Here is a 40,380-nt window from a genome sequence, read left to right as displayed (position 1 = left end):
GTTTTTTCACAGCCCCTTTTAGGCTAATTGTCATATTTTCTACCGTCTAGCCATTTGCAGATACAGTGGCAGGCTATACCCGCTATCTAAAATCAAATCTACTGAACTATTTAAAATTTTTATGTCTTCTTTAATCGTTCTCTTAAAAATTTATCAATTACATATTATCTACATATCAACTAACCTTTCATATTAATGTATATATCACATGTGAAAAGCAGCTGGGATTAAGCTTTGACTTTTATTTTAGACAATTGTATAAGCTGATTAAGAAATTTTGATTAATTACTTATTATTTTGTTAATTCATAGAAATACAATTTAAAACTTGATATAATAATTACATTATGTAAATTATTTGAAGATTATTCATAATATAAAGGAACAGTCAATTTGATTCTTTTTTTGAGTGGGAGAAATGAAAATAATAGTAAGGAGTAGGGAGAACATATGAGGAAAATGACAATAGGAATATGCGATGATGAAAAAATATTCATTAATATTTTAAAAAATATGGTTATAGAGTGTTTGAATAAAAGACAAATTGAAGGGCAGATAAAAACATTTGAATCAGGTAAAGAATTAGTTGAAAGTTCTTTTGAATTAGATGTTATTTTTTTGGATATAGAGATGCCGGAATTTGATGGTATTGAAATCGGAAAAATTATTCAACAAAAGAATAGTAATTGTAAAATAATAATGGCAACATGTAGAACTGATCGGTTTAAAGAAGCATTCCAAATTAATGCATTTCGATTTATGACGAAGCCTTTTGAATTTGATGAGTTAGAAGAAATTATAAATGCAGTACAAGCTACTAGAATTGGAACAGATGTAATTGAATTATATAATAATAGAAATCTTTTTAAGATAAAACAAAAAGAGATTCAATATATCAAAACATACGATAGTTATTCTGAATTTGTGACAAAAAGTAAAATATTTAGGAGAGACATAGCATTATGTCAATTGGAAAAAATTTTGGATAATAGAATGTTTTTTCGAATTCATAGAAAAATCATTATAAATATGCTTTGGGTTCAAAAGTATGATAGAGAATATATCATAATTAATAATGTTGAAATGGCAGTAGCAAGACGAAAGAAAAAGAAATTTGAACAAGCTTATATGGAATTTGATGTTACATATAGATAGGGAGAAATTATGGGGGTAATTGTATTAAGTGTAATATTTATCATTGAACTTTTGAAATATTGGTTAAGTACAAGTGTTTATTTTACAGTCGAAATAAGAAAAAAATATGTAGCTATAATCGGGTTTATTTTTTTCTTATTTTTTTTGATTGGTGAAAAAATAAAAGAAGATGGAATATATTTTTTAATGTATAGTATTGTAGCAGTTGTTTTATTTGTTACAATTCAAGAATCGTGGAAACAAAAAATAAAAATTATTTTATTGGATATAGTACTAATTACTTGTTTAGATGAGTTATTAGGAACACTATTAGAAAATGTTTGCAAAAAATTCAGCGAAGTGGTTTTATCATCAGATATAAGTTATTTAATTGGGAGTTCAGGTAGTTTATTTTTAATTATTTTGATTGTTAGTTTAAAGAAAAAGAAACTATTCAGAAATGCAAAGTTGAGACAATTTGCAAAAAATAGTGTTGAAGTATTAATGGCTTTAATGATATTTTTTTTGTTGTTTACTGTTATAGGGCTTAATTGTGCAAAAGAATATGTACATAAAGTAAGGTTTATATTATTTGCGAATATTGTGTGTATTTTTTCATTCTTTAGTATTTATATTTTAACGGGAATAATGATTTATATAAAAAATACGAATAAAAAAATGGAAGAATTACTATGTACTGAACGTAAATTAAAAAACATGCAGTTGAATCATTATAAAATAATGCTTGAAAAAGAAGAAGAAACCAGAAAATATCGCCATGATATGAATAATCATTTGATTTGTCTGAATGAATTGGCTCATAAAGGCAGGATAGATTTAGCTATAGATTATGTAGAATCAATGCAAAATCATTTGAGTGCTGTAGGTAAGAAAGTGTATCAACTGGGGAATGAAATAATAGATGCTATTTTGAATTACTATTTACCAACGCTAGAAGGGCACGTAAAATTAGAGATAGTTGGATATTTTGATGAAGAATTATGTATCAACAACGTGGAACTTTGTACAGTCTTTTCTAATTTGATTCAGAATGCAGTAGAGGAAATAAAACGATGTAAGAGTAAAGAAAAACTTTTAAGGATTGAAGTAAAAACGGGTCTAGAGTATTTAAAAATAGTAATTATAAATAGTATTTCTGCTGATAGTTTAAAAAAGCAAAATTTATTACAGACGAATAAAAAGGATTCTTTAAATCATGGATTTGGTCTGATTAATGTTAATGAAACGATACAAAAGAATGGAGGGAGATTTGAAACTAAAATTTATCATAATACATTTCATGTAAAAGTTTTTTTGAAATTATAGCGATATAACGACTATATATGTATTTATTCGACCGTTTAAGAACTTGTTCGACCGTTCGTGGGCTTATTCTTGAGATCCATAATCTGTTATGCTACTCTGGTTTTAGAAAGAGGAGAACAGATTATGGTTCTTTTAAATTTGAAATAAGAAGCAGATAAGGGAGGATTTCTATGAGCGCTTTAGAAGAAGGGAAACTTTTAACTTTAAATGATTTAATGATAAGAATTTCTGATTATAAAAAACATAAACCGAATCAATCAATTGACTCTATGGGAATGTTTTTTGAAACATCAAATAATATTTATTTTTTTGATACTGGAACAGGTAAGGCTTTAAGAATCGATCATGATTTACATGATTTTTTAAGTCAATTACTATATCGTGATTGCGACGTTGAGGAACTAGAAAAAACTGCGAATCAAAAAGGATTAAATATTTCTGATATTCTTGCTTATATAGAAAAAGAAGATTTGTTCAAAGGAACAACAGGAGAGCAGTTATATAATGATGAGTTTTTAAAAAAGGCAAAAAGAGAAATAGGTTCAAATTGCCGTCAGTTAATATTGGAATTGACAGGAGCCTGTAATCTCAGATGTAAATATTGTATTTATAGTTCTTCGGAAAAAGGATTCAGAGAATTTAATTCTAAGAACATGTCAAAAGAAATTATAAAAAAATCAATCGATTATTTATATGACCATGGAGAGGAAGAAGTTTTTGTAACCTTTTATGGTGGGGAGCCTTTGATTAAGTTTGAGTTAATGAAATATGCAATTGAATATGCAAAAGAACGTTTGGCAAATAGAAAGTTAAATTTTGGGTTTACCACAAATTTGACATTAATGAATAGAGAGATAGCCGCATATCTGGCTCAAATACCAAATTTAAGTATCGTCTGTAGTATAGACGGACCAGAGGATATCCATGATACCAGCAGAGTGTATGTTGATGGTGGAGGAACCTATAAAGATGCGATGGAAGGTTTGAGAATTCTTAAGGAAGAGTTGGACAAGGTGGATGACCCATCAGTAAGTATAAACTTCAATGCAGTATTTATGGTTCCATATGAAAAAGAGAAACTATATAGAATTGATGAGAATTTTCAAAAATTGTGCAGTATCACACAAAATTCAACTTATGATATTACATATCCATCGAGCGGTACAATTCCGGAAGAACTAATGGAATATGCGACGGAAGATACTTCTATGTGGGAATGGATGGAAGAGGAAGCAAAAAAATGCGATGCGATTGAAATGCTGAAACATAAGGGAGTAATGGATTCCTTAACGATAGTACATGATCGTATTTTGACAGAAAAGGCGGCTCCTGTCATTCCAATGAATGCATGTTGTGTTCCGGGCGCAAGACGTCTTTATATTGATACGCAAGGAGATATGTATGTATGTGAAAGAATTAATAAATCGCCTAAGATTGGAAATATATTGAATGGCATTGATATGGAAACAATTTGGACAAAGTATTTTTATGAATATAGCGAACGTTCCATAGAACATTGTGCCAATTGCTGGTCTGCTAAAATGTGTCCGGTTTGTTATGCAGATAGAATGACTACGGATGGAATAGCAGAAAATGCCCATATACATTGTGAAGCATTTAAAGAACAATTGAAAAGACAGTTTTCACTATATTATGAGATGTTAGAAGAAAGTCCGGAAAAATTAAAAATTTTGAATGACGTAATTACAGTGTAAGCCTATTATCTAAATCATAATAGATTTAGTTTTAATAGAAATAAAATACAAGGAGGTGAATATTATGTTTGAAAAAGTAAATCCATATTTGAAAGATGAACTTAGTAAGGAAGCAGTAGCTCATAAGTGTGGTTGCAGATGTGTTTCAGAGAGTAAAACAGTAGGTAATGCTATCAATTTAGGGATTAGTATCAATGGTTGTTATGTGACATGTCGTGGAACTGCTAATCGAAATGCTAATTATAGTGCGGCAAAAAATGACAAGAAATATTAATTAGTAACCACTTAAGTTAAAATTTTACTAAGAGCATTGATCCTCTTTATACTTGATTAGATATAGAGAGGTATAAGAAACGAGAGAAAGGGCGGATAGTTATGAAGGTTTAGTCTTTTCTCTCGTTTTTGTTACAAGTCGAATGCAAATATATTATGTTGATAAGTTAGATAGATTAAAAGTATAAAATGCACAAAAAAGGAGTATAAAACTTAATGGAGAAAATTAAAAGTTTTCAAAATGCAATAGTTCTTTTGTGGAAATCTTCAAAATCGTATTTTATCTTTACGTTTTTATTAAGTGTGCTTTCTTCTATTCCGGAAGTTGTTAATTTAATTGTATGGAAGAAAATATTAGATACCATATATATTTTTTTAACAAAAAATGAGATAGATTATAAATTAATTATTTTATATATTTTGTTTCATTTTATTCTAAAAATGAGCTCTAATGTTTTAGAACGAGTAAATGAATATATTAAAAATATATATTCCCTTAAGGTAGAAAAATATATTACAAATGAAACCATAAACGCAATCGAACTTATGGAATTAGCGGATTTAGAAAATTCTGAGATGCATAATACAATTGAAAAAGCTAATATGGAAGCAAGCGAAAAAATAATGGGCTTATTAAGTAAGTCAGTAGAAGCATTGCAAAATATTACAACATTCATAGGAATGTCAAGTATTTTGCTATCTTTTAGTATAAAGTTATATCTTATTATATTTTTATCTGTAATACCAATGGCATGGTATAGTCAAAAGTATTTTAATAAAATATTTGAAATCTATGATAAAAGAATTGAAAAGATCAGGTATAGAGATGAACTAAAAAGTATGATCAGCAGAAGTGAAGTATTTAAAGAAATTAAACTATTTCATAGCATGTCGTATTTAAAAAAGAAAATAAATGTAATACTAGATGAAATAATAGAGGAAGATAAAAAAACTAAGAAAGAATTAAATATCCAAGGTACGGTATCAGAAATAGTAGAGGTTTTTTTTACGTACATACTAAAAGGTATGATTATTATTTCTGGTATCCTTTCAAAAACCACGATTGGTACAATCAATATGAATATTGATTCTGCGACGAATCTACAAAATTCAATTAGTAATATAATCTTTTTAATGATGTCCATGTATGAAGATTGTTTATATTTAACCAGTTTTTCAGAATTAATGAAATATAAAGAGGAAATTATGAAGTTGAAAGCTTCCAATGATAAAGAATTAATCACAAAGTTTCATATAAAGACAATAGAATTAGTGAACATATGGTTTCAATATACTGAGAATAGTAGCTTTGTAATAAAGGATTTCAGTTTCAAATTTACGGCAGGGAAAACATATGCAATTGTTGGATATAATGGCGGTGGAAAGACAAGTTTAGTCAAAATTATAATGGGATTATATAGACCACAAAAAGGAAGTATTTTAGTGAATGGAAAGGATATTAAGAATTATGATATGGATGCGTATTTAAAACAAGTAAGTGCGGTTTTTCAAGACTTTGTTAAATATCCGTTAACGGTAAGAGAAAATATAGCGATGGGGCATATAGAAGAAATGAATCATGAAGAAAAGATTAAAATTGCGGCGGAGAAAGCTTGCTCGGAATCTTTTATTAATCGTTTACCGAATAAATATGACGAGAAATTGGTTCGAGGTTGGAAAGACAGTTCAGACCTTTCAGTAGGTCAATGGCAGAGAATTGCGATTGCAAGAGCAAATATGAAAAATGGAAATATGGTTATGTTTGATGAGCCATCTGCAGCATTGGATGCTAAAACAGAAAGCAGGATTTTAAATGACATTATGATGGCCAAGAAAGGAAAAATTGGATTCGTAATAACACATAGATTTTTAAATATCAAAAAAGCAGATGAAATCATTGTTCTGAAAGATGGAGTTCTGGATGCATTTGGGCAACACGATGAGCTTTTGGAAAGCAGCAAAATTTATAATGAACTTTATCATGCACAGAAAGAGATGATATAAAATAAATAAAAAATACATATTATGTATTGACTTTTATTTTAGACAAATGTATAATACTAAAAAGTCATTTGTCTAAAAGGAGGCGAAATAAATATGATGAAAAAATTACCAGATACAGAATTTGAGCTTATGAGAGTTGTATGGGAAAATGAACCGCCAATCACAACGAATATTATAATGCAAGCAATAGGGAATGAAAAAGGATGGAAAGTGCCTACGGTATTAACACTGATGAATCGATTGGTGAAAAAGGGTTTTTTAAAAACTGAAAAAAATGGGAAAGAACGCACCTTTTTTCCACTGATAGATAGAGAAGATTATTTGAAATTTGAAACTAATCATTTTCTGAAATTCTACCATGAAAATTCCTTTTTAAGTTTGGTCAGTACTTTATATGATGGTGAAAAATTAAATGAAGATGAATTACAAGAATTAATGAAACTGATTGAAAAAAAGGAGTGATTGATATGTATGATATTATTAACTTATTTATCAAAAACTCTATTACGATGTCTTTGCTTATTTTAGTTTATATGGGAATCAATCGTTTGTTTTCGAAAGACTATAGGGCAAAATGGCGTTATTATTCATGGTTGATTATCATAATTGGCTTAATCATTCCGTTTCGCCCCGAACTTACTATTTCTTTGCATGAGAACAGCAAGATTGCCCAAATCTTTAATATTAAACAGGCAATTCCGGTAAGGATGTCGAATGAAGTAATTACAACAAAAGTAATGAGCCAAGCATCAGTTATTTCTTGGCATTACGTGTTAGCTGTATTGTGGTTATTAGGTTTTCTGACATTTTTAGTTTATCATGTATACAGACATTGGAAATTTGCAGCCCTTGTAAAAAGATGGGGGGAAAGAATTAATGAGCCACAGATAGAAGCTATTCTGCATCAGTTACAGGAAGAGTTAAAAATATCGAAGCTCCCAAAACTAATGGTTTGTACCTGCATTGATAGTCCGATGTTGATCGGTTTCATGAAGCCGGTTATTTTATTGCCAGATATCAATAATTCCTTAGATGAGATTTCATTAATGATAAAGCATGAACTCATTCATTATAAGAGAAAAGATTTATGGTATAAAAGTCTTGTGGTTTTTGTAACTGCTCTTTATTGGTTTCATCCGCTTATGTATTTTATGGCGAAGGAAATATCAATGCAATGTGAAATTTCTTGCGATGAAGAAGTAGTGAAAGGAGCAGGTTTTCCTATAAGACAAAAATATAGTGCCATGATTATAGCATCAATTAAGAAGCAATCCAATATAAAGCAATCTGTATATACAACAAATTTTTATAGCAGAACAAATAAAGCAAAGAACAGAATATTATCTGTCATGAATATGAAAAAGAAAAGACTAGGGCTTGTTAGCAGCAGCTTATTGGTGATTGGCATCATGGTTATGGGGATTCAATTTACCTCCATGAAAATAAATAGCAGTGCGGCTTCTCTAAGCCCGGTAACAGTTGGGCTAGGTGAAAAATTAAACAAATATGAATTAGTTCTCGATTTGTTGAACGAAAATAAAAAAAGTAGTAAAAGTGTAATCGATAATAAAGATAAGGAATATTCGGAGCAGAACATAGTAGCTACAAATATTGTTTATGCTGGTGATACGGCAAATGGAATAACGCAAGGCTCATATGATGGGGTTATGAAAACATGTTATTTATCGTTGAATGACCAACGTATATTATGTTATGGTGGCAAATAGTAGTAAAAGAGAGGTAAGTAAATAAACAATATATGAGGTGAAAAAATGGAATTGAAAGTCAAGAATTTGTATAAATCATATAAGAAAAAAGAAGCTTTAAAAGATATTAGCTTTGAATTGAAAAAAGGAACCTATGGTCTTCTTGGTGAAAATGGAGCTGGAAAGAGTACCTTAATGAGGATTCTTTCCACTGTGGACTTTGCAACAAAAGGCAAAATACAATATGATGGAACGGATATTTTAACATTGGATGAAGAGTATCGAAATTTAATTGGATATATGCCGCAGGATTATAATGTTTATCCGGGATTTACTGCAAAAGACTTTTTAGAATATATGGGAGCTTTGAAGGGAATTCCAAAAGATAAATTAAAAGTGATAATACCTGAGGTGTTAGAGTTTGTCAATTTAGCCGACGTTGCAAAGAAGAAAGTGAAGACTTTTTCAGGAGGTATGAAGCGAAGAATTGGTATTGCGCAGGCAATTATGAATGAACCGAAAATACTGATATTGGATGAACCTACAGCAGGATTAGATCCGAAAGAACGAATCCGTTTTTCGAATATTATCAGTGATATGTCAAAAGAGAAAATTGTTCTATTGTCCACGCATATTGTTTCCGATATTGAAGCGATTGCGAATGAGTTGATTGTAATTAAAAATGGAGAAATCTTAGAAATGGGAGAGATTCCTCAATTAACAGAACATGTTAGGGGAAATGTTTGGGAAACGACAGTGGATCAGGATGCGCTAAAACGATTAAGAAAAGAACGTTCTGTTATCCGTTTAAAACAAACAGCCGGAAAGGTACAAGTGCGTTTTGTGGGAGAACAATACCCTGATATTGAAAATCTATCGGTAGAACCTACTTTAGAAGATTATTATATCGTTACCGGCGGAATGGATCAAAAGGAGGATTATTAAATTATGAGTATAAAAAAGAGTTTTATGTTAGGGATTATATGTTTGTTATTATTTATGATAAGTGGCTGTGCTACACAAAAAGAGAACAATAATAAGGATGCTTCCGTAGGAAATTCCTTAGAAAATAAAAGGGAAACAGAAAACTCCCAGTCAATAAAAGAAGAGAAGGAACAGTCTGGTGACAATGATACCAAAGTAAAAAAGGAAACGCAACCAAAAGATGATAAAGAATTAGAAAAGTCATTGGCAGCTTATCGTAAAAAAAGAGAAAAAATGACGACAGAGAAGAATGGTATAATTACTGCTGGTGCTCCAGATGAGGAAGAGTATGGAATTGATACTAGCGCTCAGCCAAGGTTTGATACGAGAGAAGAGAGAAAAGCGTTTGAAGCTGCCAGCGAGTATCTGACAGATAAGCTTGGCATAGAAGAAGAAGCTCTAAATAACTGCATTGATCCAAGAATTTTTCAAATTTATAAGGATAAGGATAAAGGAGTTGCAAAGGGATATGAAAATGACAATATTTTTGTCTGCGAGTATTGTGATAATGGAACTTGGCAATATATGATTCTGGTAAGAGATTCGAAAGAAGATCCCTGGAAGGTGATTCATCATGGGGATAGTTACAAGGAATAATCCAAGTAATTGATTCACTTAAGTTTGGAGGACAGAAATGAAAGAATTGATAAAATTTGAGTATCGAAAAATATGGAATAAAGTCACGATTGCGGCTATTGTAGCCATGTGTATTATTTCTACGTTATATGCGCTTATTTATTTGAATCTTCAGTGGAATACGATTGATAAGAACGGAAACATCGTCAGCGGATTAAAATCTTATCGTGCATTGAAAGAAGCGTCGAAAGAAACGGAAGGGATATTGGATAATAACTATATTCAAAAATTAAAAAAAAAATATAACGCTAGTTTCGATAAAAAATACTTAGAGGAGCATCCGGGATATTTAGGGACTGGGGGAATGACAAAATATATGGTACCTAATTATTTCATAAATTTTGCTTATTATGGTGTTGATATGTCCAATGGAAATGACAAAATTGGATTGGATTATAAGTTTTTAAATTCTGAGGAAAGTTTTTATCAAAAATATAGGGAAACGCTCAAAGAGTACTTTGTATTATCTAATGAGTGGAATGGACTGGCTCCATATACAGAGGAACAGATTAATGTTCTTGAGAAAAAAATAGAGAATGTAAAAACCCCTGTTCGTGTAGAGTATTTTCAGGGACTGGCAAATCTTACGTGTTATTACGAAATGGAATATCCGCTTATCTTTGTCGTCTTAGCCTTTGCGCTTGCTGCTTTGTATTCCAAAGACAGTAAAAGCGGCATAAATGAATTAAGCCTTTCTTCTAGGCTGGGCAGGAAAAAGAACATCCGGGCAAGATGGATAGCGGGAAATCTTTTTACGGTAGTGGTGTATTTTATCTTTATTGGAACGCTTCTCGCGGAGCATGGTATCATGGCAAGCTTACATGGCTGGAATGGGTCTGCACAGACGTTCTATTTTGGGTGTCTTTACAATATAAATATTGGTACAGGGATACTGATTCAGTTTATCGGAGGTTTATTTGGAGCACTTGTTATGGCAAATTTTGTAATGCTTCTATCCATGAAAACCAAGAATGCCAAATTTACAACAGTAGGTGCTATTGTAGCTGTATGGCTGCTTTTGAAGGGACAGGGAACTTATAGTCAGATTAAGTTATTAAATCCACTGCAGTTTAAAACTTCGGAATTAATTGAAGAGTATTTGTTTCTTGGAAAGACTGCGATTCCATATTTTATTGTAGTGTTAGTCCTGGCGATTTTCTATATTAGTATTTTCCTTTGCTTTATGAGAAAGTCTGATAAAAAGTATTATTTAAACTAGGCAGGTGATAAGATTGAAGGAGATTATAAAGATAGAAAGAAAAAGGATTTTAAATAAAAAGTTTCTTATCTTATTTTTTGTGGTGTTACTTTTGTTTTCTGTGAATAACAGTTATTACGCGGTAAAAAATTATGATGTTTTGAATAATACGGGTGTAGTGCAAACCTGGAAAGAGAATTTAACGCATGGGAAAGAAAATACCAAGGTAAAATTCTTGAAAGAAGACTATTTATTATCACTGAAAAATAAAGAAGAATCTTCATCTTATGTGGATGAAACAAACTTGGAAGACTTAGTGGCAATGAATTATGATGGAAAAAAGGTACAGGATTTATCAGATAAGGAAATAAAAAGTTTCTATTCAAAACGTCTGTCCAATATTCAGGAAATGCTGGATGATAGTTCTAGAATAAACTATACGAAATCAGAGAAAGAGAAGATGATGGAACAAGCCGGACAGCTTTCTTCGCCAATCCCAATGGATTATGCGGAAGGCTGGAAGGTATTGAATGAGAATATGAGAAAGTTTATGCCTCTCTTGCTTGTTCTGATTGCACTTATTTTACTTCCTCTTTTTGGCAGTGAACCGCAAACCAAAATGAAAGACCTATACCGGTCTACCCGATACGGGAAAAAGAAATTAGACCGTGCAAGGCTAATTACCGCATTTATGGTAGGAATCGTATTATATTTGTTTGGTGTTATGCTATATACGATTGTTATGATGACACCTTTTGGATGGGAGGGAGGCAGCCAGCCTATCCAGAGCAATGCAGCCACGTTTTTTTCGGTCTATAACATTACTTATATACAGCAAATCGGTATTAATGTTCTTATTGGATTATTGGCAATGATTTTCTTAATTGCACTTACTTTGCTTTTGACTATATTGACAGAAGGAGTAATGACAGGAGCAGTGATAATTATATTCTTCTGGATATTATTATTACTATTTGATCAGATACCACTCTATCCTGTCAATCATCTTTTTGCTAATTTTATGCCATTAAGGATGACAGATTTTTTACATTATTATACGGAAAATGATATATATAGAATCATGGGAAATAGTTTTACCGGTTTAAGCTGGACTGCTCTTGTATCTGCAGTGTTGTCTATTTTATTATTAATTTTAGCAGTAGTATTTTCGGATATGAAACGCATGAAGAAACTGTAGACAATAAAACATATATGAATTGGTAAAGGATAAGTAGATATGAAAAACGAGAAGATTATGTTTGCAGGAGAAGAAAACAATTGTATGCCATTTGTATGTCAATATATTGTTCGCAAAGGAAGCAATGATGATCCGTTAGAGAAAAATGGCGTAGCACATTTGATAGAACACTACTTAATTAATAACTCATATTATAATAGTTTATTTGAAGGAATCAAAATCCATGGATTTACAAGTTTTTATTATACTTGTTATTATTGGTATGTTTCTACGGAAAAGGAGGTAAAAATTTCATTCCAAGAATTTGACCAAATAATAAATCATATAAAAAAGAAAAATGGATATAACAAAGAAGCTTTTATTGCGTCAAAGAAAGAAATTTTGGATGAAATAGATTTTAATCAAGATAAAACTAATAAGCTTATTGAACTGTTATCCGTATTGGCTGACAACAATAATGAAATCTTATTACCGATTGGAAATGCAGAACACATTAGGCAAATGGAACATAGTGGTGTTGTTGAGTATTTAAATATGAATTATAATCATTTCAATTCTTACAAATACGTTTATAACAGGAAAAACGAAATTTTTGTCTTAAATGAATTTGAGCTAAGGAGATTACATTTATCTAAGAATATTATAGTAGAAAAGAACGCTATAAATGAGTATAAATTTGAAAACATCAAGATTCCAAGATTTCTTCATAAATTGGAAAATAATGATGTAAAAATTATTATTAAGAATAATTTTTACAAATCCCTTTATGAAATCATTTTAGGCGAAATATTTTTAATGCAGGTATGTAACTACTTGAGCAGAGAATTGAAGCTTAGTGATTATATTACATATGAGAAATTTTTCATTCGAGAGGATCAATTATATTTTATGATTACGATTAGTGAAATGGATTCAATTAAATATAAGGATTTTATTCAAGTGGAAAATTTTGATGAATGCAGCAAAATCCTAAATGAAATTATGGAAATTAATAGTTTTAAACAAATATTAGATTCTATTATAAACTATTTCATAAATTTTAATCAAGCCGAAATTAACGAAAAGGATATAAGAATGGATTTAATAAATTATTCTGCACTGGGATATAGTTCGTATTGTTTAGTGAATCAAAAATCAGATTTAGTTGAGATGCTAAAAGGTTTACAATATCAGGAATATTATGAATATATACTTAAAAAAGTAGGAGCATTAAATAAAAATAGTATTAAAATAATTTACTAATATTATAGGTTTCTCTCTTTCGTTTTCTTTTATGGTTTCCAAGATACAAGAAAATAAAAGAGAGAAATTTTTTGCGTTTGCATCTCAAATAGACGTGTAAATTAACATGTTTGTTTGGATTGATTAAGTATTGAAAGAGCTAACTATAGGAAGTTAATTTATCTTACAAAGAATGGAAGAGGAGAATATGCCATTATTAAATTCAGGAATTGGATGAACTGGTAGCATCTAAAAAACTAGTAGCAGCTTTAGAAAAGGGAGAACGCTCAGCAAGGTTGGTTATCAGCCGATCAAGTTGAAGCTAAAAGTAGTTACAATCTTGAATGAGAAACAGGATTTTATGCAAATACTATTTGGGATAAATTCAACTAATGAAACAAAAGAATAATGGAAAGAAAATTTAAGTATACAGTTTTTAAAACTACAAATATAATCTTAACCATTGCAGGGCAGTTACAATAAGTGACTGCCCCATTTGTATCATTTTAGGTATATTAAAATGTTATTAAATTATTTTCAACAATTTGAATGTTAATTTTCTGTCAAGATGGTTGAAAAGTCAAAATAGAATGTTATATAGAGGAGGTATCAATTTATAATTTAACTTTTTCAAAAGGAGGAATTTTCATGAAGAAAAGGAAAGTAATTACGACGACAATCGTAATGCTGATGGCACTGGCGGCAACACTTTCGCCTAAACATGTTGTAGTAGTAAATGCAGCACAAACAACTGAAAATGTGTCAGAGCTTACAGGAATTGAACATACAGAAGATAATAAATTTTCAATAAAAGATACTACAGCTCAGATGAATGATGTTTTTAACCACATATCCGTGAATAATGAAAACAAGAGCAAACTTAGAGAGTCTGGACATACTACACCTGATACAGCTATATACCTGGACAGCTCTTATTTAAGTAAATTAATCACAGATAGTGCGAGCGATACAGAAAATTGGTATTATTTCAATATGAGTAGTAAAAACAAGATATCAGTAATTTTGGAGCAGCCTTCTGATGGTGATTATGATATTTATTTGTATCAATATAAAGAGGATGGAACCTTATCTTTGATATCATATTCAATATATGGCGGATCCTCTATGGAGAATCTTAGTGCAGTTGGTGAAGCAGGTTACTACTTTTTAAGAGTAGTACCAGTAAAAGCAGCTGCCAATGAAAATGTAACCTATCGTTTTATGATTGCTCCGATTGCTACCTACGATAGTTGTGAACCTGATGATATCCCAGATTTTGCAACTGAGTATACCGATTACATAAATACAAACAATACAATCGATAATGGATACGATGAGGATTGGTCAAAATTAACTGTATCAAGCGATGGTACATATTTGGTCTCCTTATCAAATATACCAGCAGAAAGTACATATAACATCTATATATATGATGCATCGTTTAACGGTCTTGGTAATATGTCTTGTTCGGCAAATAAATCAGGTTCGATAAGTTTAGGGACAGGCTCATATTATATCTGTGTAGCAAGTGAAAAAGGTTTTAATGCTGCGGCTTCATATAACTTGAAGGTTTTGAAAAGAAAAGATTCCAACTCTAATATTATTTATACAAAAACAGGACAATTTGTTGAAATGACACATGGAACTTTGTATGTAAATGGTAATGCGGTTAATATGAATTGGAAATATCATTATACAGCTAATTATAGAAGGATACAGGATGTAGAAACAAATGCCAAAACTTCATTTTATCCTGGATACTTGAAAAATGGTACATATAATGGACCGCAAAGTGTATCATCAAAAGATTGTATCCAGGTTCTAATGAATAATTTTAAATATACATATTTTTGTAGTTTAGGATATGATTTTAGATATTTAACATTTGGAGATAATGATTATGCCATTTTTTATGTAGATGCAGTAACAGGAAAAGTGATAGATACTAATATTAATTATTACTTTGTTGAGTTAAATATGCCACAAAAATTTACTGAATTTAAATAGATAGTAGTTTTAAAAAGGCTGAGTTAATTTCAATCAAGAAATAGCTCAGCTTTTTCTTGGTTTAAACATAAATAAGTGCAATTAAATATCATACCAATTTGTTTTTGGATTTATAAAAATAATGACATAAGATTTTGAGTAAGATTTAAGTACTTTAATTAGTTCATTTAGAACAATAGCTCAGTCTAAAAATGTGCAATACCAACAAAAATACAAAACAATATACAATAAATTTAGAAATAATGTTGACAATGTATCCGCTTGGTGTTATTTTAAAGTGGTACAATATAATTAACAACATGTATATACAAAACGTGATAAAAAAAGAAGTTTAAGAAGAAAGGAGAGAATGAAATGTTATTGGGAATGTTTACATCAGGCTATCAAAGAAATCCACTGGAACATTGTTTTGAAGATGCAAAACGTTTTGGATATGATTTTATTGAGTTATGGGGCGGGCGGCCTCATGCTTATGCACCGGATTTAAAGGCAGGCGAAATTGAAGAAGTCAAAAGACTGATTGATAAGTACGAGATGCCAGTGCTTGGATATACACCGGAGCATAATGCTTATCCATACAATTTCATGATTGGCACTGAACTGCAAAGACAAGATGCAGTTGCATATCTAAAAATCTGTCTGGATATGGCAAAAGAAATGAATTCGGAATTTATGTTGATTTCAACTGCCCATGCAGGTTATTTGGCAACTTACGAGGAAATATGGGAGCGTTTGCGAACGACCATAAGGGAATTGACGGATTATGCAGAAAAAACCGGGGTGAAACTAATCGTAGAACCACTGACGCCTTATGAGACCAATGTTATCAAAAACGCGAATGACTTGATGGAATTATTCAAACAGATTGATTCCCCTTTTTTGGTTGGAATGTGTGATATTGTAGCACCTTTTGTACAACATGAAAGCATTATGGCTTACATAGAAAAACTAGGAAAGAAAATTCACCATATGCATATCATTGATGGCGAACAAGGGACAGAAAATCATATTGTTCCGGGTGATGGAGCCATACCGCTGCCGGAGCTTTTTAAAGAATTAAAAGAATCAGGATATGAAAAAACAGTAACCCTAGAGCTTGTGACAGGATACATCAATGAACCCAGATTGTATACAAGAAGAGTCATTGATACGATACGTAAGTATATGAAAGAAGCCGGTTTTTAATATAAAAACACAGAAGAATAGGAGAGATGAGTATGTCAAAGGAACACAATCAAACCGTATTAAAACGTAAACTTGGATTGGGTGCAGTAATTGCTTTGGGAGTGGGAACAACAGTTGGATCTGGTATTTTTTCTTCGTTAGGAGAAGTAGCAGGTGCAGCTGGCAGCAGTTTGTTTTTGGTGTTGGCATTTTTGATTGGAGGAATTGTACAAATCCCGGCGAACTTTTGCTATGCTGAACTTGCCAGTGCTTTTCCGGAAGATGGAGGGCCGTATATTTATTTCAGGGAAGCAGGTTCGCGACCGTTAGCTTTTCTGTGTGGTTGGATTAGTTTTTGGGCAACAGATCCTCCATCAATTTCGATTATGGCATTGGCAATTGCAAATTATCTAGCATTTTTTATTCCGGTCCATGGTTTATTTCTGAGAATGGTAGCAGTAGTTTTTGTTTTAATTTTTATGACTGTACACATTCGTTCTGTAGAGGGTGGTGGAAAATTTCAAACTATAATAACAGCATTAAAAGTAATTCCATTTGTTTTAATAATCGGGATAGGAATATTTTTTATGAAAGGTGAATTATTTGTTTCCGCAACTCCGATTACAGGAATTGCTGCGACAGGGATCACAGCACTTTTAGCAGGTGTTTCAGCTACTACGTGGTCATTCGATGGTATGGGTGCAGCTTGTTATATGACGGGTGAAATTAAGGAACCTGAAAAAAATATGCCTAAAGGTCTAATTTTAACAGCTTTTATTGTACTTGCATTATACGTTGGGCTTACCTTAACAGCTTCCGGACTTTTAGCGGTAGATGAACTGGCTACTTCGGAAGCACCAATTGCTTTGCTTGCATCTAAGATTCCTTTAATAGGTAATTACGCTGGTACGGTTGTCGCAATCATGGCTGTAATTGTTGTAATAGGATCACTTTCTAGTTGTATCATGTTTCAACCTAGGATTGAGTATGCAATGGCAAAAGACGGCCTGTTTTTTAAATCCTTTGCTAAAGTACATAAAAAATATGAAACACCATATTTTTCAATTATTGTACAATGTGCTGTTGCAATCATATTGATATTTGCTACATCTCTTTCAGATCTTTTGGGTTATTTTACATTGGTTGCGTTACTGAAGAATTTCTTAACATTTGGAACTATATTAGTATTAAGAAACAAACCAAACTATAAGCCAAGCTATAGGATGCCTGCTAGAACATTTATGGTTGTAATTGCTATGCTTATGACAGGAACTCTTATTTGGTCTACCTTTTTATGGGCTCCAATTGCAGGAATAGCATGTGCCGTAATAGCAATTGCTACAGGGCTTCCAGTATATTATTTCTGGGAAAATAGAAATAAAAAAGAACAAAATAAACAGTAAAAATTACATTTGTAGTGAGGTAAGATTGACACTTTATGACGGATGACTTAAGATTTAAGTAGAGAAAAATCAAAATTTAGAAGAAAAGGGTATCTGTCATGGGAATGGAGAAACAAAAACCTCGCGAAGAAGCAATGGAAAGAATTGAAAATTATATTTTAGAAAATAAATTAAAACCAGATGATAAATTGCCTTCAGAAAGAAGTATGTGCATGATGTGGGAGTTAAACCGTACTACTCTGCGAAGTGCAATCAGGCAGTTGACTTTAGAGGGAAAGATTTACAGTAAAAATGGATCTGGAACCTATGTGTCAAAAAAGAAACTAATGAAAAATCTACAAGATGTAGAAGGATTTTATCAGACAGCATTGAAAGCAGGACGGGAAATTTCAACCAAAGTAATCAGTGTTGAAGTTTGTGAAACTTCAAAAGGAATTGGGCAAAAAATGGAGCTTCCACTAGGACACAAGCTCTTGCGTGTGATTCGTATCCGGTTTCTTGATGAGTATCCGGTAATGTATGAGACGACCTATTTGGATTACGAACGTTTTCCGCAGTTGGACGAGCATATAAATGAGAATTCATCACTGTATGAAATATTGGGGGAAACTTATCATTTGGTTATAACAGGTGGTAAAGAAAAATTGAGCATTGCATACTGTGATGAAAAAGAAGCGTGTTATCTTCAAGTGAAGGAAGGTGATCCGGTTATTTATCAATCCGGTATTGCAGTTGATGATGAAGGTAAGATTTTTGAATACTTTAAATCGATTACCCGTTCAGAGTATGTCTGCTTCGCGAGTGAACTGAAAAGGCTCTGAGCGGATGATCGTAAGGAGGGACTTACGATGAAATTAGCAGCAGTTGGAGATAATTGCATGGATGTTTACGATGAGATAGGAGAAGCTTATCCGGGAGGAAATCCCGTAAACGTTGCGGTATATTTTGTACGGCTTGGAGGATGCGCTTCTTATACAGGAGCAGTGGGTACAGATCAATATGGCAGGTTGATGGCAGATGCAGTATCTGCAAAAGGTGTAGATACTTCCCATATTCATTTTTCAAAAGGTAATACAGCGATCACTCATGTGGAGCTTATTGATGGAGAACGTATTTTTGGTGATTATGATGAGGGGGTTCTTGCTGATTTTAAATTATCAGCAGAAGATTTGGAATTTCTCTGTCAGCATGATTTGGTAGTATCAGGATTGTGGGGTAAGGTGGAAAACGATCTGGAAGCAATTAGGAAAAGAGGAGTAAAGGTTGCTTTTGATGCCGCAACAAGACCGGACGATGCTGCTTCTATTACGGCTATTCCTCATGTTAATTATTTGTTTTTTGCAACAGATGACGGAGAAACAGAACAGCTGAGGGAGAAAATGAAAGAAATATATAGGAAGGGTCCCGAACTTGTGATAGCGACATTAGGAGAAAAGGGAAGTATTGTATTTAATGGAAATGAATTTGAGCGATTTGGAATTGTTCCATGTAATGTAGTAGACACCATGGGAGCAGGTGACAGTTATATTGCCGGATTTTTAAAAGGGATCTTAGAAGGAAAAGCAATCAAAGAATGTATGGAAATGGGAGCTTCCAATTCCAGCATTACATTGGAATACAGGGGAGCATGGTAATAGAGGAAGGAGATTTACGTTGAAAAAGACAACTGAAATAGATTATCAATCCTCCATATATTTACAATTAAGGGAGGTCATACGAAATAAAATAGAGGAGGGAGAATACCTACCCGGAACAGCAATCCCTTCTGAAAATACATTGGCGGACACGTATGGGATTAACAGGCTTACGGTTCGAAATGCAATTGATGTACTTGTGAATGAAGGTTTATTAAAACGGGTACAGGGAAAAGGCGTTTATGTCATGACACCGATTGAACGTGATCTAGAAGTACTTGGTGGTTTTTCACAGACTATGACAGATAAAAACCTTCAGCCGAAGAAGAAAATTTTGCAAAAAGGACAGCGTTTAGCTGGGAGAAAATATGCCGAAATATTTGGAATTGGGGAAGAAGACAGTTTGTATTATATAAAACGTTTGGATTATGCAGAGGATGAAGCGATTGCATTGCAGGAAATCTTTATACCATATAATCTTGTACCAAAGGTGGAAGGTATTGATCTTTCTGTATTCAGTATGTTCGAGATATATAAATTTTATGGAATCAATCCGATAAGGGCATGGCAGACCTTGGATTTAGTACGTTTAACGCAGGCGGATGCGAGACTTCTAGATATTACGAAAGAGCAGACCGTATTTCTTTTTTCCTGCCTCACATATGATGAAGATGAAAGAGTCATAGAATATTCAAGATCTTATACAAGAGGAGATAAGTGTAATTTTACAGTACATTTTCATAAATAGTACAGATAGGAGTAAAAGATATGATAAAATTCGAAGAACAAAAACAAATAGATAATGTGAAAGGAGCCCTAATGCTCCGTTCTCAAATTGAAAAAGCAGTGGACAAAATCCAAAAGGAAGGATTTGATGGAATCTATTTTATGGGAATAGGAGGTACATGGGCATCTGGTATGCAGGTAGAAGTATATATGAGAGGAAAAAGTGCAATACCTGTGTATGTAGAAAATGCAGCAGAGTTCATTACGACTGGAAATAAACGATTTACAGATAAATCAGTTGTTATCTTTTCGTCGGTGACCGGAAATACGGTAGAAATGATCGATGCTGTTAAAAAAGCCAAAGAGATAGGTGCAAAAGTATTTGGATTTATTGATGTAGAAAATTCTTTCCTTGCAAAGTTGTGCGATATTTGCATTTCATATCCGATGAATGAACAGTTGAAATTTTTTATGGTTGCAAATCGGTTAATGTATCATAATGGTGAGTTTCCGGAATATGATGAATATAATCTTGAAATGGAAAAATTTCTCCCCCAAGCCTTGGTTGAAGTAGAAAAGGAAGTGGATCAGTGGGCAGCTGATTATGCAAAGGAAAAATACCGTTATTGTAAGGAGCATCCGGATATGCCGCACTATTTTATCGGTGCAGGGAACCATTGGGGAGCGACCTATTCTTATGCTATGTGCTATTGGGAAGAACAACTTTGGATTAGAACCAAATCAATAACATCCGCAGAGTTTTTTCATGGTATGTTGGAAATTATTGAGGCAGAAACACCAGTGACTTTATTCATTGGAGAAGATGAACAGCGTCCGCTGTCTGAGAGGGTAGCGTCATTCTTATCAAAGGTATGTAAAAATTATACAGTCATTGATACCAAAGATTATAAGCTGGAAGGAATCCGGCCTGAATTTAGAAGTTCGATTTCTCACTTGGTCATGCATGCTGTAAATAATCGCGTAGATGCTCATATGGAAGATGAATTCAAACATCCTATGGTAATACGCCGTTATTATAGGCAGTTTGATTATTAGATTGTTTTCTTTTATTTAATTTAATACTATTTTACTGAAAAACTAGAAAAAGAATAAAGAGTGGTTGTCTCGTTTGTTATGAGCAGCCACTTTTTTTGTATGACTGAAAAAGTGTGGAAAATGTATAACTAGATGTTTGAAATTATATTTGACTCGTAAATATATTAGTAGATACTAACAAATAATATATAAATAAACACAAAAAAATAATAAATATAACAAGAAAATTGTAAAAAAGTATGTTTTACTATATTTGAAATAATAGTATGATTTAGACAAGAAAGGAGATATGATGATTAGAATTACGAACAGGCAATCAAAGATTTTGGATTATCTTTATAATTATAAAAAAAGTAATTTAAAACAACTATGTCAAAAGTTAAATGTCTCATCTCAGACCTTAAAGGTGGAATTGCAAAATCTAAAAGAAATTTTTGATACATATAAAATAAAGATTTCGATTAAAAAGAATGGAGATTTTTTAATTACTGGAAGTAGAGAACGATTTATTGAATTGATTTGGGAGGCTAAAAATTGCTTGGAGTTTTCTGCTGAAAATAGGATTCTACTACTATTAATAGTATCAGATGAATTTATGACTTTACAGGATATTGCAGATTCATTGTTTATGAGCAAATCTTATATTGAAAAACAAATGCCCGAAGTGTTAAAAAAATTTAAAGATAAAATTGTTACAGTAAGACATTACGGGATTAAGTACGATGCGTCTCAGTTCGACAGAAGGACAGATTTTGTAAAATTATTATTTCCATATATATCTGGGATAGACTTTGAGAATGAAATAAAAAGTTTCAATAATTTACATTTTCCTATCATGGAATATATGGATGAAACCTATATAAAAAAGGCTGAAAGTTTTGTAAAAGAAATTCAAGGCTGGTGTGGTTTACACTTTGCGGATATTTGGTTACGACAGTTTTTTTTAGTGGTATTCTTTACAATTTGGAATGTAGATAAAAATAATCCGGAATATGTTGATGAAGGTTATTTAGATCAGGTTAAAGTGAATAAAAATTTTATAGATTATATGGAAATGCTTCAGCTAATGAATGAAAAATATAATCTCAAATTAGTGGAAAAAGAAATAAGATATCTTGCTTATTATATTATTATTTCCATGAAAAATGAAGGAATTGTTCTAGAGACACTTGAAAAAGAGGTTAAGCATTATGTTAGCGAAATATTAGAGGAGACTAGGAAACAGTATTCCATAAATCTCTTTCATGATGAAGAATTTATAAGAAGACTGACTATGCATATATATATGCTTGTATTAAGAGGCAGTAAGATCAGTGTAGAAATTAATTGGAGTGGTGCAAATATTCGAAAACAATATCCACTAGGGTTTGAACTGGCAGTTTTGGCTACGGATGTTATTAGCAGTCATACAGGAAAAAGATTAAATAATAGTGAAATTGATTATTTGCTTTTACATTTTCAAATAGCATTGGAACACCTAAAAATTGATAGTAGAAAAATTAATGCGATAGTTATCTGCCATTATGGGATGGCTGCAGCAGAACTGATCAAGACAAAGGTAGGACGAAAGTTTCCGGAGATTAGTATAACGAAAGTATTATCTTTGCAACAATATTTGGAGAGCGAAGATACAGATTATGAATTGATATTATCTACAGAGAAAATACCGGATACAGACAAAGAAGTGATTTATGTTGATGCAGTTTTGGAAGAATATGAATTAGAAAGAATAGCAAAATTCGTGGAACATAAATGTATTGGAAATATGCTGATGATGAAATTACTGGAAGCGGAAATTGTTCATTTGGATGAATATGAAAGCAAGGAACAGATTATAGAAGGGTTGACAGACTTGTTGATTAAACGGGGATATGTAACTGCCGAATACAAGGAAAGCGTTTTAAAACGAGAAGAATTATCTTCTACTAATATGAATCAAATTGCATTGCCGCATGGGGATCCGTGTTTTGTCAAAGAGTCGAAACTGTTGATAGGAAGAAGAAAGATACCGCTTGAGTGGGGAGACAGTTATGTTGATGATGTCTTTATTTTTGCTTTTTCAAAAGCAATGATATGTGATCATCCACACCTTTTTTCAGATTTTTATAGAAAACTTGCCACACCGGGTGTGGAGGAAAGAATCATGCAGATTCGTGAATTGGATGATGAAGAATTTAAAAAGATGGTTGTAATGATTTTTATGGACTAGAGGAGGAACTAGAATTATGTTGAAAGATATGTTAAAACCAGAGTTTGTGTTTACAAACGTTGATGTAGAAGGCAATGAAAAAAGTCAGGCAATGAAAAAAATCAGTATACTATGCTCTGAACATTCAGATATAGATACAGATGAATTATTTTCTGCTTTTATAGCAAGAGAAGAAATGGATTCCACAGGTTTTGGTAGTGGAGTGGCAATACCTCATGCAAAGATTAAAGGTTTAACTTCACCGATGGTGGCAGTGATAAAATTCAAACAGGAAATTGATTGGGAAGCGATCGATGACCAACCAGTTAAGGTTGCTATTGCATTGGTGATGCCAAACAGCGATGAAGATAATACACATTTACAGGTAATATCCAGATTTGCACGTTTACTTGTTAATGACGAATTTGTTAATAACCTGAAAGGTTCAACGGATTCTGAAGAGTTATACAATTTTATTATTAAAGAAGTAGTTTGAAAACAAATTAGTTGAGTTATGAAGGAGGAAGGTAAATGAAAATTATTGGTGTAACGAAATGTCCAACGGGGATCGCGCATACATATATGGCAGCAGAAAAGCTTGAAAAAGCGGGACAGGCTCTCGGGTTTGATGTAAAAATTGAAACACAGGGTTCTCAAGGGACAGAAAACAAATTAACAGCAGAGGAAATTAAAGCAGCAGATTATGTCGTTATCTGTGCAGATGTAGCGATTGATGAAAAGGAAAGATTTAATGGGAAAAAAGTGCTATCAATCCCCATTAAGAATTCTATTAAAGATCCACAAGGAGTATTAAAATCACTTCTAGAGACTGCCAAAACTCAGGGTGGTGAAGTAGTTGGTGAGAAAAATCAAAGTGGTTCAGATTTGGTAAAACAGCTTATGAATGGTGCTTCACATATGATTCCATTTGTAGTAGTAGGAGGTCTTTTCATTGCATTGGCAATTGCACTTGGTGGTGAAGCGACTTCAAAAGGTATGGTAGTCAGCAGTAAGTTTTGGTCAACAGTAAATGCAATTGGGGCTCAGGCATTTTCACTTATGTATCCTATTTTAGCAGGATTTATTGCATATTCTATTTCAGGGAGAGCTTCGCTTGCACCGGCTATGATCAGTGCAATGGTAGCAGTTAATCCGGAAATTCTTGGTACAAGTGCAGGAACGGGATTTCTGGGATGTATCCTTTGTGGTTTTGCAGCGGGTTATTTTGTGAAATGGGTCAATACCTGGAAAGTTCCAAAAGCAATCAAACCAGTCATGCCAATTTTTGTAATTCCGCTTTTAGGAACAAGTATTATTTCAGCAGCGTTTATATTAATACTCGGAAATCCGATATCTTGGCTGATGGAAGCGTTAAACGCATTACTTACTATGTTATCTGAAAACCCAACAACAGCAATACCCCTTGGTATAGTACTTGGAACAATGATTGCTCTTGATATGGGCGGTCCTGTTAATAAAGTAGCATTCTTGTTCGGGGTAGCGTCTATCACTGCTGGAAGTCCGGAAATTATGGGAATTGTAGCAGCGGCAATTCCGGTACCACCATTAGCAACCGGTCTGGCAACATTTATTGGAAAGAAAGTATTTACAGAAGAAGAGCAAGCTTCCGGTTTGTCAGCGTTTTTAATGGGGTTAATCGGTATTACAGAAGGAGCGATTCCTTTTGCCAGTGCAGATCCGAAGAGAGTATTGCCATCCATGATTGTTGGTTCTGCAGTAGCGGGTGCATTGGCATCTATTCTTAAAATTACAGATGTTGTTCCACATGGTGGCCCAATTGTAGGTGTTTTGGGAGCAACTAACAATATATTACAGTTCTTTCTATGTATAGCAGTAGGTACAGTAATTGCGGCATTTTTACTTGTTTCGTTAAAGAAGAAAGCTGCAAAACAGGTATAAGGAGACCAACTATGAAAAGTTTTACTTATAAAATTAAGGATATGCAGGGAATTCATGCAAGACCTGCAGGACAGCTTGCAAAAGAAGCAGCCAGATATGCAAGTACTATTACATTAAAAAAAGGCGAAAATGAAGTTGATGTACGAAAATTGATTGCAGTTATGGGACTCTGTATCAAAAAGGACGAAACAATTACCGTTATTGTTGAGGGTGAAGATGAAAAAGATGCTTTAAAAGATATCAGAGAATTTTTTGAGCAAAATTTATAAGTAACGATACAGGAGTGCATAGGCGTGAGCCAAAAAGAAACGAGAGGTTATGCTATTGCAGGACCTCTTATTTTTTTTTGCCTTTTTTAAGAAAATTGAAAGAAATTACAGAGATTATTTTGGAGGAAATTATGAATAAACAAAAAGATATTATTGTTTTAGAACCAGTACTAACAAATAAAATATGGGGAGGCACTAAATTGAAGGAAGAATATGGATATCAGGCAGAGGGGAATCATATAGGAGAGTGTTGGGGAATTGCAGCACATCCTAATGGCGATTGCGTAATTAAGAGTAAGAATATGGAAGGAATGAAATTGTCTCAAATATGGAAAGAATACCCGGAATTGTTTGGACGGTCAAAAAGAACAGAAGAAATATTTCCACTGTTAATTAAAATTATTGATGCAAAGCAAGACTTAAGTATTCAGGTACATCCGGATGATGATTATGCGAAAAGGTGGGAAAATGGTTCTTTAGGGAAGACGGAATGTTGGTATATACTTGATTGTCAAAAGGATGCATCTATCATTATAGGACATCATGCAAAAACAAAGGAAGAATTATCAAAATTAATTCAGAATGGAAAATGGAAAGAATTGTTACAGGAAATACCGGTTCATAAGGGAGATTTTATACAGATCAATCCTGGTACAATACATGCAATCAAAGGCGGTATCATGCTTTTGGAGACACAGCAGAACAGTGATGTTACCTATCGGCTATATGATTATGATAGGATTTCTAATGGGAAACCAAGACAGTTACATATTAAGAAAAGCATAGATACGATTACGGTACCTACTGAACCACTAGGTTCCTTAGTTAAGAAAACAAGAGGTTTTGTAAAAAATAAATTAAATAAGCTTTATAGGTGTCAATATTATGATGTTTTTTGTTTAGAGGTGATAGGATTTTGCACAGTGGAACAAAGATATCCGTTTCTATTGGTTAGTGTTGTGGAAGGGGGTGGATTTATTAATTCAATAGGAGTGAAAAAAGGTAATCATCTTATTTTGCCATACAATTATGGAGAAATAAACTTTGAGGGAGAGATGAAGATTATTGCATCGACTAGCTATGATGATACAACTGCTAATGTCTTTTGGGAATAGTATGATAAAACCCAGTAAGTGGATTGAATTACATCTTCACATAATCTTCAGATAATGAACATTATTACAACAGACTGACTCGTATAATTAGAAGTGTAACCAATAATGGACATTAGAATTGAGGAATAGGAAGGTGGTTAATATGCAACATCAGAAATGTAAAAACTTATATGGTCTTATGATAATAATACTTTTTACAATAGGAGCCGGTGGTTGTGCCAGTACTTCGGCTAACCAAGTAAATGAGGAAGGTCTTCAAGTAGAGAATACGTTTGTTTTTACAGATAATACCGATGAAGAATTGGTATCTACAACGATTACAGGAATTGTTAATAGCATGGATGGAAATGAAGTTACACTTGCTATTGGTAATAAAGGTGGAATGATGGGAGGTACTCCACCAGATTCAAAAGGTTCACCATCAAGTATAGAGACACCAGATTCTACTACTTCTTCGCAAAACAAAACCGGTGTTCTGACCATTGGAGATGAGTCAGTTCTTTCCAAAGATGGAAAATCTGCTTCACTATCAGATATTACCGAAGGAAGTATGATTTCTATTACGTTTGATGAAGATGGAAAAATTACAGAAATTATCATTTCTAAGGGTGTTGGAATTGGTGGAATGGGAAACGAACAGTCAAATGATGAGGTAAGCTATGATGCAGTAAAGGAGTATACAGAAGATACGACTGTAGATGGAGAAAGCTTTTCGTCTACAGGAACTGATGAAAATGCAATTTTAGTATCGAATGGAGCGAAGGTCGTTTTAAATGACATTACGCTGGATCGAAGCTCCAGTGACAGTACAGGTGGAGATAATTCTAGTTTTTATGGTGTAGGTGCAGGCCTTTTAGCTACCAAAGGAAGCACTTATGTGAAAGGTGGTACTTTTAACACAGATGCAGCAGGTGGTACAGGTATTTTCTCCTATGGAGAAGGTGTAACTTATGTGGCAGATGCAGATATTCATACGAAGCAGAATACATCCGGTGCTATTCATGCGGCAGGTGGCGGTACGTTATATGCCTGGAATTTGAATGCGGTAACGGAAGGTGAGTCATCAGCAGCAATTCGGAGTGACCGTGGCGGTGGTAAGATGGTGGTAGATGGTGGTACCTATACCAGTAACGGTGTTGGTTCACCAGCAGTTTACTGTACAGCAGATATCGCTGTAAATAATGCAACGTTGACTGCAAATGGTTCAGAAGCAATTTGCATGGAAGGTTTAAATTCCATTCATCTTTATGACTGTAGTATAACCGGAAAAATGCAGGATTTAGAACAGAATGATACGACATGGACAATGATTGTATATCAAAGTATGTCAGGCGATTCCGAAGTGGGTAATAGTACGATGCAGCTCGTAGGAGGAAATATTACTTCAGAAAATGGTGGATTTCTTTATACAACAAATACGGAATGCAATATCCTTATGTCAGATGTGGATATTGACTATGCAGATGACAGTGAATTCTTCCTGCAATGTACAGGAAATACTAATGACCGTGGATGGGGTGAAGCCGGTGCAAATGGTTCAGATTGTATATTTACTGCAGATGATCAGGATATGGAAGGCAACGTTATTTGGGATAGCATCAGTGATTTGGATTTTTATATGAAAAATGGCAGTAAACTGACAGGTGCATTCGTAGATGATGAAACTTGGGCAGGAAATGGCGGAGATGGTTATTGTAACGTATATATTAATTCCGACTCGACCTGGACAGTTACCGCTAACAGCACCGTAACAAATCTTTACAATGAAGGAACTATTGTTGATAAAGATGGAAATACCGTGACAATTTTGGGAAGCGATGGTACTGTATATGTTAAAGGAAATAGTGAATATACGATTACGGTAAGTTCTTATGGTACAAGTGCTGACTTCTCCGGTGCATCAAATGCTGACAGCTATTCTGATTACGTAGTAAGCAGACCAGCTGAGCTGAACTAAATAATTGCTTCTTTGATATTATTATAAAAAGTAAAGCGTCAGGAAGTATGGGGAAGTGTTTGTATTACTAGATTTTTTTCTGAAATATGTTATAATTATTATAGATTTTTTAGAGAAAGCAGAGGACTTTATCGTGGTTTTATTAGCTAAATTGCATGCTCAATGCTTTAAAAACAAGACTCAATGCACAGGAAGAAAGAAAAGTCAAATAATTGGTACATAGAATAATTCAAACTTAGAAATAAAGAGAAATTTGGTTCTTCATCTGAAAACAGATTAGAATCAACTTTCTCTTTTTAACTTATTTAACGTCAATTAAGAAATATTAAACCGCATAACTGTTTGGTTACAATCTTGGAAATAGATGATTTTAAAACTAGTCCAGATGCGCAATACTTTAATTTTACAAAACATATAATGCGATAAATGAAAGGAGAAAATATAATGAATATATTAATTATGGGTGGAACAAGGTTTGTGAGTAAATCATTAGCAATTTTTCTTATAGATAAAGGGCACAAGGTATCAATTTTTACACGTAATAAGATACCTGTAGATTATACTGGAATCGTAGAGCATTTTATAGGCGACCGAAAAATATTAGCTGATTTACAGAAGATTAAAGAAATAGATTTTGATATTGTATTTGATATTTCAGCATATGAACTTTTAGATGTAAAGAACTTATTTTCATGTTTAAATAAAATAAGTTTGAAAAGATATATTTTTTGCAGCTCTGGATCGGTATATTCTCCAACGATAGAAATGGCTAAAGAATTTTCAGAGTGTGGATATAACCAAAATTGGGGAGAGTATGGATTAAACAAATTAAAAATTGAAGAGTTTTTAATGAAAGAGTTTGAGAAATATGGATTACCAATTTCTATAGTTAGACCAACATATATTTATGGAAAAGGAAATGTACTTTATAGAGAGGCCTTCTTTTTTGAACGAATAATGCAGCAGAAAATTATTCCAATACCAGATAGTGATTCGAAAATACAACATATTTATATAGATGATTTATTAAAGATATTTGAGGAGTTAATGTATTTAGATAAAGCGAATGGACAAGTATTTAATGTGACACATCCAGAAGAAATATCATGGGAAAGTCTTGTGAAAACAGCAGCTTCTGTGGTTGGAACTGAGGCGAAAATAAAAAAAGTCAACTATGTTGGAAAATTGAAACCGAGAGAGTTTTTCCCGTTTAGAGATTATACATATTTATTAAGTATAGATAAGTTGAAAGAATATAATGTATCTACTCCTGAAATTGACCTAAAAAAAGGATTAGAACTGTCTTATAATTGGATTATTGATGAAAAATGGAGAATATCAGATGAAATAATGTGTAAAGTTGAAGAAGTTATTAAAATTTAAATTAATCATGAGGGAGAGTTGATTTTTTCGACACTCCCTCTTTAAAACCATATAAAATACTGCAAAGTGAGAAAAAATCACATTTATATGTTGAATTTAATCTGAAAGAGGTTATAATAGAATATAGAATAGAAGGTGAGGTAGATACTATGTTAATACAGTTCAATTTTAAAAATTATAAATCCTTCAGAGATGAAGCTACATTAGATTTATCCGCAGCCAAAATGACAGAATTTTCAGATCGTGTTGTTTGCATCGGAAGTGAGAAAATATTACCGGTTGCAGCAATTTATGGAGCGAATGCCAGTGGTAAGTCAAATGTCTACAATGCATTTGAATACATGACAGAATATGTAGTAGAATCATTTAAGTACGGTGACGAAGAAGAAAAATTTACAGAATATAGACCAACTCCATTTTTGTTTGATAACAGATCAGAACATGCAGAATCTAGTTTTGAAGTCTATTTTATAATTCCTGGTGATGAAGCGGAAAAATCGTATAATTATGGATTCTGCGTTGGTAAAGAAGGAATTACAGAAGAATGGTTAAATGTAAAAGCAAAAACAGCAAGAAAATATAGCCCTGTATTTTATCGTTCAGAGGATAATTTGGATCTGTCGGGTATATCTAAGAATAGCAGAGAGAATATTGAGGTTGCATTAGAAAAGCAGGTTCTGATTGTATCCTTGGGAGCTAAATTAAAGGTTGCAAAATGCAAAGCAATCCGTGATTGGTTCTTTACAAATCAGTTTGCAGATTTTGGAGATGTGTTTACTAATTTTTTTATGTCGCGGAGGCTGCCAAAAGAATTTGTAGAAGACAAAAATGTGCAAAAGAAAGTGGTTGAATATTTTGCATCTTTTGATGAAAATATTAAAGACTTCCGCGTTGAAAAGATACCGGCAGAGGGAGACTCAAAAGAAGATAAATATAAAATTAATACACTTCATAAAAAGATAGAATCAGATGATATGGCAGAGATACCTTTTGCTATGGAATCTGCAGGTACCTTAAAAATGTTTGCTTTATATCCAGAGTTACAAGAAGTAATCAGTAAAGGAAGCGTATTTTTTATAGATGAATTGAACGCACGATTACATCCATTACTGGTAAGAAATTTTATCCTTACATTTATAAATCCACAAATAAATGTAAATCATGCTCAATTAGTATTCACAACTCACGATACCTGGCAGTTATCTAATCAGTTGCTTAGAAGAGATGAAATTTGGTTTACAGAAAAAAGTTATCAAGGGGTTTCAACACTATATTCACTGGCTGATTTTGTAGATGAAGATGGAACTAGAATCCGGAAGGATGAGAGTTACGAAAAGAACTACCTGGTAGGTAAGTACGGCGCAATTCCAACCTTAAAGAGTATTGACATTTTTAAGGAGGTTTAATAGTGGCAAGATACGAAAGAACAGGTAATCGAAAAACAAGAGAACAACGCAAAAAAGTCAAAGTGCCTGAATTAGGCTACTATCTAATTGTTACCGATACAGAGGCTACAGAACGTTGCTATTTTAATGGCATACGTGATAGTCTGCCAATGGAGATAAAAAATAAATTAGTAATTCGTGTAGTAGAAACCAAAACACGTGACATGATAGACAAATGCATGGCATTGACATCATATGAGGCGCAATACCGTATGCCTTGGATTGTATTTGACAGAGATCAAGTGAAAGATTTCGATGATATAATAGGTGAAGCAAAAGAAAAGGGAATCGGAGTAGGCTGGTCGAATCCATGTTTTGAAATCTGGATGTATGCCTATTTTGGTTCTATGCCTGCAATGCATGAATCATGGACATGTTGCTCTGAATTTGGGAAAGTGTATGAAATTAAAACGGGGCAAAAGTATTCCAAGGCTGATATTGGTATATATTGTAGAATCTGCAAAAATGGTGATGAAGAGAAAGCTGTCAGAATTGCCCAGCAGAAATTAGAGCAGTGTATGAGAGCTGGAAAAATGAAACCATCAGAGATGTGGCCGTGTACAACGGTGCATGAGTTGGTGGGACAGATGAAAAGAAAGATAAAAAACCCAAAACTCTCATAAAAAATCAAGGTGAAACTTCAATAATAGAAATTAACCTTGATTTTTCTTTAAAAAGCAAAAGGAGCTTAGCTCTCCATAACCCCAAATTAGTTATATTGAGACACTTCTTCATTATTGATGCTTAATATTAGAACACTTTGCACTTTTTCAGGAGCGTATAATCTAAGCAATTCGTAACCGATTCCGCTTAAACCTGTAAGCAAACCAACAGGAATAAAGCTAGGAATGGTTGGTATGCGGAATTCTTTTGTGAATTCACGATAAGAAAAAATATTCTCTAACTTTTTATGGATGATTTCAAGGGTTTCCCTTTTGTTTGTTAATTCATAGTAGTATAAAAGGAATTCAATATCTTTAAAGTTTCCGTTGTTTAATGTATCATTTTCCTTCATTTCTTCACATAAGGAAGTTGAAATCAATTCAATTTCTGACAACATTTTGTCATCTTTATAGAAGTCAAGCATCATGAAACGAGTCATTCCTAAGTCGGCTTTGAATTTCTTTTCTTTTTCAAATGAATTTCTTTGATAATTTAATAATTCGATCGCTTTCTTTTTGAAACTTTTATTTTTGGTATAGAAACTTAATTTAAACAAGGAAAAACAAATTTCACCAACTTCATAGTCCATTTCACTGAAAAGAGCTGTATCGCTTATCAAAGAAAGTTTAGTTATCAAGTTTGAACCGATTTTTTCTGCTAAATTAAGATAGCTTTCTTTTTCAAAAAGATCATAGGCGTTTAATATATTCTGAATCAATCCCGCAATTCCTGTAGACCAGTCTGCATGCTCAATTTGCTCCAGGTTTTCATCAATGTAAGCTATTATTTCTTCAATATCTGTTTGATATAATTCTTTTTTTGTATCTTTATAAAGTATTAGTAATGGCAATAATAAAGATCCACGTCCCTTATAAGAATTTAATTCAGTTACATATCGAGATTTTACAATTGCGAGTGAAAGGGCTTTTTCGGAGGTTTCTTTATAGATTAAGCGGCTAGTCAGTTTGTACAATTGGTGAAAGTATAAAGATATTCCAGCTAATCCGCTGTATAAACTTTCATCAACATCTGCGGGCTCCCATACTCCGCTTTTGTTTTGTATGACATCACTCCAAGTGATTGTTTGCTTATCGTTGGAATAAATTGCTTGTTTTAATATTTCATCCGCTATTTTGCAGGACTCATCTAATAGATTAATTTCATTATGTGATGTTTCTTGAAGAATGTTTTTTGCAAATTTCTTATTTTTCGTTTCTAAAATCTGTTTGCTGACATTTCCATATTCTCCAAAGCTTATTATCATGTAGGAAACTTGTTTATCAACTTCTGCCTTATCTAGATTCTTAATTCGGGTCATAGCTCTGCTTAAACTGGATTCTTCAAAATAATCTTTTATGATTACCCCTTTGCTGGTGATCAAATCCCTTGAGTCCGGATAAGTGAAAAAAATTGGGACATCGTCAAAATACATATCATCAATTTCATGCTTTATAATTTCTTTGTTTTTATAAGGATATCCCCATAAATTTTCGAATAGTTTTTCTCTTTCAAGGAAACTCTGAGTACAATTTGGATGATATGAAAAATCTAACATGACTACATATCGTTGGGTGCTTTTCATTATCTGACGCACCAAAGTTCCTTGAAACATCTGGAAGATACCTTCCTTACCAAGAAACAAATTTTTGTTTTCAATTATAAAATTACTTGTTTTTTGAAAACCTTCAATGATATACTTTGAATATTTTGTGAATTTGACTTTTTCGTTTTTTAACATTGGTAAATTATTCGAGCCGATACGAACATAATCTTGATATTCATATTTCATTTCATCAGTGTATAAATTTGAAGGTAGCAAAACTTTAAATGGTAACTTTTGATCTCCACCGTTTAAACCGCTAATGTCAATTCCTTTTCCTTCTAAATTGTTAGAAAATGCTATAAATGGAAGCAGACCGGTGTTAATTACAGAATCAACGATATCCTTTCTAGCGGAGACATCCGCACGATCCATAAATTCAAGTGGAATAATCTGTTGAAATAAAGTTTCCAGATCGATTATATTTGGATAGGAGCCATTCGCAATGATATTTTCTAAATGGAAGTCATTTCCACAAAGTATGTGCATAATCGCAATAATCTGACCAAACCTTATATAATAATCTTTTACTTCTTCTTGGGAATTACATGATTTGTAATCAATAAACGTTTCAAACGTATAATCTTGTCTGTAGACACCTTGATTGACCGGAAGAGGAAGAAGTCCGCTCTTTTCGTTGAACCATTTTATAAACTCATGATATTTTTTTGTGATTTCTAAATTTCTAGGTTTATAAATAATGATAGTATTATTCTCAAATATAAATTGTATGACAGCATTTCCTTTTTGGTGAGAATCACCTTCGTTACATTTCATACTTTGAATTGACTTGTTAAATATATCTATATGGAGTATTTCTTTTATAAGATCAGCATTTTGGTCTAAGCGAGTGATTGCTTTAGTCAAATTTTCTACAAAATAGGATGTCTTGACTGTTAAAATTCGAGCTAATGCCGCATATTTTGCATAAAAACGAAGCAATGAATCAATGCTGTCAAAATTCTCCTTAATAAAAGTTTGGAATCTTTCTTCTGGTGTGTCACCTTTCAGAGTTTTCTTTTTCTTAGTAATATGCAACTCCATTGTTATTGATTTTTGCACAATATTGATAAGAGTGAAGAACAGTGCCTGCATAATTTCTCCAAATGCAGAATCACTTAACTCGATATTTTTTAATTTCCGTGTGCATTCTTCTATGTTGGAACTTGCCCAATATATAAAAGGACTTACAGGATATGAGATATCATATTGTAAGTTTTCTTTGTTTTCGTCTTTAAAATCATAAAAAAATTCTAAAATTGCTTTAAACCTTTCATACCATTCCATTTTTTCTAAATGGTCAAATATTAGTTTTTTTTCTTCTTCATTCAAATCTTTTATTGCAAAATTAAAATCATTTTCCGTAAACTTTTCAATTTTCAGTTTCATTAAGAAGGAATCTTTATCTGCAAGGTTTTTCCTGCTTTGCCAACTTTCAATATATTTTTTGTCGATTACTTTTATGTCCATTTTATGAGTCTTTAAGATATCGAATCGTTCTCTTGCAGTAAGAGAGTTAACAAATTGAAATTTATATTCATCTTTCATTATTTTTTTTTCCATGTATTGGTACCACCCCTATGTATTTTTTTGAATCGTAAATGTATCTAGTGACTTCAATTGAAGCCACTAAATACATGATATGTACCTCTTTTATCGACGTCTAAATGTCATTGCTGAAGAAATACTGAATGAAAAGCTTGGAGCTGAAGAGGATGAACTTGATGATGAGGTTGATGATTCAGAAGATGAATCTGGTACCGAACTGCTTGAAGAATGTGAGTGAGAGTGTGAATGAGAATGTCCTCGTCCACTTCCCTGTAAAGCCGCCATTTCTTCAATAGAAAGATCCTCAAATGCTGGTCCCACCGGACTGTTAAAATCGTTTTTAATTTTTGCCATACTTAATTCCTCCTATACATTATATAATTGTTAATATTTACATAATAATTATACATTATGTATACTAATATTTACATAACATATTATTGACAAAATTCGACATGCGGATATTTAAACTTAAAATAATGTAAATAAAATTTGCAAAAAAGTGAATTACATGTCATAATGTAGCTGATAAAAGAAGGGGTTGTATAAAAATGAAGAAAGTACGTTTTATAGAACAGATGGAACATAGCGAGTGTGGGCTGGCATGTGTTTCTATGTTATGTAACCATTATCAATATAATATTAATCTTTCAAAATTAAGGGAAATATATGGTGTTCCAGTAGGGGGGTACACTTTATTTCAATTAAAACAAATATTATCCGATTTTAAGATAGAATCAAAAGGGATAAAAATACTGGATTTGGATGCGCTTGATAAGTCTTTTTTCCCATTCATTGCATTTTGGGAGAATAAACATTTCGTCATAGTAGAACGAGCAGGCAGGAATAAAGTACTGATTGTAGACCCGGCCTCAGGAAGGCGATGGATTGACAGACAGGAATTTAATAAGAATTTTTCTCAAAGTGCATTGATTGCAAAGCCTGGCGAAGAGTTTCAATCATATAAAGATTCGAATTCTGTGCATTATTTTCTTTCTATTTTGAAAAAGAATAAACCGTTATTAGTTAAATTGTGTTTGACTTCTATATTGGTTCAAGCAATTAGCCTGTTTATTCCAATTGCCATGCAGCAATTAATTGATAAGGTGATCGCAACAATTAATATGAGTTTTCTAAATAAAGTCGGTATATGTATTGTCTTTTTTGGGGTACTTTTTTATTTTTTAAATTTGTTTCGAAGTTTTATGATTGTAAAATTACAAGTTTTATTTGACAATGAACTAATGACTAAATTATTATCTCATTTACTGAATCTGCCTTATTCATTTTTTACAAATCGTTCTACTGGTGAATTGTTATATAGGGTAAATTCTAATTTGATTATCAGGCAGATTTTAACACAGCGTTTTGTGTCGATTTTTATAGATTCTTTATTGATATTTATATATTTGTTTATGATGTTCAATTATTCTGCTTCTTTGTCAATTATCGTGTTGGTAGTTAGCTGCATTTTGATTTTAGTTTCCGTTTTTCATAGTTATAAAATAAATCAAATTACAAATTTAGAATTATTACAGCAGACACTCGTTCAAAAATCATTGAATGAAACAATTAATGGCATTATGACGATTAAATCGATGGGTAAGGAAGAAGTATTTTATTCCAATTGGAAAGAACCATTTAATCTTCAATTAAAACATTCCAAAGAAAAAGGAAATTGGTCAGCTGTTTTATCTAATATTTCCAATATTATACAAATTGTCTTTCCGATATTTTTGATATGGTATGGCAGCTTCAGTCTTTCTGAAAGCTTTTTTACATTAGGAATGTTAGTCGCTTTTAATACGCTTGCTTCTTCCTTTATGCAGCCGGTCATTTCTCTTAGTTCTTCTTATACGGATATTATGGTTTTGAAAACATATTTAAATAAATTATATGATATTATCAATACGAATACGGAGCAGGGATTGCTTGAAGAATCGCATCAAATAAAAGATGGTGATATAAATTTAGAAAACATTTATTTTAAATATTCAATGTTTGATGATTATACGTTGAAAAATTTATCATTAAGAATTACACCAGGCGAGAAAATAGCAATCGTTGGAAAAAGCGGATCTGGGAAGAGTACGCTTTTAAAAATATTGTTGGGTCTTTATCCTCCTCAACAGGGGAATGTTACGATTGATGGAGTTAATGTGAATCATATTAATATTCGAGATTATAGAAAGCAAATTGGAATTGTTCTACAAGAACCTCAATTATTTAATAGTACGATAAAAGAGAATATAATTTTTGGAAATAAAGATATCGATGATAAATATGTGAATGCTGTTTCTAAGAAAGCAGGGATTGAAGAAATTATAAAAAGTCTGCCTTTAGGACTTGAGACAATTCTCTCAGAAAAGGGAATTAATTTGTCGGGAGGACAAAGACAAAAAATTGCGTTAGCTAGAGCTCTGATTCACAATCCTAAGATATTATTCATGGATGAACCTACAAGTTCTCTAGATAATGAAGCAGAAAAGGATTTTATGAATCAGATATTTAAATTGGATACGACCTGCGTCGTGATTTCCCATAGATTAAGTACGATTGATAAATTTAATCGAATCCTTGTTATGGATCATGGTGAAATTGTTGAGCAGGGTACGCATAAGGAACTTCTAGATTTAAAAGGGTATTATTATAATATTTATAAAAATGGTTAATTGAATTATTTTAAAAATAGCTATGAAATAATGTTTGATACATTGTTTCATAGCTATTTGTTTCTTTATTTAACCTTACTTATTTTGTTATTGTATTCCATAGTACGTGGTCTGTTTTTAAATTGGTTAAATTGTTATAAGGAATTTCAATTTCTGCATAATCGCCACTAGCGTGAGATACAGGAATGGTGATTACTACACCATTATTGGTCCAATAAGAGAAATAGTCGATATCTTTGTTAACATCAGTAGAATCAGCATTGGTCAAATTTTGAATCCAGCCTTCATTATCTGTTGCATTTAGTTCTGATTTGACATATTCCAAAAGTTCTGGTGACTGCTCTTCATGTGGTCCTATGTATTTTCCCTGTTTTAATGAATCAGCTAAGTCTTGATTTATAGTTAAAAGATCGCTTAATTTTATGACTAATTGCTTCTTCAAATCGATATTTAACGTATAAATAAAATTGTTTGGATGTAATGATTGTTGATAACTCACATATCCTAAAAATCGAATGCTTAAGAAATCAGAATCTTGTTTCATCGCTTCATACTTTAGTTCATAAGTGACAGGATCTCCTTCTCCAGCAAAAGTTTGTTTATATCTTAAGGCATTTTCTTTGATAATTCCATTTATTTTTTCTTGTGCATCGGCATCTGTATAATTTGTAAGCTGTGGATATTCAATTATGACTTCATTCTCTTTGAATGTTTCAGACTTTAATTCGTATGTTTTTTCTGTAGTTTCTGTTTGTGTTTCTTGCTGTTCTGTCTGTTTCTTAGAATTTTCATCGTTCATTTCTTTTTCAGGTACTGCTTTATCTGCATTCTCTTTCGTTTGTTCAGGTTTAGCTTTATCTGCATTCTCCTTTGTTTGTTCAGGTTCTGTTGTAGTCTCTTGTGTTTGTGTTGGTGTTGTAGTTGTTGGCTTATTTTGTTTACAAGCTGCAAGACTACAGGTTAATGTCAAAATAACAATTAAAGTTATTATGTTTCTCTTTCTCATACTCATTTCCTTTCTATCATTAATTTTATGTATTGAAAAACATTAAAATCATAATATAAAGATGATAGAAAAGCAAGAAATAAGCGAGATTTAAAATACATGTAATATTATCTTAAAAAAATTCATGATATGGAAAAATGACTATGAAGAAAATGTCTCATTTTTATGGCCTGAAGAATAGTGCAGCCCTTGATGCGGTTTAAGCCTAAACATATCTTAAGCCAGATGAGTGAATAGAAGAAAATAAAAATGCACATATAAAACATGTAAAAATAAAATATGTTATACAATATGCATTAGTGTCATTGACTCATATGGTAAAAAATGGTAGAATTATGTAAAATAAGTATATAAAAATGTGAAAATAAAAGATATATTGCATAAATGAAATTCACTTATGTCAATTGAAAACAAATTTTATATTAACAGGGGTGTGAAAATGACAGAATATATATTTAAATGTTTTCGAACAAAACGAAATGGATATTTTTATGACAGACATAGAAATGAAATTGTAAAAGTAACAGATGAGGAATATGAGGAATTGTGTTTTGTTAATCAGGGTCGAATAAATCCAGAAAAAAGTAGTGTATTTCAAAAGTATCAACAACAAGGATTGTTTCAGGAAAACATAGTAAAAAAAATACAGCATCCAGAAACAGATTATTTAGAGCATCATATGAACAATCGATTAGGACAGCTTATCTTACAGGTTACGCAACAGTGTAATTTAAGATGTAGTTATTGTGCTTATTCAGGTAAATATAAAAATAATAGAACACATTCAAATAAAAGAATGACATGGGACATAGCCAAAAAGGCAATTGATTTTTACGTTGCAAGAATTATAGAAAAAGAAGAAGCCATTATTTCTTTTTATGGAGGAGAACCGTTATTAGAATTTGAATTAATAAAACAATGTGTAGCATATGCGAAAGATAAAATTCAAGGAAAACCATTAAGATTTGCTATGACAACTAATGGGACCCTGTTAACAGATGAAGTTGTGGATTTTCTTCAGAAAGAAAAGTTTGAGACATTAATTAGTCTCGACGGAGCAGAAAAAGAACATGATTGCAACCGAAAATATGCTTCAGGAAAAGGATCTTTTCAGGATATTATGAAGAATGTAAAAAGAATTAAGGAACGATATCCAGAGTATGGCACTACTTTAATGTTTAATACAGTTGTAAATCCTCAGGCAGATGTGAGAAATGTACAAAAATATTT

At 32.3% G+C, this 40,380-nt stretch carries 33 protein-coding genes (1 of these 33 running past the window's edge); 30 read left to right on the top strand and 3 right to left on the bottom strand.

The features are described from left to right. The first annotated feature begins 449 nt into the window (after positions 1-449). From DWV06_RS08345 to DWV06_RS08210, 28 genes are all read left to right on the top strand, one after another. Positions 450-1,154: a LytR/AlgR family response regulator transcription factor gene (locus tag DWV06_RS08345; RefSeq protein WP_115481727.1), complete on the top strand. Its 705-nt coding sequence runs from the start codon at positions 450-452 to the stop codon at positions 1,152-1,154. Between the two features lie 9 nt (positions 1,155-1,163). Next, positions 1,164-2,459 (top strand): sensor histidine kinase, encoded by a 1,296-nt coding sequence (locus DWV06_RS08340; RefSeq protein WP_115481726.1) that lies wholly within the window; start codon positions 1,164-1,166, stop codon positions 2,457-2,459. 170 nt (positions 2,460-2,629) lie between these two features. Then, positions 2,630-4,174 carry a radical SAM/SPASM domain-containing protein gene (locus DWV06_RS08335; RefSeq protein ID WP_115481725.1) on the top strand — a complete coding sequence of 515 codons (1,545 nt, stop codon included), beginning with the start codon at positions 2,630-2,632 and terminating at the stop codon, positions 4,172-4,174. A gap of 64 nt (positions 4,175-4,238) precedes the next feature. Further along, entirely contained in the window at positions 4,239-4,448 is a 210-nt protein-coding gene (locus DWV06_RS08330; protein ID WP_115481724.1) for a hypothetical protein, read from the top strand. Positions 4,449-4,663: 215 nt separating this feature from the next. Continuing rightward, positions 4,664-6,451, top strand: coding sequence for an ABC transporter ATP-binding protein (locus DWV06_RS08325; RefSeq protein ID WP_115481723.1), 1,788 nt, complete (start codon positions 4,664-4,666; stop codon positions 6,449-6,451). 93 nt (positions 6,452-6,544) lie between these two features. Next, positions 6,545-6,913 (top strand): BlaI/MecI/CopY family transcriptional regulator, encoded by a 369-nt coding sequence (locus DWV06_RS08320; protein ID WP_331463302.1) that lies wholly within the window; start codon positions 6,545-6,547, stop codon positions 6,911-6,913. Positions 6,914-6,918: 5 nt separating this feature from the next. Further along, complete coding sequence (locus tag DWV06_RS08315) at positions 6,919-8,178, top strand: M56 family metallopeptidase (RefSeq protein WP_115481721.1); 1,260 nt, start codon at positions 6,919-6,921, stop codon at positions 8,176-8,178. A 45-nt stretch (positions 8,179-8,223) separates the two neighbouring features. Beyond that, positions 8,224-9,102 (top strand): ABC transporter ATP-binding protein, encoded by an 879-nt coding sequence (locus DWV06_RS08310; RefSeq protein WP_115481720.1) that lies wholly within the window; start codon positions 8,224-8,226, stop codon positions 9,100-9,102. Between the two features lie 3 nt (positions 9,103-9,105). Then, the gene (locus DWV06_RS08305) at positions 9,106-9,738 is read left to right on the top strand and encodes a hypothetical protein (RefSeq protein ID WP_115481719.1); all 633 of its coding nucleotides are present in this window, start codon (positions 9,106-9,108) and stop codon (positions 9,736-9,738) included. 37 nt (positions 9,739-9,775) lie between these two features. Continuing rightward, positions 9,776-10,996, top strand: a complete 1,221-nt coding sequence (locus DWV06_RS08300; RefSeq protein ID WP_115481718.1) for a hypothetical protein — start codon at positions 9,776-9,778, stop codon at positions 10,994-10,996. Positions 10,997-11,009: 13 nt separating this feature from the next. Next, positions 11,010-12,173, top strand: coding sequence for a hypothetical protein (locus tag DWV06_RS08295; RefSeq protein ID WP_115481717.1), 1,164 nt, complete (start codon positions 11,010-11,012; stop codon positions 12,171-12,173). Between the two features lie 39 nt (positions 12,174-12,212). After that, a complete protein-coding gene (locus DWV06_RS08290) occupies positions 12,213-13,415 on the top strand; it encodes an insulinase family protein (protein WP_115481716.1) in 1,203 nt (400 codons plus the stop codon). Between the two features lie 627 nt (positions 13,416-14,042). After that, positions 14,043-15,401 carry a hypothetical protein gene (locus DWV06_RS08285; protein WP_115481715.1) on the top strand — a complete coding sequence of 453 codons (1,359 nt, stop codon included), beginning with the start codon at positions 14,043-14,045 and terminating at the stop codon, positions 15,399-15,401. Between the two features lie 354 nt (positions 15,402-15,755). Continuing rightward, a complete protein-coding gene (gene frlC / locus DWV06_RS08280) occupies positions 15,756-16,586 on the top strand; it encodes a fructoselysine 3-epimerase (RefSeq protein WP_115481714.1) in 831 nt (276 codons plus the stop codon). A gap of 32 nt (positions 16,587-16,618) precedes the next feature. Further along, positions 16,619-17,968, top strand: a complete 1,350-nt coding sequence (locus DWV06_RS08275; protein WP_115481713.1) for an amino acid permease — start codon at positions 16,619-16,621, stop codon at positions 17,966-17,968. Between the two features lie 98 nt (positions 17,969-18,066). Then, positions 18,067-18,789: a GntR family transcriptional regulator gene (locus tag DWV06_RS08270; RefSeq protein WP_115481712.1), complete on the top strand. Its 723-nt coding sequence runs from the start codon at positions 18,067-18,069 to the stop codon at positions 18,787-18,789. A 27-nt stretch (positions 18,790-18,816) separates the two neighbouring features. Then, positions 18,817-19,602: a fructoselysine 6-kinase gene (frlD, locus tag DWV06_RS08265; protein WP_115481711.1), complete on the top strand. Its 786-nt coding sequence runs from the start codon at positions 18,817-18,819 to the stop codon at positions 19,600-19,602. A gap of 19 nt (positions 19,603-19,621) precedes the next feature. Continuing rightward, positions 19,622-20,350, top strand: a complete 729-nt coding sequence (locus DWV06_RS08260) for a GntR family transcriptional regulator (RefSeq protein WP_115481710.1) — start codon at positions 19,622-19,624, stop codon at positions 20,348-20,350. Positions 20,351-20,370: 20 nt separating this feature from the next. Then, the gene (locus tag DWV06_RS08255) at positions 20,371-21,384 is read left to right on the top strand and encodes an SIS domain-containing protein (protein ID WP_115481709.1); all 1,014 of its coding nucleotides are present in this window, start codon (positions 20,371-20,373) and stop codon (positions 21,382-21,384) included. A gap of 289 nt (positions 21,385-21,673) precedes the next feature. Beyond that, positions 21,674-23,593, top strand: a complete 1,920-nt coding sequence (locus DWV06_RS08250) for a BglG family transcription antiterminator (RefSeq protein ID WP_115481708.1) — start codon at positions 21,674-21,676, stop codon at positions 23,591-23,593. A gap of 16 nt (positions 23,594-23,609) precedes the next feature. Then, the gene (locus DWV06_RS08245) at positions 23,610-24,068 is read left to right on the top strand and encodes a PTS sugar transporter subunit IIA (protein WP_115481707.1); all 459 of its coding nucleotides are present in this window, start codon (positions 23,610-23,612) and stop codon (positions 24,066-24,068) included. A 35-nt stretch (positions 24,069-24,103) separates the two neighbouring features. Then, positions 24,104-25,492 carry a PTS fructose transporter subunit IIC gene (locus tag DWV06_RS08240; RefSeq protein WP_115481706.1) on the top strand — a complete coding sequence of 463 codons (1,389 nt, stop codon included), beginning with the start codon at positions 24,104-24,106 and terminating at the stop codon, positions 25,490-25,492. Positions 25,493-25,503: 11 nt separating this feature from the next. Beyond that, a complete protein-coding gene (locus DWV06_RS08235) occupies positions 25,504-25,761 on the top strand; it encodes an HPr family phosphocarrier protein (RefSeq protein WP_115481705.1) in 258 nt (85 codons plus the stop codon). Positions 25,762-25,892: 131 nt separating this feature from the next. Continuing rightward, entirely contained in the window at positions 25,893-26,876 is a 984-nt protein-coding gene (manA, locus tag DWV06_RS08230; protein WP_115481704.1) for a mannose-6-phosphate isomerase, class I, read from the top strand. A gap of 142 nt (positions 26,877-27,018) precedes the next feature. Further along, entirely contained in the window at positions 27,019-28,833 is a 1,815-nt protein-coding gene (locus DWV06_RS08225; RefSeq protein WP_115481703.1) for an autotransporter outer membrane beta-barrel domain-containing protein, read from the top strand. A gap of 444 nt (positions 28,834-29,277) precedes the next feature. Beyond that, positions 29,278-30,216: an NAD-dependent epimerase/dehydratase family protein gene (locus tag DWV06_RS08220; RefSeq protein WP_162300609.1), complete on the top strand. Its 939-nt coding sequence runs from the start codon at positions 29,278-29,280 to the stop codon at positions 30,214-30,216. 149 nt (positions 30,217-30,365) lie between these two features. Further along, positions 30,366-31,622: an AAA family ATPase gene (locus DWV06_RS08215; RefSeq protein WP_115481701.1), complete on the top strand. Its 1,257-nt coding sequence runs from the start codon at positions 30,366-30,368 to the stop codon at positions 31,620-31,622. Between the two features lie 2 nt (positions 31,623-31,624). Next, positions 31,625-32,284: an RloB family protein gene (locus DWV06_RS08210; RefSeq protein WP_115481700.1), complete on the top strand. Its 660-nt coding sequence runs from the start codon at positions 31,625-31,627 to the stop codon at positions 32,282-32,284. An 86-nt stretch (positions 32,285-32,370) separates the two neighbouring features. Here the strand turns inward: DWV06_RS08210 and DWV06_RS08205 are convergent, their stop codons facing one another. Both DWV06_RS08205 and DWV06_RS18530 read right to left on the bottom strand, forming a co-directional pair. Continuing rightward, complete coding sequence (locus DWV06_RS08205; RefSeq protein ID WP_115481699.1) at positions 32,371-35,487, bottom strand: type 2 lanthipeptide synthetase LanM family protein; 3,117 nt, start codon at positions 35,485-35,487, stop codon at positions 32,371-32,373. A gap of 90 nt (positions 35,488-35,577) precedes the next feature. Further along, the gene (locus tag DWV06_RS18530) at positions 35,578-35,826 is read right to left on the bottom strand and encodes a mersacidin family lantibiotic (RefSeq protein WP_115481698.1); all 249 of its coding nucleotides are present in this window, start codon (positions 35,824-35,826) and stop codon (positions 35,578-35,580) included. Positions 35,827-36,023: 197 nt separating this feature from the next. Here DWV06_RS18530 and DWV06_RS08195 point away from each other — a divergent pair, with 197 nt between their 5' ends. Then, complete coding sequence (locus DWV06_RS08195) at positions 36,024-38,144, top strand: peptidase domain-containing ABC transporter (protein WP_115481697.1); 2,121 nt, start codon at positions 36,024-36,026, stop codon at positions 38,142-38,144. 79 nt (positions 38,145-38,223) lie between these two features. On the opposite strand, the gene DWV06_RS08190 is transcribed toward DWV06_RS08195, so the two are convergent. Continuing rightward, positions 38,224-39,150, bottom strand: coding sequence for a polysaccharide deacetylase family protein (locus DWV06_RS08190; protein ID WP_115481696.1), 927 nt, complete (start codon positions 39,148-39,150; stop codon positions 38,224-38,226). A gap of 439 nt (positions 39,151-39,589) precedes the next feature. On the opposite strand from DWV06_RS08190, the gene ccpM reads away from it, so the two are divergent. Next, positions 39,590-40,380 carry the 5' portion of a Cys-rich peptide radical SAM maturase CcpM gene (gene ccpM, locus DWV06_RS08185; protein ID WP_162300608.1) on the top strand. Its footprint extends 655 nt past the window's final position, so 791 of the gene's 1,446 nt are visible here — the first part of the coding sequence; its start codon is at positions 39,590-39,592; its stop codon lies off the right edge, out of view.

The organism is Anaerosacchariphilus polymeriproducens (genome assembly GCF_003363435.1).
GTDB lineage: Bacteria > Bacillota > Clostridia > Lachnospirales > Lachnospiraceae > Anaerosacchariphilus > Anaerosacchariphilus polymeriproducens.
Note: the sequence above shows the minus strand (reverse complement) of the source record. Positions and strands in the feature narration are given on the sequence as shown.

Excerpts from the sequence above, each read along its gene's own strand:
- DWV06_RS08345 (WP_115481727.1), top strand. The coding sequence starts at position 450 with ATGAGGAAAATGACAATAGGAATATGCGATGATGAAAAAATATTCATT.
- DWV06_RS08340 (WP_115481726.1), top strand. The coding sequence starts at position 1,164 with ATGGGGGTAATTGTATTAAGTGTAATATTTATCATTGAACTTTTGAAA.
- DWV06_RS08335 (WP_115481725.1), top strand. The coding sequence starts at position 2,630 with ATGAGCGCTTTAGAAGAAGGGAAACTTTTAACTTTAAATGATTTAATG.
- DWV06_RS08330 (WP_115481724.1), top strand. The coding sequence starts at position 4,239 with ATGTTTGAAAAAGTAAATCCATATTTGAAAGATGAACTTAGTAAGGAA.
- DWV06_RS08325 (WP_115481723.1), top strand. The coding sequence starts at position 4,664 with ATGGAGAAAATTAAAAGTTTTCAAAATGCAATAGTTCTTTTGTGGAAA.
- DWV06_RS08320 (WP_331463302.1), top strand. The coding sequence starts at position 6,545 with ATGATGAAAAAATTACCAGATACAGAATTTGAGCTTATGAGAGTTGTA.
- DWV06_RS08315 (WP_115481721.1), top strand. The coding sequence starts at position 6,919 with ATGTATGATATTATTAACTTATTTATCAAAAACTCTATTACGATGTCT.
- DWV06_RS08310 (WP_115481720.1), top strand. The coding sequence starts at position 8,224 with ATGGAATTGAAAGTCAAGAATTTGTATAAATCATATAAGAAAAAAGAA.
- DWV06_RS08305 (WP_115481719.1), top strand. The coding sequence starts at position 9,106 with ATGAGTATAAAAAAGAGTTTTATGTTAGGGATTATATGTTTGTTATTA.
- DWV06_RS08300 (WP_115481718.1), top strand. The coding sequence starts at position 9,776 with ATGAAAGAATTGATAAAATTTGAGTATCGAAAAATATGGAATAAAGTC.
- DWV06_RS08290 (WP_115481716.1), top strand. The coding sequence starts at position 12,213 with ATGAAAAACGAGAAGATTATGTTTGCAGGAGAAGAAAACAATTGTATG.
- DWV06_RS08285 (WP_115481715.1), top strand. The coding sequence starts at position 14,043 with ATGAAGAAAAGGAAAGTAATTACGACGACAATCGTAATGCTGATGGCA.
- frlC (WP_115481714.1), top strand. The coding sequence starts at position 15,756 with ATGTTATTGGGAATGTTTACATCAGGCTATCAAAGAAATCCACTGGAA.
- DWV06_RS08275 (WP_115481713.1), top strand. The coding sequence starts at position 16,619 with ATGTCAAAGGAACACAATCAAACCGTATTAAAACGTAAACTTGGATTG.
- DWV06_RS08270 (WP_115481712.1), top strand. The coding sequence starts at position 18,067 with ATGGGAATGGAGAAACAAAAACCTCGCGAAGAAGCAATGGAAAGAATT.
- frlD (WP_115481711.1), top strand. The coding sequence starts at position 18,817 with ATGAAATTAGCAGCAGTTGGAGATAATTGCATGGATGTTTACGATGAG.
- DWV06_RS08255 (WP_115481709.1), top strand. The coding sequence starts at position 20,371 with ATGATAAAATTCGAAGAACAAAAACAAATAGATAATGTGAAAGGAGCC.
- DWV06_RS08250 (WP_115481708.1), top strand. The coding sequence starts at position 21,674 with ATGATGATTAGAATTACGAACAGGCAATCAAAGATTTTGGATTATCTT.
- DWV06_RS08245 (WP_115481707.1), top strand. The coding sequence starts at position 23,610 with ATGTTGAAAGATATGTTAAAACCAGAGTTTGTGTTTACAAACGTTGAT.
- DWV06_RS08240 (WP_115481706.1), top strand. The coding sequence starts at position 24,104 with ATGAAAATTATTGGTGTAACGAAATGTCCAACGGGGATCGCGCATACA.
- DWV06_RS08235 (WP_115481705.1), top strand. The coding sequence starts at position 25,504 with ATGAAAAGTTTTACTTATAAAATTAAGGATATGCAGGGAATTCATGCA.
- manA (WP_115481704.1), top strand. The coding sequence starts at position 25,893 with ATGAATAAACAAAAAGATATTATTGTTTTAGAACCAGTACTAACAAAT.
- DWV06_RS08225 (WP_115481703.1), top strand. The coding sequence starts at position 27,019 with ATGCAACATCAGAAATGTAAAAACTTATATGGTCTTATGATAATAATA.
- DWV06_RS08220 (WP_162300609.1), top strand. The coding sequence starts at position 29,278 with ATGAATATATTAATTATGGGTGGAACAAGGTTTGTGAGTAAATCATTA.
- DWV06_RS08215 (WP_115481701.1), top strand. The coding sequence starts at position 30,366 with ATGTTAATACAGTTCAATTTTAAAAATTATAAATCCTTCAGAGATGAA.
- DWV06_RS08205 (WP_115481699.1), bottom strand. The coding sequence starts at position 35,487 with ATGGAAAAAAAAATAATGAAAGATGAATATAAATTTCAATTTGTTAAC.
- DWV06_RS18530 (WP_115481698.1), bottom strand. The coding sequence starts at position 35,826 with ATGGCAAAAATTAAAAACGATTTTAACAGTCCGGTGGGACCAGCATTT.
- DWV06_RS08195 (WP_115481697.1), top strand. The coding sequence starts at position 36,024 with ATGAAGAAAGTACGTTTTATAGAACAGATGGAACATAGCGAGTGTGGG.
- DWV06_RS08190 (WP_115481696.1), bottom strand. The coding sequence starts at position 39,150 with ATGAGAAAGAGAAACATAATAACTTTAATTGTTATTTTGACATTAACC.